Below are 55,221 nucleotides of genomic sequence, written 5' to 3' on the forward strand. Positions count from 1 at the left end.
TTTTTCCAGCGCCGGATAGATGTCGCCGCCGGCGATCTGCTGCGGCACACCGCCGACCTTGGCGATGATGGTTCCGGCGAAGCCGCCGACCCGGAATTTCAAGCCCTGGAAATCCGCCATCGACTTGATCTCCTTCCGGAACCAGCCGCCCATCTGGGCGCCGGTCGAGCCGGTCGGAATGCCGATGCAGTTGTATTCTGCGAGCAAATTGTTGAGCAGGTCGGTGCCGCCGCCCCATTGCAGCCAGGAAATGTGCTGGCGCGTGTTGAGGCCGAACGGCAGCGACGTGCCGAAGGTGAAGGCGGGATTCTTGCCCCAGTAATAATACAGCGCGGTGTTGCCCATCTCGACCGTGCCGTTGGAGACGGCGTCCAGCACCTGCAAGCCGGGCACGATCTCGCCGGCGGCGAACGACTGGATCTGGAAGCGGTTGTCGGTGATCTCGGCGACGCGCTTGCAGAAGAATTCACACCCGCCATAGAGCGTATCGAGTGCCTTCGGCCAGCTCGCCGCGAGCCGCCACCTGACCTCCGGCATCGATTGCGCGACCGCGGGCGCGGCGACCGCCGTCGCGGCCAACCCGACGCCGCCTGCCTTCAAGAATTCACGACGCTTCATGCGTATCCCTCCTGTGTGCCGATACCTCGACAAGGGGAACGATCTTGGTGTCGTCTTTCTTCGCCGATCGATCGACGTTCTGTGATGAATGTGTCCGGTGGCCCTCGACGGGCTCTTGTTGTGGAAATCCGAGTTTCCGGTTCCGCCGGTCAGGATGATCGTTTGCCGGAGGAAATCAAGCGCCTGCCTTCGTTGCAGGTGCGAAGGACAATCGGCGCTGTCGGTCTCATCCGATACCCGCGGCGATGGCTGCCGGCCCTGCCGCGATCTGCTACGCAGGGCGGGTGGGTTGATGGGAGTTCAAGGACATGGCCAACAAGAAAATCGTGGTTGCCGGCGCGACCGGCCTCGTGGGCAACGCCGCCTTGCGACACTTCGGCGCATCCGACGATTGCGAGCGCATTGCGCTGTCGCGCCGCAAGCCGCGCGATCTCTACGGCGCGCGGCATGTGCGAATCGATCTCACCAGCGCGGAGGATTGCCGTCGCGCCGCAGCCGAGCTCGGCGGCGCAACGCACCTGATCTACGCCGCGCTCTATGAGGCGTCCAGCCTGGTCGACGGCTGGCGCGATGCCGGGCAGATCGAAACCAACGACCGGATGCTGCGCAATCTGATGGGCGTGCTCGAACCCGTCGCGCCCGATCTCAAGCATGTCGCGCTGCTGCAGGGCACCAAGGCTTATGGCGTGCATGTCCGGCCGCTCACGGTGCCGGCGCGCGAGGGCCGTTCGGAGATGTACGAGCAGCCGAATTTCTATTGGGCGCAGGAGAATTTCCTGCGCGAGCTGCAGCGGGGCAAGGGCTGGCACTGGAGCATCTTGCGCCCGGTCTTGATCATCGGCGAAGCCATGGGCGGCGCGATGGACCTGATCCCGCCGCTCGGCGTCTATGCGGCGGTGCTGCGCGCGCAGGGAAGGCCGCTGGATTATCCGGGCGGCGCGCCGCGCGTCGCGCAGGCGGTCGATGTCGATCTCTTGGCACGCGCGATCGCCTGGTCGGGCGACGCCGAGGCTGCGCGCAACGAAGCGTTCAACGTCACCAATGGCGACGTCTTCACCTGGGAAAATATCTGGCCGGCGGTCTCGGATGCGCTCGAGATGACGCCCGGCCGGCACGTGCCGCTGTCGCTGGCGCAGGAGTATCCGAAATGGATTGCGCCGTGGAACGAATTGCGCAGGAAGCACGACCTGATCGCGCCCGGCTTGGAGGAGTTCGTCGGCCTGTCCTTCCAATATGCCGATTACAGCATGCGCTACGGACAGACTGAACCCGGTCCGCCGTCGATCGTCTCGACGGTGAAGATCAACCAAGCTGGCTTCACCGAGATGATGGATACGGAAGCCATGTTCCGCAAATGGTTCAAGCTGGCGAAGGCGAGCCGGCTGCTGCCGTAGTTATTGAGCCGCGCTCCATCTTCTCCCTCTCCCCGTTCTTACAGGGAGAGGGGCATCCATCCGGCGAGCACTTCGCTGTTTGTCGAGCGCAGTGCCTTGCCCCTCACCCGGATCACACCGGACGATGCTTCGCATCGCCGGGGCGATCCGACCTCTCCCCGCAAAGGGCGGGGAGAGGTGAAGGACGTCCCCTCGTTCGAGCGTCAGCGCGAAAACGCCTGCTCCATCGCCTTGCGCGTCTTGATCGTATCGTTGCTCTCGTCGACCTCGACATCGCTCCAGCGCACCACCGCGCCATGGGCGACGTCGTTCTTCAGCTTCACTCGATGGGCAAGACCGATCGGCAGTGCGCCGGTGGCGAGGCTGGCGGCGGCCGGCATCAGCTTGCCCCACACGGTGTAGCCGCCTTCGCCGTCGAGCATCTCGCCGGCGCGCAGATTGCGCTTGGCCACCGCTGCGACGTCGCCGCGGAAGCCGCGCGGCTGCCCGGTCGGCTCGTTGCGCAGCGCCGCCGACAGCACGGAGATGTTCAGCTCGAGCCCGATCAGATGATACGGCTTGTACATCGCCGCATAGCGGCCGGAGGCGTCGGTCTTGAGGCCGTACTGCTTGAAGCAATCCGCGGCATAATCGTTGGGCGCCTCCAGCACGACATAAACGCCCCAGCGCAAATCGCGAAACACCGGACGGCCGTCGCGCTCCAGCGACGACACCACTTCGACGATGCCGGATTTCTCCAGCACGCCGCCCTTGTCGCGCGGCCGCATCACATGCGGCAGGTCGTCGACGCCGCAGGGCGGAAACAGCAATCCTTCCGACGGCACGTCGAGCGTGCAGGCATTGGCGATCGCCGCCATCTCGATCGCGGATTTGGTGCCGTCGAGGAAGGAGTTGAACATCTGCGGGTTCATGCCGGCGGATTGCGCCTCGCCGGCGGTGAGCCCGTAATGCTGCCACACACCCTCCGGCGTGACGTCATGATAGGCCGGCAGATACTTTGTGCCCTTGCCGGCTGCGACGACGCGGAAGCCTGTGGCGCGCGCCCAGTCGACCATCTCGGCCGTCAGCGCCGGCTGGTCGCCATAGGCGAGCGAATAGACCACGCCGGCCTTGCGTGCCTCCTCGGCGAGCAGCGGCCCCGCCAGCACATCGGCCTCGACATTGACCATCACGACATGCTTGCCGGCGGCAATCGCCGCGCGGGCATGACGGATGCCGACGGCGGGATTGCCGGTCGCTTCCACCACGACATCGAATGCGCCGCCGGCGATCGCACGTGCACCGTCGTCGGTGAAGGTGGTGGCGCTGATCCGCGCGTCGTCCCAGCCGACCGTGCGGCACGCCTCGCGCGCGCGGTCACGGTCGAGATCGACGATCACGGGTACCTCGAGCCCCGGCGTGTGCGGCACCTGCGACAGGAACATCGAGCCGAATTTTCCGGCGCCGATCAGGACGACGCGCACCGGCTTGCCGGCGGCGGCGCGGGTTTTGAGGAGGTGATGCAGGTTCATGATGCTTTCCAAACAAAAGGGTCGTTCCGGGGCGCGTGAAACGCGAACCCGGAACCTCGAGATTCCCCGATGCGCGATCGCGCATCAGTGGTTTGACGCTAACGCGCCGCCGCGGAATGACGGCCGATTCTTACTCCGCCGCCTGCCGCGGTGCGCGGGCGAGCCGCAGCAGCGCGTCGTCGGCAACCGTCTGGATCGGCGTGAAGTCGCGGTGCGCGATGTAGTCGGGCCGCGTCGGGGTGCGGATATAGTTCGAGACCGCGTTCAGCGTCAGGTAGACGATCTTGCGCGGGTAGGGCGTGATGTTGCCGCTCGATCCGTGCACCAGATTGCCGTGGAACATCAGCATGCCGCCGGGCTTGCCGGTCGGCGCGACGATGCCGCCCTGCTTCACCAGGCGGGTCACCGTCTCCTCGTCCAGCGTCCACAGCGGATAGGACGTGGTTTCGAGATCGTGCGAGGCTTTCAGATCGCCCGCGGACTGGCTCTGCGGCACCAGCATCAGCGGGCCGTTGATCGGCATCACCTCGTCGAGGAAGATCGCGATGTTCATCGCGCGCGGCTCCGGCATGCCGTCATCGCGCTTCCAGGTGCCGTAGTCCTGGTGCCACTGCCAGACGTCACCGGTGAAGGCCGCCTTCGCGTTGATCTTGAACTGGTGCATGTAGACCTTCTCACCGAACAGTTGCTCGATGGGGTCGATCATGCGCGGATGCGCGCCGAGGACGCCGAACGCCTCATTGTAGAGATGCGCGGCGAAGGCCGTGCGCGGCGCGCCACTCTTCTCGCGCCACACCTCGGGGCGGTTGGTGTCATAGATCGAGACTGCCTCGCGCGCGAGGAAGTCGACCTCTTCCTGGCTGAACAGCTCGGGCAGGAACAGCCAGCCTTCGCGATGGAAAAATTCGACCTGCTCTTGGGTCAGTTTCATGGTGCTTTTCCTCCTGTTGTTGTCATTGTCATTCCGGGGCGCGCAGCGAACCCGGAATCTCGAGGTTCCGGGTTCGCTGCTACGCACCGCCCCGGAACGACGGCCTAACTACGCCGCCACATCGATTGCCCTCAGCTTCTCCTCGGTCATCCGTCCCGCCGTCTGCGCATGCGCCAGCGCCGCGGCTTCTGCCGCTGCGGTATTGCCGGAAAAAACATGTGCGGCGATGGTCTCGTGTTCGGTCCAGGCGCTGCCGCGGTAATCGAGCTCGGCGAGCACGGTCGCCATCGAGCGGCGCATATGCGGCCATTGCGGCGCGATCATCTCCTCGATCGCGGAATTGCCGGCGAGGCGATAGATCGCGCTGTGGAAATCGACGTCGAGTGCGATCAGGCGCGCCAGCGGCGTGCCGTCATCGATCGCGCGCCCGGCTTCGAGCGCGGCTTCGAGTTGCCCGCGTGCTGCGGCATCCTCCTTCACACGCGTAGCGGCAAGCCGCGCCGCCAGCGCATCGATGGCGCCGCGGACTTCATAGAGTTCGCGGATGCGCTGCGGATCGAGCTGCGTCACCTCGAAGCCGCGTCTGCCGCTCTCCGCGACAAGGCCCTGGCGATGCAACAGATGCAGGGCGTGCGAAATCGGCTGGCGCGAGACGCCGAGCCGATCGGCGAGTTCGTTCTGGGTGATGCGCTGGCCAGGCAGCAGCGTGCGGTCGATGATCGCTTCGAGCAATCGCCCGTAAACCTGGTCGATGAGGTTTGGAAGCGGGTCCAACGGGATCATACCGACCGTCCAGTTTGGAATACGGAATTCCGTGTTCGAAAATGAAGCTACTGCGGGTTGCAGGAGCGGTCAAGGCTCGAAGTTGCGACAGCGCTAAGCGATTGAGAATGGGCCGGTTTTGACCGGGCCGCGCTGCGGCAGCCGTCCAATGTCCGTCACGGTCGGCCGTCCGCCTCTTTCTTGATATGGACCAGAGGCGTGGATGCCCGGGACAAGCCCGGGCATGACGGGTTTGCGGAAATGCTACTTCGCCTTGCCCAGCTCCATCAGCGTCCGCGTCATCAGATAGAGCCGCGGCACGATCGAGTTGGTGTCGATGTATTCGTCGCGCGCGTGATAACCCCAGCCGGCGAGGCCGAAGCTTTCGACCACGACGGCCTTGCCGCTGCGCGCGGCGTAGCCGGCGTCGGTCGCGCCGCCGGTCATTTCCGCGATGTCGAGCGTGCGCCCGAGTTCGGTGTAGATCGCCTGTCCCTGCCTGGCGAGTGCGCGGCCGCGATCATCGGCGACGAAGGGCGGGCGGCCGGCGACGACCTTCACGGTCACCTCGGTGTCCGCGATCAGTCTGTTCTTCACCTTCTCGTCGAGCGCCGCCTGCAGCTTTTGCACGCCGTCGGGAATGGTGAGGCGGATGTCGGCACCGGCGGTGGCGTGATCGGGGATCTGGTTGCGCACGATGCCGGCCTTCGCTGTGGTCCAGTTCAGCTGCGTGCCTGGAATCGATTTCGCGACGTCCTGGGTCTGCAGCAATTGATGCGCGAGCTCGATCAGCGCGTTGCGGCCGAGCTGCGGCGCGGCGCCGGCATGCGAGGCTTTGCCCTTCACATCGATCGTGCCGGTGGCGGTGCCGCTGGCGCCGAGCAGCAGGCTTTCATTTTTCGCGACCGGCGGCGCCACCGTCGGCTCGCAGGACAGCACCACATCGTGCTGGTCGGCGAGCTCGGCGATGATCTCGCCGGAGCCGATCGAGCCGACCTCCTCATCCGGATTGAGCGACACCGTGAGCTTGGCGTAGTCGCGCCAGCCCGCATCGTTCAGGATCTTGAGCGCATGCAGGATGACGGCGATGCCGCCCTTGTCGTCGGCAATGCCGGGTCCATAGATCCTGTTGCCGTCGACCTTGTAGGGCTGGGTGTCGAGGATGCCGTGCTCATAGACCGTGTCCATATGCGCGATCAGCATCAGCTTCTTGCTGCCGGTGCCCTCAAAGGTGCCGATCACCATGTCGGCGCCGGCGCCCTTCGTGGTCTTGCGGCGTTCGGTCCTGGCGCCGAGCGCCTTCAGCCGCGCCTCGGTGTAGTCGGCCATCTTCTTCAAGCCTTCGACATCGCTGGAGCCCGACTCGATCAGCACCATGTCGTGCAGGCTCTCGATCACCGCCGGCTGCGCCTGCTCGGCGGCCGCACGCAGCTTCTCGTCTGCGGCGGCAAAGGCGGAGGAGGAGGCAAGGGTGAGCAGGCCGGCCGACGCGAGCAATTTGATGGACAGTTTCATGATTGTCCTCCCTGTGCAGGAAGACACTAGCATTGCGACTTTGCTGTCTCCAGCCGCGTCAGCCGCGCTCAAGCACCTCGACATCGAAGGTCTCGATCTGCGAGGCGTCGGCGGTCGCGTCGATCATTGCGATCCTGTCGCCTGAGATCGTGACCCGCAGCACGATGCGCAGCGCGCCGCCGAAGATGACGGCAACGCCGATCCCGCCGTCGACCAGCGCGGGCTTCGCCGCCTGCGCGCGTCCCTTGAAGCTTTCGGCAACCGCTGCGGCGCCGCGGATGACCGGCAGCGAGCCTAGCCGCTGCGCAGCCTGATCGGCGCGTACCACGACGTCGGGCGCCAGCACGGCCAGCAGCCCTTCGAAATCGCCGTTGCGGGAGGCGGCAAGGAAGGCCTCGACGATGCCGCGCTGCCGGCTGAGATCGGCGTCCGGTGCGGGCGGCGTACCCTGCACGCGACGCCTGGCACGGCTGGCGAGCTGCCGCGCGGCGGCCGGCGTACGGCCGACGATCGGCGCGATCTCCTCGAACGGCACCGCGAACATGTCGTGCAGCACGAAAGCCAGCCGCTCGGCCGGCGCCAGCGTTTCCAGCACCACGAGCAGCGCGGCGCCGACGGAATCGGCCATCTCGGTCTCGCGCTCGGACGGATTGTCCGCGATCGGCTCCGGCACATGTGGGCCGATCGGCTCCTCGCGGCGCGATTTGCGCGAGCGCAGCATGTCGAGGCAGATGCGCGCGATCACCGTGGTCAGCCATCCCCCGAGATTGTCGACCGCAGCAGCGTCGGTGCGGCCGAGCCGCAGCCAGGTTTCCTGTACGGCATCGTCGACTTCGGCGGTCGAGCCCAGCATGCGATAGGCCACGGCCCGCAAGCGCGGCCGGTTGGCCTCGAACTGTTCGGTGAGAGAATTTTTCTCGTCCATCGGTCACATTCCCTTTGTCCGCTCCGTCATGGCGATGACGAACGAAACTGCGCCGATGTGACAACAGATCGGCGCGGCGCCGTCAAAAGGCAAATCAGGAGAGCGACATGATGAAAGCCCGCATGAACCACCCGGTGATGGTTGTTCCCGAGGCCATGAAGGCGCTGCAGGCGCTGAGCGAGAGCACCAAACAGGCATTGCCGGAAAAGCTGCTGGAACTGGTGCATCTGCGCGCCAGCCAGGTCAATGGCTGCAGCGTCTGCGTCGACATGCACCCGAAGCTCGCCCGGCGCGCCGGCGAGACCGACGAGCGGCTGTTCGCGGTCGGTGCCTGGCGCGACGCGCCGTATTTCAGCGAGGCCGAGCGCGCCGCACTGGCGTTGACCGAGGCGGTGACCCGGCTCAGCGACCGCGAGGATCCGGTGACGGACGCGGTGTGGGACGAGGCTGCCAAGCACTTTGACGAACAGCAGCTCGCGTCGCTGGTGCTCGGCATCGCGGCGATCAACGTCTGGAACCGGCTGAACGTCGCCGTGCGCCAGCCGGTCGGTGCGTGGAAGGTGTGACCTTCTCCCTCTCCCCGCAAGCGGGGCGAGGTGAAGAGAGGCACCGCTAGCTCGCCAGAAACTCCAGCACGATTTCGCAGTAGCGCTGCGGGGCCTGCTCGAACATCGGATGCGTGGTGCCCGGGATCATCTCGGTGCGCGCGCCCTTCACGTTTGCGGCGAGCGCGTGCAGCACCTTCGGCAGCGTGCCCTTGGTGTTGGCGCCGCCGATGAACAGCGTCGGTGTCTTGATCGCTTCCGCGTCCGCCTTCGAGAAGGGCGGGCGCTGGTCGCGGGTCTGGCCGATCAGCGTGGTCGCATTGTCGCGCAGCAGCTGCTTGGAGGTTGCCGGAATCCGCTTCCAGGCGCCGGGGCCTTCGAGCGCGTCCATGAAGATCTGCAAGCCGCCGTCGATATCGCCTTTGGCGATTTCCGCCGCGCATGCCGCGAAGCGTGCCGCCAGCGGCGAGGGGCCCGGCTTGAAATCGGGATCGAGGGTCTCGTCGAGCTCGCCGCCCGGCTCGGCGAGGATCAGCTTGCGCAACAGGTCGGGCCGCCGCTGCGCGGCGCGGAAGCAGATATGGCCGCCGCGGGAATGCCCCATCAGGTCGACCGGTCCGGTGTCGAATTTTTCGATAAACGCGATCACGTCGTCGACGTGCTGCGCGATCGAATAGGTGTCGCCGACGCCGTCCCAATGCGCCGGGAAGAAATGCCGCAGGCTGACCGCGATCACGCGGTGCCGGCGCGTCAGCGGGCCGAGCACCGCCGACCAGATCCGGAAGTCGCACAGCGAGCCGTGCACGCAGACCAGCGGCGGGCCCTCTCCGACATCGAGATAGGGCATGTCGAAACCGTTGACGTGGAGGCTGTGCATTTGGGGGCTCGCGAAGAGGCAGGAGATGTTGTTGATTTGGCCGAAGTTCCCACGGAATTCGGGTGGATAGCAACATTCTCCAAGCCTAGATTCCGGATCAACAGCAAGCTCACGCGAGAGCTGAAGGGAACATCTGGAGCGAGCCATGACCGGCCAGCATTTTGCAATCTTCGAAACCATGATCGGCGCCTGCGGCGTCGTCTGGGGCGAGCACGGCGTCACCGGGGTGCAGCTGCCGATGGGCACTGATGAGAAGACCCGCAAGCGGATCTTCCAGCGCAACGGCGAGATCACCGAGGCGGCGCCACCGGCCGAGGTGCAGCACGCGATCGACGGTATGATCGAGCTGCTCGCCGGCAAGCCGAACGACCTCGCCGACATCGTGCTCGATCTCGACGGCGTGCCGGAATTCAACCGCGGCGTCTACGACATCGCGCGGAAAATTCCGCCGGGCAAGACCATAACCTATGGCGACATCGCCAAGCAGCTCGGCGGCGTCGAGCTGTCACGCGACGTCGGCCAGGCGCTCGGCCGCAACCCGTGCCCGATCGTGGTGCCTTGCCACCGCGTGCTGGCGGCAGGCAACAAGCCGGGCGGCTTCTCGGCCAATGGCGGCGTCGTCACCAAGCTGAAGATGCTGCAGATCGAAGGCGCGATCGTGAACCACACGCCGAGCCTGTTCGATTAGGGCGGGGCACGCTCTTATCCTCCCCTGGAGGGGGAGGATCGGTTCGCGTGAAATGCGAACCGAGATCTTTCGTATCGGGTGATGCCCGTATGGAGAGATCACCCGGCCCCGCCTCACATCTCACTTCGCTCGCTGTGAGCCGACCCTCCCCCTCCAGGGGAGGGTGGAGAGAGCGTCTGTCGCGAGTTCAGTTCACCTCACACCGTCTCGCACACAAACCCGTTTCCCTTCCGCCTGATCTTGCCAATCGACGGCGAAGGGAAATGCGCGGGGCAGCACAGCGTGTCGGTGTCGCAATAACGCTCCAGGAAGCCGCGCCGCGTCTTCGCGGCTTGCGTCTGGTCGACATCGAACTTCGCCGACAGCTCCGGGTAATGCGTCTGGATCGGCGAGTGCATCAGATCGCCCGAAAAGACTGCAGCGTCCTTGCCGCGTCCGAAGGCGAAGGCGACGTGGCCCGGCGTGTGGCCGGGCGTCGGCAGGATGCGGGCATGGTCGCCGATCGCAAAATCATGGCCGACGATCTCGGCCCGCTTGGCCTCGACCACCGGCAGCACGCTGTCCACGAAAGGCGGGACCTCCGCCTTCGCGTTGCTCTCGGTCCAGTAGTCGAACTCGGCCTTGTCGAACACGTAGCGCGCGTTTGGAAAGGTCGGAACCCAGCGGCCGTTCTCCAGCCGCGTGTTCCAGCCGACATGATCGACATGCAGATGCGTGCACATCGCATAGTCGATGTCTCCGACGGAGAAGCCTGCCGATGCGAGGCTGCGCAAATAGGTCTCGTCGGTCTTCATGTTCCATTTCGGCCGCGCCGGCCGCGGCTTGTCGTTGCCGATGCAGCTGTCGATCAGGATGGTATGGTGCGGTGTCTTCACGACATAGGACTGGAACGCCAGGATCAAGGTGTCGCTGTCGTCGAGCGCACCCGTCGCTTTCATCCAGCCGCGGTTCTCGGCGAGCACGTCCGGCGTCAGCCCGGGCAGCATGTCGTGCGCGGGCAGGAATGTGGTCTCCTGCTCGACAATGCGATGAATGGTGAGATCGCCGGCGGTAAACTTCAGGCTCATGGTGATTCCTTGGCGTTGGCGTTTTCGAGCGAAGTGGAGTCCGGTTCGCGTGAAGAAACGCGTAGGAACGTTCTAGTGCGCGTCGCGCACGGCGGGAATGATGATGTTGGCGAGGATATCCATCGCCGCAAGGCCTTCCTTCGGCTGGCCGTACTGGGCTGCCGTCGTCATCATCACTAGGTCGAGATCGGGAATGACGATGATGCGCTGGCCGCCCCAGCCGAAGGCGCCGATCCATTTTATCTCCTTGCCTTCGGCCAGGGATCGTCCCATCCACCATTGATAGCCGTAGAACAGCGTGCCGCCGAAATAACCGACGGCCTGGAATCGCGGCGCGATCGATTGGGCGATCCAGTCGGCCGAGATGATCTGCTGCCCTTTCCATTGACCGTGATCGAGCACGAGCTGGCCGATTTTCGCGGCGTCGCGTGGCCGGAGCCTGAGCCCGGAAGCGGCGGCGATCTTGCCGTTCTTGTAGGTCTTCCACTCGAGATCGGTGATGCCGAGCGGCTGGAACAGCGCCTCGCGTGCGAACGCTTCAAGCGGCTTGCCGTAGACCTGCTCGACGATGTTGCCGAGCAGATCCGTGCCGCCGCCATTATAGGTCCACAGCGTGTCCGGCGGCGCGGCGATCGGCTTGCCGAGGACATAGCCGATCGGATCGGCATCGAAGGCAAGGTGCGGCTCGTCGTTGGCAGGATCGTTCCAGGGCAGCGTCTCGTCCCATTTGATGCCTGACGACATCGTCAAGAGATGGCGCAGCGTGATGGCGTCCCATCCGGCTGACTTTGCCGGCTGATGTTCGGGGAAGAACTTCAGCACGGGCTCATTGGCACTCGCGATCAGCTTGCGGTCGATCGCGATGCCGACCAGCAGCGACGTCACGCTTTTCGACGCCGAACGCATGTCGTGCTTGGTCGTCGGCGTGAATTCGATGCGCCCCTCCGGCTGCCCCCATGGCTGGTCGATGCCGGAAAAATACTGCTCGAACACTAGCTTGCCGTGGCGCGCCACGACAACGGAATGCACCTCGCTGCTGCGCAAGCCGAGCCGCGCGGCGATGCCGCACAGCCGTTCGCCGTCCATGCCGACGCTGTCGGGCGTGGCAATCGTCCAGCCGTCGTCGAGCGCGGCCGGCGATCCACAAGGCTGGTTCTGCTGTCCATGGCGCCATGCCGTCGGCCCTCACATCAGTGCCCAGGACGGTCAACGCGAGCACAAGGCTCGCGCCGAAGATATGAAAGAGGGGGAAGCGATCGCGCATTTTGCTTCCCTCCTGCCGTGGTTACGCCGCTGGCGGCGCCGAGATCTTCACCGACGGCCGCTCCAGCATTTTCTGGTAGAAGGCGTCGAGCTTGGGATAGGCCTTGCGCCAGCCGCAATCGGCGAAGCGGAAATCGGCATAGCCGAGTACGCACACGAGGCCGATCTGCGCGATGTCGAACGACGACCCATCGAGAACATCCGGCCGGTTCTCGAACCGCGCCATGCCGGCCCAGGCCCTGTTCCAGTGATCGTCGTGCCAGGCCTGCCACAGCGAGCCCTGCGGCCGCACCATTTTCTCGTAGCGGCACAGCAGCATGGAATCGAGCATGCCGTTGAGCAGCGAGTGATCGGTCTTCAGCTTCCAGCGCCGCGGGCCGTAGCCCGGGATCAGCCGGCCGCCGCCCGAGCTCGTTGAGATATTCGACGATGACATAGGAATCGAGGATGACGTCGCCATGGTCGAGGATCAGCACCGGCAGTTTCTTCAACGGCGAGATCTTGGAATATTCGTCGTTGGCCGTGCCGGGCGCGACGGTCGCCGGCACCAGCTCGATCTTGTCGATCAGGCCAAGCTCGATCGCCGCGATGCGCACCTTGCGAGCGAACGGGGAGGCGGGAGAGAAGGTGAGTTTCATTGGGGAGTTCCTTGCGAAAGCTCTTTCCTCTGTCATGGCCGGGCTTGACCCGGCCATCCATGTCTTTGCCTCTGTGGAAGACCCAAGACGTGGATGCCCGGGTCGAGCCCGGGCATGACGAATTCAGGAACAGCGTGGGCGCTTACGCCCCAACGATTTCCTGGCGCTGCTCGCCGAGGCCTTCGATGCCGAGCGTCACGACGTCGCCGACATTGAGATATTGCGGCGGCTTCATGCCGGTGCCGACACCGGGCGGGGTGCCAGTCGTGACAATGTCGCCGGGCAGCAGCGTCATGAACTGCGAGACGTAGGAGATGCACTTCGCCATCGTGAAGATCATGGTCGAGGTCGTGCCGGTCTGGCGGCGCTGGCCGTTGACGTCGAGCCACATCGACAGTTTCTGCACGTCGGCGATTTCATCCTTGGTGGCGAGCCACGGGCCGACCGGGCCGAACGTGTCGTGCGACTTGCCCTTGGTCCACTGTCCGAGGCGCTCGATCTGGAAGTTGCGCTCGGAGACGTCGTTGCAGATGCAGTAGCCGGCGACGTGGTTCAGCGCGTCGGCCTCCGAGACATACTTGGCGCGGGTGCCGATGATGGCGGCGATCTCGACTTCCCAGTCGAGCTTGGTCGAACCGCGCGGCTTCTCGACCGGATCGTTGGGACCGGACAACGCGGTGTTGGCCTTCAGGAAGAAGATCGGCTCGGACGGGATCGGGTTGCCGGTTTCCTTGGCGTGGTCGGAATAGTTCAGGCCGATCGCGACGAATTTGGAGATGCCGGTGACGGGGGCACCGAAGCGCGGCTTGCCGGCGACGGCGGGGAGGGAGGCGGGATCGAGGGCAGCAAGCTTCTTCAGCGACTCCGGCGTGTAGGCGTCGCCGGTCAGGTCCTTCAGATGGGCCGAGAGGTCGCGGAGCTGGCCGGATTTGTCGATCAGACCGGGCTTTTCCGCACCCTTTTCGCCATAACGAACAAGCTTCATGTTGATCACTCCCTGCGATGTCCTGAGGATTGTTACTGGTATACCTCGACACGCTTCATGGAACAGCGCGCCGGGAAATTCAACCGCTTCACGGCCATGGCATTGCAGCCATCACCTTCCGGGGTGGCCGCTCTGAGCCGTTCCTTCGATCGCCGGTCATGATCGCGGACGGGGCGCCGCCAACATCCGCGTGAACATCTCTTCCAGCAGCCGGCACGGTGGCTCGGGATCGCGCGTGCCCGCGACGATCGCATCGTCGGCCACGGCATGCATTCCGTCGAATACGATCAGCGCCGCGCTGCGGGCGTTCGGGAAAGCCCAGACGCCGGCCTTTCGGCCATCCTCCAGCACGGCGACGATCTGGGCGATCACGTCGTCCTTTTCCTGCGACTGCCGCTGATGATGCGGGAAGTCGTGAAACACGACGTCATGCAGCTCGACATTGGCGAGATAGGTTCCGACGGCGCCGCGCAGCCAGACTGACAGCCGTCCGGGATGATCGTCCGCGGCGCGCTCGGCGATCGCCGCCGCCACCCGGGCGAGGAAGTCCTGCGCGAAGCGCGTACGCAGCGCGATGATCACGTCGGCCTTGGTCGAGAAGTAATGGTAGAACGTGCCCTTCGCGACGCCGGCCCGGGCGGCGATGTCGTCGATCGTGGTGGCCTCGATGCCCTTTGCAATGAAGAGGGCAGCAGCCGCCGACATCAGGTCGTCGACCCTGACCTCGGCGGGCTGGGTCCGTCTCCAGCGTTGTGCCGCGCCGCGCGTGGCTGCCGCCTGCCGCTTGCCGATCACGTCGTGAGCATCCATCCGCATCTGATAACCGATTCTGAGATTGCACATTTAGAATGACTTTGAAATCGCTTAGATTGATTGACCGACCGTCAGTCGAAAGATATTTGTGCCGTCGCCCCGTCCGGATCCGCCCGATGGGCTCCGGTCGGGCGCCGCCGCCATGAGGAAGTTTCCATGAAATTCTTTCGCGAGGCCGAGCCCGGCATCTTCATCGCGACCGGCCGCCTGCAGACCGAACAGGACGGCTGCGACTGGACCGCGGAATACAGCCAGCTGCTTGCCGCAAACCGACCGCTCGCCGTGATCGTCAACGTCGACGATCAACCGGAGGTCGCCGCCGGCAAGCCGATGGTGCTGTGGATGAAGGCGCGCAAGGCCGAGCTGGGCCGGCTGATCCGGGTCACCGTCTATATCGCTTCTGATGACGAGGAGCGCGCCGAGCTCGAGCGCAACCTTCCCGGACGGGCCAAGGCCTTGCCCTATCCGGCCCGCGATCGCCGCCAGCGAGGCCGACGCGCTCTTCCTCGCGCGCGCCAGCTTGATCTAGCGCATCATCCGGAAAAGTGAGAACCGGTTTTCCGAAAGATCATGCTCGAGAAGAAGCTCACGCCAGCGCGACGAACCTGAAGGCGTCGCCATCGCGCTTGATGTGGCCGGCATTGAAATGCCCGCCGATCACCAGCGTCGGCGTATCGGCAAAGCGCGAGAACAATTCGCGCCGCGTCGCGGCCGATTGCTTCTGGTCGGAGTCCGCGGTCGATGACCAGTCGAGGTGGTACATCTGGCAGGGATGATGCGCGACATCGCCGGTCAGGAGGCCCTCCTCGCCGCCGGATCTGATGTGGATGCTCATATGGCCGGGGCTGTGTCCCGGCGTCGGGATCAGCGTGATCTCCTCGGTCAGCCGGTGGTCGCTCGGCACCAGCTCGGCCTTGCCGGCATCCGCGATCGGCTTCACGGAATCGGCGAACACGGCGGCATGCGCGGGATCGTCGCTATGGTCGCGCCAGTGCTCGTATTCGGTCTTGCCGAACACGTAGCGCGCATTGGCGAAGGTCGGCACCCATTTGCCGCCGACGAGCTTGGTGTTCCAGCCGACATGGTCGACATGCAGATGCGTGCACAGCACGGTGTCGATGCTGTCTGGCGCAAATCCGGCGGCGGTCAGCTTCTCAAGGAACGGATCGCTGCGGTTGTTCCAGGTCGGCACATTGCGGCCCTGTTTGTCGTTGCCGAGCCCGGTGTCGACGATGATGCGGTGCTCCGGCGCTTCCACCAGCAACGAATGGATCGACATTTTCAGCCGGCCCTCCTCATTGGCAAAGTGGGGGATCAGCCAGGGCAGGCTCTGGATCTCCTCCCGGCCGGCCAGCGGCAGGATGAAGCGGGTGCTGCCGACGGTCTCGAGCTCGACGACTTTGGTGATCCTGACCTTGCCTACGGTCCAGTGCATGCGGCGTGCCCTCTGTTTCTTGTTGCTCTTGCCGGACCATGCGGGTTTCCGCACGCCGGCGCAATGGATCAAGTCGGCGCCTCCTGCGTTACCGCCTCGTTGGACGAAGGAGTGTGCAATGCCGGAACTCGCAATCTCCCCTGAAAAGGTCGGCTTCTTGATCGAGAAGGCGCGCGAATTCGACGTCAAGGAGGGGCTCGTCGATCCCGACTCCGGCTCGAACGGCGCCGACGACGACATGATCGATGTGCTGGAGGATAACGGCAGGGATCCGGTGGCGCGCGAGATCACCGGCTTCATCGACGCGCTTAGCGAGGACGAGCAGGTCGACCTCATCGCCCTGATGCGGCTCGGCCGCGGCGACGGCACGATCGAGGAATGGGCCGATCTCCGCCGCGAGGCCGCGCGCGGACGCACCGGCCATGTCGCCAACTATCTGTTGGGCGAACCGATGCTCGGCGATCTCCTGGCCGAAGGACTGGACGAGTTTGGCCTGGGGCCGAGCGATGAGCGCATCACGCCGATCCACTGAGGAGCTGCATTGTTCATCTGACCTCGCTCCGCGTGCGGCAGGGCAATCGCATTTGGAATGAACCGATTCTTCCGCGCCGTCATGGCCGGGCTTGTCCCGGCCATCTACGTCTTTTCTTTGCGTGGATACGAAGATGTGGATGCCCGGGACAAGCCCGGGCATGACGAGTTTGTGGGAACTCCGATGGCCTCAAACGGCCATATGCGATTGCCCTACCGCGTGCGGGGAGAGGCAGAAGATTAACGCGCGCAGTCGACGATCACGGTGCCGACCTTGTCGCCCTTCTCGACGGCGAGATGGGCGACGGCGGTCTCGGCGAGCGCGAATTGCCCGGCGATGTTGTGCACGCGGGTACCCGACGCCAGCCATTGGGTGATGTCGGCCTGCGCGGCCGCGAGCAGCGGCGGCGGCAGCGCGAACAGCACCAGCGAGCGCACGGTGATGCATTTCTCCATCAATTCGCGCACCGGCAGCGTCGGCGTGCGGTTGCCGTTGGTGGCGTAGACTGCGATCGTCGAGTTCATCGCCATGATCTTCAGCGTGGTCGCGAGATTGCCGCCGAAATCGACGTCGATCACGCGGTCGACACCGCGGTTCTCGGTGAAGGCCATCACCTTCGAGACAACATCCTCGGTCCGGTAGTTGGCGACGGTGTCGGCGCCGGCGAGCCGCGCCTCGACGTCCTTGACCTGCGAACTGACAGTCGCAATCACACGCGCGCCGCCCCATTTTGCCAATTGCACGGCGTAGTGACCGACCGCGCCGGCGCCGCCGGTAACCAGCACCGTCTGCCCCGAGATCGGGCCGTCCGCAAACAGCGCGCACCACGCCGTCATGCAGGGGATGCCGAGCGTCGCGCCGGCCGCGAACGACACGTCCTGCGGCAGCGGCGTCACCAGATAGTCGGCCAGCGTGATGTATTCGGCCGCGGTGCCGAAGGCGCGGCCATTGCGCTGGCCGTTGAACAGCCAGACGCGATCACCGACCGCAAAGCGGGTGACGCCTTCGCCGACCTGGTCGATGATCCCGGCGCCGTCGCTGTTCGGGATCACGCGCGGAAATTCCATCGCGCGATAGTTGCCGCTGCGGCGGCCGACATCGGCCGGGTTGACGCCGGACGCCTCGAGGCGAACCCGGACTTCACTTGGGCCGGCCTCGGGCGTCGGCATCTCGCCGACGGTGAGCACCGTCGGTGCCGCGCCGGTCCGTTCGTACCAGACCGCCTTCATCTAGCGCCCTTTCCGAAGTTCGTGAACTCGTCCAGCGACCTCTTGCGCGAACTTCGGAAAGCAAGAGGGCGCCAGAAGACTCATGAATCTCTAGTGCCGCTTGACCGATTTGAAGCTCCCAATCGGTCGCGCCGCATACAGTGCAGGAGCTTCAAATCGGCGGCACTAGAGGGTGCCCGGGAAGGCGCCGCCATCGAGCAGCAGGTTCTGCCCGGTGATGAAGCCGGCCTTGGCGCCGCACAGGAATGCGCAGGCATAGCCGAATTCGTCGGGATCGCCGAAGCGGCCGGCGGGGTTCAGCTTGGCGCGCTCGGCCAGGACCTGCTCGGCCGAGATGCCGCGTTTCTCGGCCTCGGGTTTCGCGGTGCCGCGCAGGCGGTCGGTCTCGAACGGACCCGGCAACAGGCCGTTGATGGTGACGTTGTTGATCACGGTCTTGCGCGACAGGCCGGCGACGAAGCCGGTGAGGCCGGCGCGGGCGCCGTTGGACAGGCCGAGGATCTCGATCGGTGCCTTCACCGCGGCCGAAGTGATGTTGACGATGCGGCCGAACTTGCGCGCCATCATGCCGTCGACGGTCGCCTTGATCAGCTCGATCGGCGTCAGCATGTTGGCGTCGATCGCCTTGATCCAGTCGTCGCGGGTCCAGTTGCGGAAATCGCCCGGCGGCGGGCCGCCGGCATTGTTGATCAGGATGTCCGGATCGGGGCAGGCCTTGAGCACGGCTTCGCGTCCCGCCGCCGTCGTGATGTCGCCGACGATCTCGGTGACGGTGACGCCGGGATGCGCTTTGCGGATTTCGTCGGCGGTCCGCTTCAGCGCCTCGGCGCCGCGCGCCGTCAGGGTGACATGCACACCCTCATTGGCGAGCGCGATCGCGCAGGCGCGGCCCAGTCCCTTGCTCGATGCGCAGACGATGGCGCGGCGGCCTTTGATTCCAAGATCCACGGTTCACTCCCTGTGATGTCGGATAGGTTTGTAAAGGTTTGATGGCACCAGTCTAGCGAAGCTCGGCGGCGCCGATAAGGGATGTGCAATGCATAAGTGCATGCCGGGCAGGAACAAGCGGGTGAGCACCTTGCGGCAAGGCAGGAGGCTAGATGCGTTGCTCGCGCCGCAGCCGCTCGATCGCCATGGTGGCTTCGGGCGGCAGCGAGCGGAATCCGGCCTGTCCGGCCGCTGAGAACAACGGCCGCAATTGCGATCCGTTGAGGAATTGCGGCTGCTTCGCCAGCGGCACCAGCTGGTCGAACACCAGCACCAGCGTGGTCACGACGAGACCGACCCTGACGGCGCCGAGCAGTGCGCCGCCGAAGCGGTCGCCGATCCCGATCTCCGAGCCGATGGTGTCGTCGAGCATCGTCCGCGCCATCTTTCCGAGGATGACGCCGATCAGGAGAAAGAGGCCGAACAGCAGCACGCCATTGGGCGGAAACGGCGACGACGGCAGCGTCGCGATGTGGGGCCCGATCATCGCCAGCGCGGCGACCGCAAGCGGCATGGCGACGAGATAGGCCAGGATAGTGACCGCACTGCGCAACAGGCCGGTCGTGAAGCCGGTCACCACCGCGAACACCAATCCGAGGATGACGGCAAGGTCGAAGAGGTTCATGGATGAGGAGTTCCTGCCCCAATCTCCTACTGTCCCCTGGTTGATCAAGCCTGCTTACATCAGGGACAATTGTCGCTATCACTCGTCCGCTTCAATCCGGGAACCTGTCGATGTCCGACCTATTCGATGTCAGTAAAGAAATCATCCTCATTACCGGCGCCTCGCAGGGGCTCGGGCGGCAATTCGCTCGCGTGCTGGCGGCGCATGGCGCCGCGGTGGTGCTGGCCGCGCGCCAGACCGCGAAGCTGAAAAGCCTCGAGGAGGAGATCAAGGCCAGGGGCGGTCGCGCGGCCGCGGTGCAGATGGACGTCGCGGATATTTCCGGCATCGCGAAAGCGCTCGACGCCGCCGAAGCTGCGCTCGGTCCGATCACGGTCCTGATCAACAATGCCGGCATCGCGATCGAGAAGCTGTCGACCGAGCAGACCGAGGCGGATTGGGACGCGGTGATCAGCGCCAATCTGAAGGGCGCCTACTTCCTCGCGACCGAACTTGCGCGGCGCATGATGGCGCGCAAGCAGCCGGGCAATATCATCAACGTCGCGTCCGTGCTCGGACAAGGCGTGCTCAAGGCGGTGTCGCCCTATGCGATCTCCAAGGCCGGCATGATCCAGGGCACCAAGGCGATGGCGCTGGAGCTCGCCGGCAACAACATCCGCGTCAACGCGCTGGCGCCCGGCTATATCGATACCGAGATGAACCATGATTTCTGGTCGACGCCGGCAGGCGAGCGATTGGCTAAACGGATTCCACAGCGCCGGGTCGGCGCCGAGTCCGACCTCGACGGCGCGATCATGCTGCTCGCTTCCAACGCCTCGCGCTACATGACCGGGACAGTGGTGACGGTGGATGGCGGCTTCTTGCTGAACTAGCTTTGTAGCCCGGATGAAGCGCAGCGAAATCCGGGGAGCATGCGTGAAGGTCCCGGATTACGCTTCGCTCCATTCGGGCTACGATTCCAACGCATCAAGCCACGAGCACAGCCCGGGGGCCGTCGGCCGTTGTTTCTGGATAATAGAATAATGCCGCTGATTTGCCCGACGAGTCAAGTCGCCGGGTCGAAGCCGGCAGCCCGCGGCTCCTTTGCATGGGGTTGTTTTCGATATTTTGGCCGTGCGGCCCTGCGATGGCAGTTTCGCGGGGTGGGCAAAGGCGCTCTTGCGCCATGCCCACCCTACGCATTCGGTCACCCCGCCCGCATCTCCGCCTTGATCATGTCGGCCGCCTTCTCGCCGATCATGATGGTCGGTGCATTGGTGTTGCCGCCGATCAGGGTCGGCATGATCGAGGCGTCGACCACGCGCAGGCCTTCGAGCCCGTGCACGCGCAGCTTCGGATCGACCACCGCGAGCGTGTCGGCGGTGCCCATCTTGCAAGTGCCGACCGGGTGATAGACGGTGTCGACGCGCTCGCGCAGGATGCTGCGGATGTCGTCGTCGGTGCGGACGTTGGATGTGAAGACATCCTTCTGCTGCAGCGCGCGCAGCGCCGGCGCCTCCATCAGCCGTCGCGTGGTCTTGTAGCCCGCCACCATCGATTCGAGATCGTCTTCCTCGCCGAGGAAGTTCGGGTCGATCAGCGGCGCCTGCATCGGGTCATTGCCGGCCAGCGTGACGCTGCCGCGGCTCTTCGGCCGCAGCAGGCAGACATGGCAGGAGAAGCCGGTGCCGCCGTGGCGCTTGCGGCCGTGGTCGTCGACCATCGCCATGCCGAAATGCAGCTGGATGTCGGGGATGTCGAGATCGGGCCGCGTCTTCAGGAAGCCGCCGCATTCGGCGAAGTTCGAGGTGAGGGGACCGCGGCGCTCGCGCCGATATTGCATGATGGCGCGGACGAGCCGCGGCATGCCCTTCAGCGAGATGCCGGCGAAGTTCGGATTGTCCGACATGTAGCCGAAGATGAAATCGGGATGGTCCTGCAGATTTTGGCCGACGGCGGGCAGATGATGCACGCTGGCGAGACCGTGCTTGCCGAGCGCTGCGGCATCGCCGACGCCCGACAGCATCAACAGCTGCGGCGACTGGAACGCGCCGGCGGCAAGCAGGACTTCGCGCCGCGCGCGGAGCTGCCTCAACTCCTTGCCCTGCCGGTATTCGGCGCCGACCGCGCGCTTGCCCTCGAACAGGATACGTGTTGCGTGCGCATTGGTCTCGACGCGCAGGTTGGGACGCCTGCCGATATACGGATGCACATAGGCGCGCGCCGCGCTCCAGCGCTCGCCGTTGCGCTGCGTCACCTGGTAGATGCCGAGGCCCTCATGGTCCTCGGCATTGAAATCCTCGCGGATGCGGAATTGGGCCTCCTGCGCCGCCTGCAGGAAGGTCTGCTGGATCGGATTGCCGGAGCGCAGCTTGTTGACGGCGAGCGGGCCGCCCTTGCCGTGATACTCGCCGTCGAAATCGGAATTGTCTTCAGAGCGCTTGAAATAGGGCAGCACGTCGGCGAACGCCCAGCCGGTATTGCCGAGCGCGGCCCAGTGGTCGTAGTCGGTGCGATGGCCGCGGATGTAGACCATGGCGTTGATCGCCGAGGAGCCGCCGAGCCCCTTGCCGCGCGGCTGGTAGCCGATGCGGCCGTTGAGCCCTTTCTGCGGCACGGTGTTGAAGGCCCAGTTGTTGATCGTGCCGGCGACCATCAGCACCAGCGCGCCGGGCGTGGTGACGATCCAATTGTCATTGGTGCCGCCGGCATCGAGCAGCGCTACCGACGTTGCCGGATCCTCCGACAGCCGCCCCGCCACCGCGCAGCCGCCGGAGCCCGCGCCTATCACAACAAAATCGAATGTGTCAGTCACGCATGTTCCCCCTTATCGTCATTCCGGGGCGCGCGCAGCGCGAACCCGGAATCTCGAGCTTCCGGGTTCGCTTCGCTCCCCGGAACGACAGCACTTCTACGACAACATCCGCAGCAGCTTCTCCAGCCGCGCGACCTTCGCGCCATAGGGCGGATAGAGATCGGCAAGCCGGTTGAACCGCGAGCGGTAGAACACCGGCTTGAACTTGGTCAGCGTCTTGAATCCCCACTCGCCGTGATAAGCGCCGGTGCCGGAGGCGCCGACGCCGCCCATCGGTTGATAGGCCTGCGCGAAGTGGAACAGGCAGTCATTGACGGTGACGCCGCCGGACAGCGTGCGCGCCAGCACCGCATCGCGGGCGGCGCTGTCGGTGCCGAACCAGTACAGCGCCAGCGGGCGATCGCGCCCGTTGACGAAGGCGATCGCCTCTGCCGCATCGCGCACGCCGATGACCGGCAACAGCGGCCCGAAGATTTCCTCCTGCATCACCGTCATGTCCGGCCTCGCGTCGACGATGACGGTCGGCGGAAATTTGCGCCTCGCCTTCCACTCGCGGTCGTTCGGCGTTGCCGGCTGCATGATGGTCGCGCCCTTCGCGGCGGCGTCGACGACCAGCCGCTCGAGCCGCGCATAGTGCCGATCCGAGACGATCGACGTGTAATCGGCGTTATCGGGATCGGTACCGAACATGTGCTGCATGTGACCCTGCAGCCGCATCGCGAAGGCCTGCACCGCGGCCTGCGGCACCAGCACGTAATCGGGCGCGATGCAGGTCTGGCCGGCATTGAGCAGCTTGCCATAGGCGATGCGCTGCGCGGCTTCGTCGATGTCGGCGGAGCCGTCGACGATCACTGGCGACTTGCCGCCGAGCTCGAGCGTCACCGGCGTCAAATTGCGGCCACAGGCTTCGGCCACCAGCCGGCCAACGCGGGTCGAGCCGGTGAAGATCAGATGATCGAACGGCAGCGCGGCAAACGCCTTTGCGATTTCGTTGTCGATATCCGTGACCGCGAGCTCGGTGACGTCGAATTTCTTGGCGATCGTCTCCATCAGCAGCTCGGAGAAGCGCGGCACCAGCTCGCTCGGCTTGATGATGGCGCGGTTGCCGGCCGCGATCGCGGCGACTGCGGGCGCCAGGGTCAGCTGCAGCGGATAATTCCACGGCGCGATGATGCCGACCACGCCGAGCGGCTGCGGCATCAGCCGGTTCTTGGCCGGCGCGAACTGCACCGTGGTCGGGACCTTCCGCGACGCCATCCAGCCCTTGAGGTGCTTGGCCGCGTGCCTGATCTCTCCGAGCACCAGCATGGTCTCGGCGATCGCGGTCTCGACGGTGGAGCGGTGGCCGAAATCGGCCGAGATCGCCGCCTCGAATCGCGCCTCGTTCTCGGTCAGCGCGGCGCGCAGGCGGCGCAGCCGGTCGAGCCGTGCCTGCAATGTCGGCGCCGGGTCGCTGCGCGACAGCTCGAACTGGCGATAAAAGGCCTCCTCAAGCGCATGCAGCCCCGGGCTCTTCAATGGCCGGTCCATGGCATTTCCCCCTCGGACGACGTTTTCTTGGCGGATTTGTTGCGCGCCAAGCTCCGCTTTTGCGCGCGGTCTGGCAAGGCCCGGTTCCCGGCGGTAAATCCTGCCGGCACAGCCGGCGATTTCGACGTCACAAAATCCTCAAAAACCCGCATCCGGGGCTTTCCAAACCGGGCTCACGTTGATACATACGCCCCGCACCCGATGGCTTCGGCCCGGGTCGCCTTCTCAGGAAGCCCCCGGACGGATCGATCGGCGCCGTTGAAAAGCGTTGGCCGGCCGGCTCGGGCACCCTTTCTGCAAGGCACGCAACGGTTTAACGCGGGGTGGAGCAGCCCGGTAGCTCGTCAGGCTCATAACCTGAAGGTCATAGGTTCAAATCCTATCCCCGCAACCATCTCAAATTGCGAAACCCCAGCCCTCGTGGCTGGGGTTTTCGTTTTGAGGGCGACCGCCAGGATTCCCGCCAGATCGCCTCGGACGTCGATCTTCAGTTCCCCATCCCCGGGTGTGAGGACGATCTCCTTCACGAGAGAGCGCAGGACCTCTCCAGCTTTCAGCCGGGTCGCCTCAGTATCAGCCTGCAGCGCCTCATGCAGAGCACTTACCTGTTGTCGATAGAAAGTTGCCATTTCGGGGTGCAGCAGGGGTGGCGGCTCCTCCGCGTCAACTAGCGCTTGCTCGAGCTCAGCCTTGCGGCCCTCAAGCTGAACCATTTTTGTGTTGATCTTACCGGCGGCACCACCGCATCGTGGATGATGAACTCTGGAACGCCGCAAAAGCACGACAGGCCGCCACAAAGATAAAGCGCGACAACGATGGCACTGAGGTACCAAATAGCTTCCGCGACCGACGCCGCCCAAAATACCTGTTCTCGGGTTTGATAAAATGCGCATGCTGCGGTGGCGGATACGCCATGATCTCGGCCGACCTAGTTGGGTGCTCGACGGCGAGAAATAAGGGAACCTGCGAAAATCGAAAGAGTGTCCAGCGCGAGCGGCTGGAGGCACGCGTGCTCAACGCGCTACGCTACCACCTGATGGACCCGGCTCTGTTCAGGGAATTCTGCGACGAATTCACACGCGGGATGAATCGTCTTCGGATGGAAGGCTCGGCCTCGATCGAGACGGCTCGGTCCGAGATCAAACGGATAGAGCGCGAACTCGATACCCTGCTGAACTTGATCCTCAACGCGCAACTCTGTTACTTCTTGAATGATCCATTCGGCGGCTGGGTTCGGCACGAGCCCAACCCAGGCCGAGAAGTCCCGACCCGATCGAAACACGTTGGCATCGGCAACGCTCGCGACTAGCGCTGTTGCCAGCGCCGGCCCGACGCCGGGGATAGCGTCCAGCCGTTTGCTCGTCGCATGTGATCGATGCCAGGCGATGATGCGTCGGTCGAACTCCAGGATGTGGGCCTTCAGGGCCCGCAATTGGCTGCCGAGAGCCGCAAGACACGCGCGGCCCACCGCTGGGAGCCGACGGTCATATGTATCGGCGACCACTTCCAGCAACTGCTCGACGCCCTGCGCCCGACGGGGGCGACAATCCCGAACTCGGCAAGATAGGCGCGGATTGAATTGATGACGGCAGTCTGCTGGCGAATGAACAGATGGCGTGCTCGATGAAGCATCAGACAGCTCTGTTGCTCGACCGTCTTGGTTGGGACGAACCGCATGTTGGGCCTCGTGACCGCCTCGCAAATCGCCTCCGCGTCGGTGCTGTCGTTCTTCTGCCGCTTGACGTACGGCTTCACATAGGCCGGAGGGCATCAATAGCACCGTATGCCCCAACGCCTGCAACTCGCGGGACCAATAATGGGATGACGCGCAAGCCTCGATCCCCACCAAGCACGGTGGCAACTTCTCAAAGAAGGACAGCACGAAACGGCGCTTGAGCTGACGGCGTATGACCACTTGGCCGGCTGCATCGACGCCATGCACTTGAAAGACCGACTTCGCAATATCCAGACCGATCGTCGAAATTGACTGCATAGGCTGCTCCTCCGAATCGTGGGAGCCTCAATACGGCGCCCACTCCTTGGCACTCTTGTGCCGGTGGAGGAGCCGTCCACATCCACAGCATCAGGAGCTGACGTTCCGGCCCAGCTTCCAGAGCACTTCTTGCATAATTGGTCGCGCCGGCTTATCCGCGCGCTGTTAGCAGCATCCCGCGCCGTGCACACGTGCAGGGCGACATTGTCGTCGTCGTGTCTAAATAGATGCGCCCTGCCTCATAGGTGGTACTGCTTCTTCACCCTTTACCTTGAATTTTCTCACTCCTTTACTGAGAAAGTTCCATTGGGAGGCTTGGCCTCGAAATTTGTTGGACGGTGCTTCTCCACTTGCGTTCGCGGCAGTTTGCGGCTGATCGAGGGAGAATAGCATGCAAAAACATTTGATCATTCGATTGCAGGTACTTCTCTCCGCGACTGATCATTCAGGCAGCGTCGGATGGGCGTACGCGAAGTAGCGACAAGCTTCCGCTGCGCCCCATTCTAATGGACTGCCAGAAACTGACGTTTCCTCCGGCGACGGAATGTCGCCGGCGAGTGCACGCACGCGTTTTTTTGACGTGAAACCAGGGGCCGATCGCGCGCCCGGGCGGTTGCCGCTTGCGCTGGAGCAGGTGCGAGGCGAACCCGCCTTTCCCAAGGAGGAAATCATGGCAGTGCTGACCATCAACGGCAATCTCATCATCGACGAAGCCGCGAGCTTGCAGACCAGCGGCACCGATAATGACACTGGCGTGCTGGCGGGACCCGACAACGAAGTCGCCTGGTCTTACCTGCTTTCGAACATGAGCGCAGCGCTCAAGACCAGTCTGGGCATTACGGCTGGCTCCACCGGCGAAGAGTCGGGTGACACCAGCGTGGTGTTTCCGCAAGTTGCCGCGCGGACGATCGGCAGCGCCAGCACCGATTTCATCCAGCTCAACACAACCACCGTTACCGACCTGCAGTTCTCCGACCCCTCAGGGAACGCGATCGCCGACGGCACCGCCACCCAGATTTTCGCCACCCACAATGGGGCGCAGATCTTCCTCTACGCCGATTCCAACAACAACATCCTACTCGGGCGTGAGGGCACCACGTCAGACGGTGGCCAAACGTGGACCGCCAGTTCCACAGGTGCCGTGGCTTTCGCAATCGTGATCGACGAGACCCTCACCTCCGGCAAGGTGTCCGGCGGCAACATCTGGACCATCCAGTACGAGGCCCTGAAACATACCAACACCAGCGGGATCGACGATGCCGACGTGCTTGACCTTTCCGGCCTCGTCGATGTGAAGGCCTCCTTCACCACGACGACGACCGTCAACTTCGGCGATTTCAGTCACGTGCCGTCCGGATCGGACGACTGGTCGGCCATCGAGCAGACCGCGACCGCAGGAACAGACACCAGCGATCCCGATATGCTCATCACCGGCCTGGCGCCGGGCTCGAAGGTGACCGTCAGCACACAGGGCCTCGGCAACAATTCGCAAGCGCTCAATCCCGGTGAGGCGGTGCGCATCGACGTCGTCAACCACGTGAACTACCCCGACTTCCCGCTGACAAATCCAGACGTGCACGATCTGACGAAGCTCAGCTACACCTCGCACGTCGGGTCGGTGACGGAGGCGAGCTTTTCGGTGACCCAGGTGAACCCCGGGAACACGAACACCACTGTCAAAGTGCACATATATGCCTTCAACGAAACAAATAATCTTCAGAACGGCAATCTTGTCTCGACCACCAGCATCGGGAGCGACGGCTTGACCGGCAACGACCAGACGCTGGTCCCGATCCTCGGCAATACGATCAAAGTGTATTCCGACCTCGCGAAGACACAGCTGGTCACGACGGGCATCACCATCACTGCTGCGGGCGACGGTTCGTACTTCGTCGATGGCCTGAAAAAGAACTATACCGTCGACTTCCAGGTCGCTGAATCCAGCCACATGGACCGCTTTGTGGTCGGCAACGCCCAGCCGACCAGCGGCAGCGGATCCAATGTCAGCTTCGACGCCGGCAATTTCACGTTCAGCGTCTCGAACACGACCAGCGGGACGGAGCATGCCGCCGTCGGCGGCAACCTGTTGTTCGAGGACGACGGTCCGACCCTCCTGGCGAACGGCACGGCCACGGCGTTGCAACTCGACGAGAGCTATCTCGCGGCCGGCTCCACCCCAAATGCAGCGAACACCACCACGTCTGGCAGCTTCAGCGGCCTGTTCACACCCAATTACGGCGCCGACGCGGCTGGAGCCGTCGGCGGTTACACGCTCGGCGTCAAGTCCGCCAATGTCGATTCCGGACTGATCGATTCGCTGTCGTCGCAGACCGTTCTGCTCAGCGTTGCAAGTGCCGACGGCAGCAATTTCCTCAAGGGAGACGTACTCGGCAAGACGAGCACGGGCGGTGATCTCGTTTTCACCATTCATGTCGATTCGACGGGCACTGTGACGTTCCACGAATTTCGGGCCGTCCACGAAGCGACTGCCGACACCACGAGTACTCAGGGGACGGTCGGCGACAGCTCCGAAGCCAGTGCCACCATGACCGCGGACCTGATCACGCTGTCGGCCACCGCCACCGACAAGGACGGCGACACGAGCACCGCCGCGGCGGCCAACATCGGAAACCTGTTCAAGTTGCTCGACGACGGTCCAAGCCTCAGCGGGGTGGAGAGCCTCTCCGGGCAGGACGCCCAGCATCCGGCGGTCGCGTTCACCGCCGGCTCCTCGGGATCGGACTCGTTCACGTCACCCGATGGCGCCGACGGAGCCAAGGTCACGATCGATGCCGGCGCTGCCATCACCGGGCTCACACAATCATACAACGCCGATCATACGATCCTGACCTACAAGGATTCCGGCGGCAACGGTGTCTATCAACTGAGCGTAACCGACACAGGTTACACCTTCACGGTGCTGCAGACGCTCGCCAACCCGCCGGAGACGCTGAACTTCAGCGCCATCAAGTCGGGAAGCCCGGTCGAGACGCTCAATGTCAGCACGAGCGGCGGCCACAACATCTTGTTCAACGGACTGTTCTTCAATGATGGGACGTTTTACGCGAACCCATCAGGCGCGCTGGGGCTCAATCAGTCGACAAGTGACTTGAATCACGCCAACCTCGGCCCCACGAACCCGGCCGACGATCTCAACCCCGACAATATCGGATTCGGAGTGAAGAACGGGCAGGCGTCACAGATCAACATGAACGAAGGCTTCTTCTTCAGCGAAAGCAGTGGCCTGAACCTCAAGAACCTGGCCTTCGACGTGGCGGGGATCGGCAACATCAGCAGCATCAAGGCGGAGTATTGGCTGTTCAACTCCGCCGGCGATTTGATCGATTACGAGAACCCGACCATCAGCGGTCTCAAGCAAGGCAACGTCCACGTCACCCTTGCGGACTTAGGCAACACTGCCCTCCCCGGCACCAATCACGATGCTGCCGGCGAATCGTTCTCGACCGGATACATCCGCTTCTACTTCGACCCGGCCGATACCAATGCGGGTGTCCGCATCATCAACTTCACGACCCAGGTGGCCGCACCGGTGAACGATCAGGACGTCCAGTTCCGGGTCGTCAACACCGACGCTGACGGCGATACGGCCAAGGCCACCTTCAACGTGCTGGTGGACAACCCGGACTCGACGACCGTGAGCCACTGGCCGTTGGCCTAGTTCCGTCGCGCGCGGAGACGCATCCGACATGGATGCGCCTCCGCGCCGCCGAGCCAAGGCCTCTCGAGTTCGAAAGCCTCCAAGAAAAGCCTCTAGGAATCGATACGCGTGTTGGACATTCTCTCGGAGTGCTGGTCTCGAATCGCAGCCGACGCGCAAGCCTGGCTCGGCCCGGCTTTCGACGGGCCGCGCGACCTCATGCTCCGCGCAGCGCTGCCTATCGTGGCGGCGATCCTTCTGTTCCGCTTGGCGCGGCGCCGGCGGGCGAGCGCGCGCCCCGCCCCTGCCGGTGATCACGACGGGCCGTCGCCCGCACACGATCTGCCCTCGCTGCTCCGCGCCTGCCGCGGCGTGCTGATCGGCATCGGCCTGATCACGGCCATGCTGAACGTGCTGTACCTCACCAGTTCGTTCTTCATGCTGGAAGTCTACGACCGCGTGGTGCCGAGCCACAGCGTGCCGACGCTCGTCGGCCTCGTCGTCCTGGCCTGCGGCCTCTATCTCTTCCAGGCATTCCTTGACATTGTGCGCGGGCGCATCCTGGTCCGGATCGGCGACTGGCTCGATCGCGCTTTCTCGGAGCGCGCTTATGACATCGTCGCGCGCTGGCCGCTACGGGGGCGCGTCAGCGGCGACGGGCTGCAGCCGATGCGCGATCTCGACCAGGTGCGCAGCTATCTCTCCGGGCTCGGCCCGACCGCGCTGTTCGACCTGCCGTGGATCCCGTTCTATCTCACGATCTGCTATCTGTTCCACCCGTTGCTGGGGCACACGGCACTGATCGGCGCGCTGCTGCTTGTCTCGCTGACGCTTGTCACCGACCGGCTGACGCGCGCGCACACCAAGGACATCACCGGGCGGGTGGCGCAGCGCAATGCCCTGGCCGAGGCCAGCCGCCGCAATGCCGAGGTATTGCAGGCGATGGGCATGCGGGGGCGCCTTGCCGCGCGCTGGGCGGTGGCGAACGACGGCTACATGGCCAGCCAGCGGCGCGCCGCCGACATCGCTGGCGGCTTCGGCTCCGTCTCCAAGGTGCTGCGCATGGTCTTGCAATCGGCGGTGCTCGGCGTCGGTGGCTATCTGGTCATTCGACAGGAGGCGAGTGGCGGGATCATTATTGCCGGCGCCATCCTGACGTCGCGCGCACTGGCTCCGGTCGAGCTCGCCATCGCGCACTGGAAAAGCCTGGTCGCGGCCCGGCAGAGCTGGAAACGTCTGCGGCAATATTGGGCGCAGCTCCCGGACGAGTCGGAGAAGACTCCGTTGCCGCCGCCGTGCAAAGGCCTCGCCGTCGAGACCGTCTCCGTGGCGCCGCCAGGCGATCAGCGCCCGGTGGTGCTCGAGGTTTCCTTCACGCTGAAGCCCGGGCAAGGGCTCGGTATCGTCGGCCCGAGTGCCTCTGGCAAGTCATCGCTGGTGCGCGCCCTCGTCGGCGTCTGGACGTCGGTGGGTGGCAAGGTGCGGCTCGGCGGTGCCGCCCTCGATCAGTGGAACTCGGAGGCACTCGGGCAACATATCGGCTATCTGCCGCAGGACGTGGAGCTATTCGCCGGAACGGTAACCCAGAACATCGCCCGCTTCGATCCAGAGCCCGACGGGCCAGCGACGATCGCGGCCGCAATGGCGGCCGGTGTGCATGAAACAATCCTGCAACTGCCTGATGGCTACGATACGCAGATCGGCGAGGACGGCGCGGCGCTCTCGGCTGGGCAGCGCCAGCGCATCGCGCTGGCCCGTGCGCTGTACCGCGATCCGTTCCTGGTGGTTCTCGATGAACCCAACTCGAACCTGGACCTGGAGGGCGACCAGGCCCTGACGCAAGCCATCACGGGCGTGCGCGCGCGCGGCGGCATTGTCATCGTCGTTGCACACCGCACCAGCGCGCTCGCCGGCGTCGACCAGTTGATGGTGATGTCGCAGGGGCGTGTGCAGACGTACGGGCCGAAGGACGCGCTGCTGGCCAAGATGATGCAGTCGCGGCCGGCATCGGTGCCGCTCAAGGTCGTGAGCGAGGGAGCGAGCACATGAACCGCGAGTCGGTCAGTGTAGTGCCGCCCTCGATTCGCCGGCACCTTCGCGCTGGGCTCGTGGGGGTCATCATTCTCTCAGGCGCCGTCGGCGGCTGGGCCGCCACGACGGAGCTCGCAGGCGCCGTCATCGGCGCGGGCACGCTGGTGGTGGACAGCTACAGCAAGAAGGTGCAGCACCCCACCGGCGGCGTGGTGGGCGAGCTCAATGTCCGTGAGGGCTCCAGAGTGAAGGCCGGAGACGTGCTGCTGCGGCTCGACGAGACGGTGACGCGGGCCAACCTTCTGGTCATTCTCAAGAGCCTCGACGAGATGGCGGCACGCCAGGCCCGGCTCGAGGCGGAGCGCGACGACCAGAAGCGCGTCGATTTTCCCGCGGACCTCATCGCGCGTGTCTCCGACACGGACGTAGCGCGGGTGCTCCTCGGCGAGCACAAGCTGTTCGAACTGCGCGGTACCGCCCGAGCAGGCAAGAAGGCACAGCTCAACGAGCGTGTCGGCCAGCTGCGAGAGCAGATCCGCGGCTTGGAAGAGCAGATCGAGGCGAAAGACGGCGAGACAACGTTTGTCGACCAAGAGCTTGTTGGCGTGCGCGAGCTGTGGCGCAAGAACCTGGTCCAGATCACGCGCGTGACCACCCTTGAGCGCGATGCAGTGCGCCTGCACGGCGAACGCGGCGCTCTGGTCGCCTCGATCGCCGAAGCAAGGGGCCGGATCACCGAGACCGCGCTGCAAATCATGCAGATCGATCAGGATCTCCGCACCGAGGTGGGAAAGGAGCTCGCCGAGATTCGCGCGAAGACCTCGGAACTGGTCGAGAAGCGGGTGGCCGCCGAGGATCAGCTCAAGCGCATCGACATCCGCGCGCCGCAGGATGGCACCGTGCAGCAGCTCGCGCTGCACACGATAGGCGGCGTCGTTACCGCCGGCGAGCCGATCATGCTGATCGTCCCCGCTCACGACTTGCTCGTCGTCGAGGTGCGCATCGCCCCACACGAGATCGATCGCGTGTCCGTCGGCCAACCGGTGCTGCTGCGGTTCACCGCCTTCAACCAACGGACAACGCCCCAGCTCAACGGTGAAGTGAATCACGTGTCCGCTGATGTCACGAACGACCAAAAGAGCGGAGCCAGCTTCTATGTCACCCGCATTGCGGTGACGGAGGCGGAGATGGCCCGCCTCGGCAATGTGAAGCTGATCGCTGGCATGCCGGTCGAAGCTTTTATTCAGACCGGGCAGCGCACAGTGATGTCTTACCTCTTCAAGCCGTTCTCCGATCAGCTGATGCGCGCCTGGCGAGAGCGCTAGCGGCTCACGAAGCGTGCTTGGCCTCGACCGGCTTCTGCGCGAACTGCGGGAATGTCTCCGCCACGAACGGTCCATCCAGCCGCCATGAATAGCAGCCGCCGACGAAGAATGGCTGCTCTCGCTGCTCAAACAGTTTGTCGTCAGCCGGCAGACCCTGCCGGGTTATGAACTCGTGATCAGTCACGATCCGAGCGGCGCTGAGTGACCGAACTTCAACCCGTCCCTCTTGACGGGCTCACCGCTGCGCGCCACCTTTGATCGGCATCACCCTGTTGGGATCGAGCCAGTGGTCGATCCGATCAGCCCAATGCTGCATCAGCTTCGTGCGCGAGCCGATCAGCGCGAGTGGTCCGTGCTTCTTGTAGAGACCTTCCACAGTAGAGTTGTCGAGATGCGCGAGCTGCAGCTCGACGACATCGCCGTCCCATGCCTTGGCGTCCTTGATTTCTTCGTGGTGGGACAGGGTCGAGAAGGTCATCCGGAATCCGTGGGCACAATGATCAGTCTTGGTGTCAATGCCAAGCAGCCGCAAGCGCTTGTTGAGCGTGTTGTTCGACAGCGGCGCATCCCTCGAGCTGGAAAACGCGTATCGGCGATGGCCGGTTAGCTTCTGAACGCTCCGTAGGACTGCGAGTGCCTGCCGTGACAAGGGCACGACATGGTCCCAGCCGGTCTTCATCTTGGCGGCTGGAACAGTCCAACGTTCGGCGTCCCAATCGACCTCGCTCCACTCCATTTCATTGACCATGCCGGGGCGGGGAACGGTCAGCGCATCGAATCGCAACCCAAGGCCAACAACGTCACCAAACCTCGCTCTCGTCCACGGTGCGCTGATGAGCTTGAAGACGCGCGTCACGTCACGTGGTTCGGTGACGCCGGGACGCGGCGTCGAAATGTTGGCAATCATCTGCCCATTCAGGTTGCGGAACGGATTGTAGCCGTCGCCTTCGACATCGGCATAGTTGCAGATTTGCTCGCCGATGCTGCGCACGCGGTCGCGGGTTTCCAGCTTTCCCGCGGCTTCGTATGAACGCATAAAGGCGAGCACGTCTGGACGCTTGATATCCAGCCTGCACAGCTTGCCGAAGCGAGCTTTGACGTAGCCGACGCGCAGCTTAAGCACCTCGATGGTCTTGGCGTCACGGACCGCGACGATCCTGCCGCGTTTGACTTTCTCCACCTTCTTCTTCGCGAGCCACTCGTCGGCCCATTCCTCGAAAGGCCGGGCCGCCTTCTGCCTGTGCTTTTCGAGCTGCTTCTCGGTGCTCGGGTCTTTGCCGTTCTTGAGCAGATCTTTGGCTTTGTCGCGCTCGCGCCGCGCGTCGGCGAGCGAGAACGTGCCGTCCTTGCCGTTGCCGTAAGGACCGATGGAGTAGGTTTTCTGGCGGCTGTGGAAGCGGTAGCCCATCCGCCAGAGCTTGGAGGCAGGCTTGCCGGGCCTGGTTTCGTCGGGCGTGACGAAGAGATAGAGACCTCCACCGGTCGCGTCGGAAATCTTGGCGGCGCTCCACGCGCCATTGTCGAATCGTGGTTGCGCGGCGCGGCAGTCGACGTCGGTTCTGATCTGCTTGGGGTTGGCGCACGCGCCACCGTTCTTGCGGGCCATCGGCTCAATTCCTTCATTCGGAATAGCGAAAGTCGCCGTGAACGTTTGTTCTCCCGATACCAACACGATACCAACAAAAATACCAACAAATCGGCCGGCTGGGATCGGATGAGAACAAACGGTGACGAACACCGATGTACGCGTAAAGCCCTGTTTTTCAAGGGTTTCCGAGCATCGCGCGGACGGTTGCGAACGATTTGGAACGGGCCTGAACGGCCTGGTTGGTGCCCCTGGCCGGAATCGAACCAGCACTCCTTGCGGAACTCGATTTTGAGTCGAGCGCGTCTACCAGTTCCGCCACAGGGGCATTCGCAATGGTCCCGGCCGAGAAGGCCGGGGGTCGCGAAGCGCGGCGGACTATAGCGGGCGGCCCGTCACGGTCAACCCGCGCGGGCGGGATGTCCCGCGCCCCGGCAGCGGAATTTCCGGGGGTGTGACCCCAAGGACGACGCAAAGCCGTCGCCCGTCCGTATGGCGGTCACGGAAGAGTTTGCCCGGCAGCGGCCGCCGCTGCCACCGTCCCCGAGCCTGGCCGCGGCTGCGGCAACCTACTTCGAGACGGAGGCGCGAGCGTAACGGTATTGTCCGGTTCGTCGATCTCGATGACGCAAGGGGCACTTGAAGCAAGGGGCACTTGAACATGGTGTGGGGATGGTACGAGCGCAGCCACTTCGGCGACTTCTTCCCGAACGGCGACTATGTGGGCTGGGAGGAAGGCCTCAAGCAATATTTCGACGAGCAGATGTCTGCGGAGCAGAGGGCGGCGCTGAACGACTGGCATGTCGCTTACATCGGCGAGGTGGCTCGCAAGTTCAGGGAGGACAGGGGCTGCTCGAGCCGCACGAATGCCCGTTGGAATTCAGGATGGAGGAGTCACGCAAATCGCTCGGATCGCTGCTGCATTTGACCAACGGCGTCCGTGCCGTCGATGCACCCTTGCACGCCATCATCGAGAAGCTGGAGCCGGGCGTGCACCAGTTCTGGCCGTTACGGATCACCACGCCGAAGGGCAAGGACTACCCCGTTCCGTATTACGGCATCATCGTCCGCCGTTACATCGACAGCTTCGTGCCGGAACAAAGCGCCGTCCATCAGGTGTCGGAGGGATCGACGGCGTATTTTGCAAACAATCCCACGAAAAAGGGCTATGGCAGTCTGACGGTCTTGAAGCGTGTCAGCGCCGGCGCCCATCTCTGGCATGAACGCAGGCTGCTCAATCCGAGTCTTTTCTTTTCCGATGAGCTGCAGGCGGCGATGACCCAGTGGGGCCTGCGCGTTCCCACGCATCATCGACTGAACGCGATCTGACCGCGGCGGACGGCGGCCGTCACGGTCAACCCGCGCGGATGTGATTGTCCCGCGCCTCGACAGCGGTATTTTCACGCGATACGACCGCAATCGACGACCTTGGAGCAGGGCCCATGACCCTCCCGAACGATGCTCGCAGGAGGACCGACGTGACTATTGCCGCCGCCCATCCGTCGCATGCTTCCGCCGGCAATCCGGCGCTGACCTCGGCGCTGGCGATTGCCGTGATCGCGGCGGCGACCCTGGCCGGCGCCTGGTTCTTCCAGCTCGTGCTGGAGATCATGCCCTGTCCGCTCTGCCTCGAGCAGCGCTATGCCTATTACCTCGCGGTGCCGCTCGGCGCCGTGGTGGCGCTCGCGGCCGCCCGCGGCGCGCCGCGTCCGGTGCTGCTCGCGGGCCTCGTGATCCTCGGCCTCGCCCGCGCTCGCCAATGCCGGGCTCGGTACCTATCACGCCGGTGTCGAATGGGGATTCTGGCCGGGGCCGACCGATTGCACCGGCCCGATGGTGGATTTCGGCAAGGCCGGCTCGCTGCTGGACCAGCTCGACAAGGTCAAGGTGGTGCGCTGCGACGAGGTGCAGTGGCGCTTCCTCGGCATTTCGCTGGCCGGTTACAACGTGCTGATCTCGCTCGCGATGGCCGCGATCGCCGGTTGGGGCGTGATGCGAGCCGCGAAGGCCTGAGCCAGTAGGGTGGGTAGAGCGAAGCGAAACCCACCATTTCTCTTTAGGCGCGACGAAAGCGATGGGTTTCGCTGCGCTCTACCCATCCAACGCTTTCGAGCTAATCGTCGACGTCGTCCTGCGGCCGGCCGAACAGATGGATGATGCCCGGCGTCGAGATGGTGACGAACAGGAAGCGCGACAGATGATGCGCGCCGACGAAGATCGGGTCGATGTGCAGCGTCAACGCCAGCGCCAGCATCGCGTCCATCGCGCCGGGGGCAAAGGCGACCACGACGTCGGCGAGCCGCACATGGGTGGTGAAGCCGATCACCGCGACGAACACGGCCGAGATCAGGATGGCAATCGCAAACGAGCCGAGCCCGGCATTGACGTGACTGAGCAGCGTCGAGGTCTTCATCCGCGCGAAGCGGGTGCCGATGATGGCGCCGATGCCGACCAGCGCGACGTTGCGGAGCCAGGGCGGCAGGCCGCCATCGACCAGCCCGGAGCCGTGCAGCAGGCTGGAGGCGAGCATCGCGCCGAACATCCAGCTGGCGGGGAATTTGATCCAGCGCAGCAGCAGCGAGACGCCGATCGATAAGGCGACAAGCGCGACGAGGCCGAACGGCGAGGCGATCGAGGTCGGCAATGGCGGCGGCGCGGCATGTGTCACCCCGGTCAGCGCCAGCACCAGCGGCAGCGCGGCGGTCAAGATGATCACGCGCATGGTCTGCACCACCGCGATCGCCGCGACGTCGGCGCCCTTTTCCGCGGCAAGGATCGTGATCTGCGACAGCGCGCCCGGGCTGCCGGCAAGGAAAGCCGAGGTCTGGTCCCAGCCATGGACGCGTTGCAGATAGAGGCTCGAGCCGAAGGTCGAGCAGAACGTCGCCAGCGCCAGCAGGCCGATGGTGAGCGGATAGGAGCTCATGTGCTGCAGCAATTGCTGCGACATCAGCGAGCCGAGGGAGATGCCGAGCAACAGCAGCACCGATTGCGTCAGCACCGCCGGCACCGCGAGCGGCCGTCCGGCCAATGCGGCGATCGCGACCGCGACCATCGCCCCCGAGATCAGGCCGCCCGGCAATTCTGCCCACAGAAACAGCAAGCCGCCGACGGTGCCGATGACGAGGGTCTCGAGCCCGTTCAGGACTTTGCTGCGGTCGGGAATGGCCGTTGCCATCGAAGCGCGGATCAGGGTCACGCCGCCTTATGGCAAATTCGCGTGAACGCGACAAATGCATCTCGCGATTGCAGCATTGCGCCCCGGCTCGCCCGGCGCACAGATTTTCACCCTTCGAAACGCGCCGGGGATTGCGATCAGTATCGCCACAAACTCGTCATGTCCGGGCAGAAGCGCGAAGCGCGTCTTCGCGGAGGTGTCCCGGCAATCAACGCCTTTTCCACGCGCAAGCCAACACGTCGATGCCCGGCACAAGGCCGGGCATCACGGAGTCGTCGAGGGATCGAGCGCATGTGCGATTGCCCTCCCCGATGGGGAGAGCGAATCGCATCAAACCGGTCCGGACGTTACTTCGTCGCCGCCGGCGCAGCGGCGGCGCCGCCCGACTTCTCCTTCTTGCATTCGGAGCGGAATTTCTTGCGCTCCTTGCCGTGCAGCCCCTTGGCGTCGGCTTCCTTCGAGCATTCCAGCGACTCCGCGGTGCGCTGCTTCTTCTCGGCCGGCGCCTTGGTCTCGGCCTTGGGAGCGGCGTCCTTGGCGGCGGGCGCGGCCGTTTGCGCGAAAGCTCCGCCCGTCAGCAGCAGGGAGGCAAGGGCGGTTGCGGACGCGAGCATGGAAATCGTCTTCATGGGGCACCTCGTGAGGGAAAGAGGGCCGAAACGTCGCGCGACGATGCTGAACCGTGGATGAACATGCAGCGGTCCCGCCGCCACAATATTTTAAAGCGCAGGCGCGCTGGCGCGTTGTCGCAAGTCGGGGTTGCGCTAGGATAATGGTCTTACGCCAATGCCCCAACGGGAAACCAACGGGAAACCAGGGATGACGGGAGACCAGGGATGACCATTCAGACCAGATTGTTGTGCGTGCTTGCGGTGTCGGGCTTTGCAGCCTTTGCGGCGAGCGCGCCGGCGCAGGCCCTGACCGCGCAGGAATGCAGCGCCAAGTACCAGGCGGCCAAGTCGGCCGGCACCCTCGGCGGCCAGAAGTGGAATGATTTCCGCAAGGCGCAGTGCGGCGCCGACGCGACACCGGCCGCGGCGCCCGCCGCTCCGCCGCCGGCAGCCGCTGCGCCCGCTCCGGCCGCGCCGAAGGAAGCCAAGCAGGCGCCCGCCGCGGCACCCGCGGCGCCGGCAGGACCCGCCGTATTTCCGAACGCCATCGATCCCAAATACGCCAAGGAGTCCGAAGGCAAGGGACGCATGCACACCTGCGTCGACCAGTACAACGCCAACAAGACCACCGGCGGCAATGGCGGCCTGAAGTGGATCCAGAAGGGCGGCGGCTATTACAGCGAATGCAACAAGCGCCTGAAGGGCGCCTGAGCGAGCCGACCGAGTTTGGCGAGCGGCCGGCGTCAGCCGGCCGCTTTCCGTTTGCACCGGCTCTATTGGCTGCAGCTCTCTACCTACGGGTTTTCCGTCAGCAGCTTGTCCGCCGACTGCGCCAGCAATTGCGCGCGCTTGCGCGGGCCGCGCTCGAGAAACAGCAGGCTCTGGCCGAAGATGAAGCAGTAGAACAGGAAGGCCTGCGCATCGGCCTCTTCAATCGGCAGCCCGGTGGCGCGATAGAGCTGGGCGACATTCTTCAGCCGCGCGGCATCGACGCTCGCGGCGGCGGCGGCAGCGGCCTCATCGGTGCGCGCCCATTGCCGGATCGCGAGCTCGACCGCCATCGCCTCGGTGTTCATGCGCTCCGAATACAGCGTGATGATCGCCTTCAGCCGCTCGCGCGCACTGGCGCCGTCGAGCGCGGTGTGCTTCTCGATCGATGCGATGCGGCCGTCGCGCCAGCGTGTCAGCATGGCCTCGAGCAGCGCGGCGCGATCCCTGAAGCGGCGGTAGAAGCCGCCCTTGGTGATGCCGAGATTCTTGGCCAGTACCTCGACCCGTACGCCGTCGACCCCGCTATGGGCGAGTTCGGCGAAGCCGGCCGCGACCCAGACGTCGCCTTTGCTTTCAGTCATGCGATCTCCGCGCATCATAATGCGCGATGGGATCGTCATCGCGCATTAATCGCTTGTCTGTGCATGATCTTTTCGGAAAACCGCTTCGCACTTTTCCGGATCATGCTTTGATACGGTGCCGTATTGCTAGCCTGCTTCGTCCCTGATACGCTACCGTATCAAAAATCGAAGGAGGAATCCGATGGAGGGCGAGGCGACGTACCGCGGCACGGTCTATCCCTGGCACTGCGACCATATCGGCCACATGAACGTCATGTGGTATGTCGGCAAGTTCGACGAGGCGAACTGGAACATGTTCGCGCGGCTCGGCCTGACGCCGAGCTATCTGCGCGAGTCCGGTTGCGGCATGGCCGCCGTGCAGCAGAACATCTCCTACAAGCGCGAGCTGCTCGCCGGCGACCTTGTCGAGGTCAAGAGCCGGCTGGTCGAGTTCCGCGACAAGTCGATCCGTATCCTGCACGAGATGCGCAATGCGGAGACCGGCGAGATCGCCGCGACCTGCGAGATCGCGGCCGTGCATATCGACCGTGCGGCGCGCAGATCGGCGCCGTTTGCACCGGCGATCCGCTACGCCGCGATGCCGCATCTCGTGCCTTCAGAGCCCGCAATCGCGTGACCGCCATGCCCCGTTTCGAGCCGAAGAATCCCGATTACCGTGCGGTTGCGACCGATACGTTCGCGCGCCAGCGCGCGATGCAGACGCTTGGCATCTCGATCGCGCGCATGGAGCCCGGCGAGGTCGATCTTGCGATGCCCTATGCGCCAGAGTTCTGCCAGCAGAACGGCTTCGTGCATGCCGGAATCATCACCGCGGGCCTCGACAATGCCTGCGGCATCGCCGCCTTCACGTTGATGCCCGAAGGCTCCGACATCCTCACCGTGGAGTTCAAGACCAATCTCTTGGCGCCGGCCCGCGGCGAGCGGTTCGTGTTCCGCGGCGTCGTGGTCAAGCCCGGCCGCACACTAACGGTCTGCGACGGCCGCGCCTATGCGATCCAGGACGGCGTCGAGACGTTGGTCGCGACCATGAGCGGCACGCTGATGGCGCTGCAAAGGCGGGAGTCGCCGGCGATGAGCGGAGCTTCATCTCCGTCACCCTGAGGAGCCGCGAAGCGGCGTCTCGAAGGGTCGACGGCCCCACTCTCGGTCGTCAGGAAACAACATGCGGAAACATCTGGGCCGTGCATCCTTCGAGGCGCGCAAGAGCGCGCACCTCCAGCGACAAAGGCGAAGCCTTTGTGCGGGGATGACGGGGCTGGTCGAGGCGCGTGTTGCTTTCGCAGGGACGATTGTGGATGCAGGCCGCGCCACACACCCGTGTCGTCCTGGCGAAGGCCAGGACCCATTACCCCGAATCTCAATTGTTGCGCTTGCTGGGGCCACGATCCCGGTCATCACCGAATGCGGTGGTTATGGGTCCCTGCTTTCGCAGGGACGACAAGCGGGGATGACGGTTTGAGAAGGTGTGACGGATTTGAGAGCGGCGGCGCCCAAGATCTGCGCACGCATTCAAGACCCGCGCATTGACAAGGTCCTGCCACAACGACCTGATACGCGGATGTCTCGCGTGAGCTTCCTGCCATGATCGCCAGCCTCAGCCTGATCCTGCTCTGCCAGCTGGTCGGCGAAGTCGCCGTGCGCGCGCTGGCGGTACCGGTGCCGGGCCCGGTGGTTGGCCTCGTGCTGCTGCTGTTGCTGCTGTTGGCGCGCGACCGCTTTCCGGCGCTGGCGCGCGGGCCGCTCGGCGATGACGGTGTCGAGAGCGCGAGCCGCGGCATGCTCGCCAATCTCTCGCTGCTGTTCATTCCGGCCGGCGTCGGCGTGGTGCAGAAGCTCGATCTGCTCGCCGAGCACGGCATCGCCGTCCTGGTGATCCTCGCGGTTTCGGTCATCGTCACCCTGCTGGCGACGGTTGCAACCTTCGTTGCGGCGAGCAGCCTGTTTTCGCGCGAGGAGGAGAGGCTGTGAGCGACAATCCGTTCTCGCTCTGGGTCTACCTTTCGCAGTCGCCGCTGCTCTGGCTGACGGTGACGCTGTTGACCTACGCGGCGGCTGACGCGGTATCGTTGAAGACAAGGCGGCATCCGCTCGCCAATCCCGTGCTGCATTCGGTGTGGATCATCGGTGTGTTCCTGCTGCTGACCGGGACCTCCTACACCACCTATTTTGCCGGCGCGCAGTTCGTGCACTTCCTGCTCGGGCCGGCGACGGTGGCGCTCGCGGTGCCGCTCTACGAGAATCGCCGGCGGGTCGCGGCGGCGATCCTGCCGATGCTGGTTGCGCTCGCGATCGGCTCACTGACGGCGATCGTCTCGGTGGTGTTGCTGGCGCAGGCGTTCGGGCTGCCGCGCGACGTCATCCTGTCGCTGGCGCCGAAATCGGTCACCGCCGGCGTCGCGATGGGCATCAGCGAATCCCTGCACGCCGATCCCTCGCTGACCGCGGTGTCGGTGATCCTCACCGGCATCATGGGCGCGATCATCGTCACGCCCCTGATGAACTTCACCGGCATCACGGACTTTCGCGCCCGCGGCTTTGCGGCGGGCATCGCTGCCCATGGCATCGGCACCGCGCGCGCCTTCCAGGTCGACGAGGTCGCCGGCGTCTTTGCCGGGATCGCGATGAGCCTGAATGCGCTGGTCACCACGCTGCTGGTGCCGCTGGCTGTGACATATCTGCTGCGCTGATCCCGGCTGCAGGGCAGTTTTGTGCTATTGGTATGGCGTTGAACAGCAAATCCTTCTAGGGTCGCCGCCTCAAACGCGAGTCTGTTCCCCCTTGGTCTTCTCCGCAACTCAAAGCGCGCTTGGACTGGCATCGGGCATGCTGGTCGGTTTTTCGCTGGGCCTGGTCGGCGGCGGCGGCTCGATCCTTGCCGTGCCGCTGATGGTCTATGTGGTCGGCGTGCCGGAGCCGCATGTCGCGATCGGCACCTCGGCGATCGCGGTGGCGGCCAACGCCGCGGTCAATCTCTCCAACCACGCCCGCGGCGGCACCGTGATCTGGTCCTGCGCGCTGGTGTTCGCGCTGTCGGGCATGCTGGGCGCGTTCGGCGGCTCGATCCTCGGCAAGATGCTGGAGGGGCAGAAGCTGCTCGCGCTGTTCTCGCTGGTGATGCTGGCCATCGCGGGCCTGATGCTCAAGAACCGCGCGCGGGTCGGGCTGACCGACGTCAAGATCTCGATGTCCAACATGCCCGCGATCATCGGCCTCGGGCTTGCCACCGGAACCATGTCCGGCTTCTTCGGCATCGGCGGCGGCTTCCTGATCGTCCCGGCCCTGATGCTGGCGACCGGGATGCCGATCATGAACGCGGTGAGTTCCTCGCTGGTTGCCGTCACCGCCTTCGGCATGACCACGGCCCTGAGCTATGCGTGGTCCGGGCTGGTGTCGTGGGGCCTGGCGGGGCTATTCGTCGCCGGCGGCATCGCGGGCGGCCTTTTGGGCACACGCAGCGCCCGGCACCTGTCGGAACGGCGCGGCGCGCTTAATATCGTGTTTGCGACTGTGATTATCGTGGTGGCGATCTATATGCTGCTGCGTAACATCAATGTGTCCTGAACGTAGAAGGGCGAAGAGCTCTTGCGAAAGCCAGCCATGATCCAACTGACGAAATCGCCCCTGATCAACGCCGGTGCCACCCGCCGCGGCGCGCTCGGCCTGATCGGTGCCGGCATCGCGCTCATGGCCGCGGGCGCCGCGCGCGCCGAGGACGACAATGTCCTGACCGAGGAGCAGGTGCTGCGCGATCCGGATATTCCGGTGATCGGCAATCCCAAGGGCGACATCACCATCGTCGAATGGTTCGACTACAACTGTCCCTATTGCCGCAAGCTCGCGCCGGAACTCCGCCAGGTGGTGCAGGACGACGGCAAGGTTCGCCTCGTGCTGAAGGATTGGCCGATCCTCGGGCCGGTCTCCAAGGTCGCGGCGCGGATGGCGCTGGCGGCGAAGTACCAGAACAAGTTCGACGTCGCACATGAGGCGATGATCTCGGTCAATTCGCGCATCACCGAGCCGCGCATCGCCGAGTTGCTCTCGGGCGCCGGCCTCGACATGGACCGCCTGAAGAAGGATCACGACGCCAACGCCAAGGCGATCGACGCGATCCTTTCGCGCAACAACGAGCAGGCGCTGGCGTTCGGCTTCAACGGCACGCCGTCATTCATCGTCGGCAAGTACCGCGTGCCGGGCGTGCTCAGCATGGATCAGTTCGAGCAGGTGATCGCAGACGCCCGCAAGGCCAATATGGGTCGCAAGACCGAGCAGAATTAGCCTTCGGCGCCTTCTGTTGAGGAGCGCTGACGGGTCCGTGCGAAGTGCTCGTCTCGTTGATTTTCGTCATGGTCGGGCTTGTCCCGGCCATCCACGTCTTTCCGTCGAAGCGAAGCAAAGACGTGGATGCCCGGCACGAGGCCGGGCATGACAAGTTTTGCGGATATGATTGTGTCGGCTTGAAAACAATCGTTACTTCGCTGCGATCTTGTCCCACTGCTCGCGGGTGCGCGTCTTCAGCAGGTTCCAGTCATGCGCTGCGACGTCCCAATTGACGATGGTGCGCGTGTCCTGCGCCACCTCGCCATTGGCGACGCTCGATGTCCGCATGGAATCGTAGACGTAGACGCCACATATCAGCAGCAGCGCGCCCAAAATCATGCCGAAAAAGGTCCGCATCGCTCAATCCCTCCGGTGTCGGAAGCATAACGTCGCCGGGCTCGCTGTGGTTCCGGCAATCGATCAACTGCGCGCGAACGCCCGCATCACGTAGTCGATGAACACGCGCACGCGCGGCGAAAGCTGACGGTTGCGCGGATAGAGCAGGTTGACCGGCACCGAGGGTGGCGGACATTGCTGCAGCACCGCGACCAGCGTTCCGCTTGCCAGATCGGTTTCGGCATGAAAGCGCGGCACCTGCACGAGGCCGAGGCCGAGTTTGGCGCTCGCCAGATAACTCTCGGGGCCGGTTACCGACATCGGCGCGGGCAGCGGAAACTGCTTCAGCGCGCCGTCGATAACGAACTCCATCGGCCGCAGGCGTCCGGTGGTCAGCGAGCGGATGCCGATCATGCGATGGCCGTCGAGCGCGAACGGATCGACCGGCGTGCCGAAGCGCGCAAGATAATCCGGCGTCGCGCAGGTCAACCGTTCGAGCATCGTGACCTGCCGCGCGATCATGTCGCTGTCGGGCAGCTTGCCGAAGCGCAGCACGCAGTCGACGCCTTCGCGGATCAGATCGATCCAGCGGTCGCTCTCGCTCATGTTGATCTCGATATCAGGATATTCGGCGAGGAAGCCCGGCAGGTTCGGCAGCAGGAAGTGCCGCGCCAGCGTGCCCTGCACCTCGAGCCGCAGTAGCCCCTTCGGCCGCGCGCCGCCGAACGCGCCCTCGGCGTCTTCGAGGTCCGCGATCAGCGACAGGCAGCGGCGGTAGTGCGCCTCGCCATCGAGCGTCGGGCGCACCGTGCGCGTGGTGCGCTCGAGCAGCCGCACGCCGAGCCGCGCCTCCAGCCCCTTCACTGCGTCCGTCACCGTCGAGCGTGGCAGACCCAGATCCTCGGCGGCGAGCGAAAAGCTGCGCCGCTCGACCACCCGGGAGAACACGCGCATCGCGTCGAAACGGTCCATTTATTGTCCGAAAGTTGCGAATAGTGATGCCAGAAGATGCCTGATTATCCGGTCAATGCCAAGGCGTAGCGTCCTCTCATCGAACGCGGCGTTCGCCGCCCAACTGATGGGAGACTGAAAATGACCAATCAAGCCAATAAGGTAGCGCTGGTGACGGGTGCTTCGCGCGGGATCGGCGCGGCGGTTGCTGAGCGTCTCGCGAAGGACGGCTTCACCGTCGTCATCAACTATTCCGGCGATGCCAAGCCGGCCCAGGCGGTGGCCGACAGGATCGAGGCCGCCGGCGGCCGGGCACTGACCGCGAAGGCCGATGTCAGCGATGCCAGCGCGGTGCGCGGCATGTTCGATGCGGCGGAGGCGGCGTTCGGCGGCGTCGACGTGCTGGTCAACAATGCCGGCATCATGAAGCTCGGCAAGATCGCCGACAGCGACGATGCAGCCTTCGACCAGCAGGTCGCGGTCAACTTGAAGGGCAGCTTCAACACCATGCGCGAGGCGGCACGCCGGCTGCGCGACGGCGGACGCATCGTCAATTTCTCGACCAGCGTCGTCGGCACCAAGCTCGAGACCTACGGCATCTATGTTGCGACCAAGGCGGCGATCGAATCCCTGACCGCAATCCTGTCCAAGGAACTGCGCGGCCGCGGCATCACCGTGAATGCGGTCGCGCCCGGCCCGACTGCGACCGACCTGTTCCTGCACGGCAAGTCGGACGAGCTGATCGATCGCTTCGCCAAGATGGTCCCGCTGGAGCGGCTCGGCACGCCCGACGACATCGCGAACGCCGTGTCGTTCCTCGCCGGTCCCGACGGCTCCTGGATCAATGGCCAGACCCTGCGCGCCAATGGCGGCCTGGTCTGACGCCCTCGCACCTTCAACCCAACTCCCGTTCAACTCGACTTCAAAAGGATATGTGTCATGAAACAGATCATCGTCATCACCGGCGCTTCGAGCGGCTTCGGCCGCCTCACCGCCAACGCGCTCGCCAAGGCCGGCCACACCGTCTACGCCTCGATGCGCCACACCACCGGCCGCAATGCCGCCGCGGTCGCCGATATCGAGGAGTTCGCGCGCGACAACAAGGTCGACCTGCGCTCGCTCGAGCTCGATGTCGGCTCGCAGGCGTCGGTCGATGCGGCGATTGCGCAGATCGTCGCCGAGGAAGGCCGCCTCGACGTCGTGATGCACAATGCCGGCCACATGGTGTTCGGCCCGGCGGAGGCCTTCACGCCCGAGCAGCTTGCCGAGCTCTACGACGTCAACGTGCTATCGACCCAACGCGTCAATCGCGCGGCGCTGCCGCAACTGCGCAAACAGGGCAGGGGACTCGTGGTCTGGGTGTCGAGCAGCTCTTCGGCCGGCGGCACGCCGCCCTATCTCGCGCCGTATTTCGCGGCCAAGGCCGGCATGGATGCGATGGCGGTGATCTATGCCCGGGAGCTTACGCGCTGGGGCATCGAGACCTCGATCATCGTGCCCGGCGCCTTCACCGGCGGCACCAACCACTTTGCGCATTCCGGCCGTCCCGCGGACGAAGCGCGCGTCGCCGAATATGAAGCCGGTCCCTATGCCGGCTTCGGCGAGGAGATCATGAAGGCGTTCGCGGCGATCGTGCCCGAGGATGCCGACGCCTCGCTGGTCGCCGACGCGATCGTCAAAGTCGTCGACACGCCGTTCGGCAAGCGGCCGTTCCGCGTCCACATCGATCCGACCCACGACGGCGCCGAAGTCGCATTCGGCGTGATCGACCGCGTCCGCAACGAGATGCTGCACCGGGTCGGCTTCTCCGACCTGCTCAAGCCGCGGGTGAACGGGTAATCCGACGCTCTCCCGCAACGTCATTGCGAGGAGCGACAGCGACGAAGCAATCCATCTGCCGCGTGTTCGGTGACAATGGATTGCTTCGCTTCGCTCGCAATGACGGGATACGATCCCTCAGACGCTGTCGGCCCGCTCGCCGTTCAACCACCGAAAAATCTCCGCATTGATCTCGCGCGGATAGGTGTGGCTGAGATCGTCGATCTCGCGATAGGTCACCCTGGCGCCGGCGGCCGACAGCAGGCCTTGGGTCTGCCGCGCGGTCTGCACCGGGAACATCCAATCGTGCCGCCCGTGGGTGATGAAGATCGGCAAGCCGCGCAGCCGCTCCGCGTCGGCCATCTCCGCCATCAGCGGATGGAAGGTCGCGGCAACGGGCGCAAGATGCGTGAAGCGCGAGGCGCCGTCGAGGCCGCTCACATAGCTGAAGGTGCCGCCGTCGCTCATGCCGGTCAGCAGCATACGCGTCTCGTCGATCGTCCAGCGCGCACGCACCTGGTCGAGGATGCGGTTCAGATTTGGCGTGTCGGTGTCATCGCCCATCAGCGCCCAGGTCTGGCCGGTCGCGGTCGGCGCCACCAGGATGGCGCCGCGGCTGCGCGCATCGCGCAGCCAGCTCCACAGGAAGCCGCGGCCGTTGCCGCTGCCGCCATGCAGCGCCATCACCAGCGGCCAGGCGCGATCCGGCGTGTAATATTCCGGCACGTACATCGAGAAGCCGCCGCGGCTGCCCGGCTCGTCGCGCTCGTGGAAGATGCCGGTGTCGACGTTGGGTTTCGCCGCAAGCTTCGCCTGCAGCTCGGTATCTTCGCGCAGATCGGGCGCGATGAAGAAGCCGCTGACCGGCGGCAGCTCGGTCAAGGGATACAGCGCCTCCTGCGCCCGCGGCAGATAGCGCAGCGCGCGGAACACGCTGACCAGATCGCCTTCGCCGTTCTGCACGGCGCGCAGCCCTGCGTAGCCGGCGAGTGCCGGTTCGATCGCAGCTTCAAGCGCGGTCTTGATGTGAGCGAATTTCTCCGGCCAGTCGGCGAGCCGCGGCCGCACCGCCTGCAAGGCCTCTTCGGGTTCGCCCGCGATCTGCATCACGCGATCGAAGTCCGGCGGATTGAGGTTGCGCGCGACAAAGGACAGCGATTCCAGCGTCTGCAGCAGCGGCGGCAACACGGCCACGATGTCGTCAACCACCGCCTCGCTCATCCCCGCTGCCTCTTCTCTTCTGTATTAATGCAGCCGCGGCGCCTTCAACAGCTTCATGCGGTCGATCGAGGTCAGCGTGACGTCGAAGGTGACGCCCTCGTGATAGACGGTCAGCGGCACGTCGACGCCGGCCGAGCCGAGCGACCAGAACTTGCGGTAGAAGCCGGTCTGGCTCGTCACCTTGTCGCCGTCGACCGCGAGAATCACGTCGCCGGTCTTCAGCTCGGCGCGCGCCGCGGGTCCCTTGCTGGCGACACCGACCACCACGAGGCGGTTGTCGATCTCGGTCGTGTACATGCCGAGCCACGGCCGCGCCGGCTTGTCGACCCGGCCGAACTTGCGCAGGTCGTCCAGCACCGGATTGAGCAGATCGATCGGCACGATCATGTTGACATGCTCGGCGTGGCCCGAGCGCTCGCGTTCGAGCTGCAGCGAGCCGATGCCGATCAGCTCGCCGGCATTGTTGATCAGCCCGGTGCCGCCCCAGTTCGGATGCGACGGAGAGGTGAAGATCGCCTCGTCGAGCAGATACTCCCAGTAGCCGGCGAATTCCTGCTTCGCCGCGATCTGGCTTGCGACCGAGCGCGTGCGGCCGCCAGCGCCGCCGAGCACCACATTGTCGCCGACCTGGGTCGCCGCCGACGAGCCGATCCGCAGCGGCTCGAGATTGACCCGGCCGAGCGCCTGCACCAGGCCGAATCCGGATTCGAAATCGAAGCCGAGCGCATGGCCCTCGACCGCGCGGCCGTCGCCGAGATGCAGCCACACCGTGGCGGCTTCGGTGATCAGATAGCCGATCGTCAGTACCAGCCCGTCGTCGATCAGGACGCCATTGCCGGCGCGCTCGGTGCCGAGCGTCTCGGCGCTGAAAGCATCCGGTGGAATGATCGAATGCAGCCCGACCACACTCATCAGCGCGCGATCGAGATCGTAGCGGTAATCTTCAGGACGAGGCTGAAAGGCCCGCGGGCACTTTCCATTCGGTCACGGAGGGCATCAAAGAATCTCCTGGCGTGCAGGGCGCTGGAACCTCAACGTAGACCGAGGTTCTGCCGGCAGGGAAGATGGAATGATATACCTTGCAGGGCCGCCTGCACAGCTCATGTGGCGTGCAGACCTGCCCCTCGCAAGACGAAATGAACCTATTCGGCTTTCGCCGCCGCACGCGCCGGCATGATGCGGAAGGCGCGGTTGTCCTTGATCCACGCGGCGCGCTCGTCGCGCAGCATCGTGCGGCGAACCTTTCCGGAATCGTCGCGCGGCGCAGTGCCGACGCGCTCGAAACTTTCCGGATGCTTGTAGCGGCTGAGCCGGTCCTTCAGGAAATCGCCCATGCCGTCGGCGATCGCTTGCGCATCGGCGCTGTCGGCGAGCTCGAGGATTGCATGCACGCGCTGGCCGAATTCCGGATCGGGCAGTCCGACCACGACGCAGGAGCGCACTTCGGGATGCTCGCTGACCGCGGCCTCCACCTCGGCCGGATAGATGTTGGCGCCGCCGCGCAGCACCATGTCGGCGAGCCGGTCGCCGAGATAGAGATAGCCTTCTTCATCGAGCCGGCCGATGTCGCCGAGCGACTCCCAGCCGTCCGGCCGCCGCTTCGGCGCTGCGCCGAGATAGTGATAGGTCGAGCCGGCGCCGTCATTGGGCAGGAAGTAGATTTCGCCGGTCTCGCCGGGCGCGACGTCGTTGCCGTCCTCGCCGATGATGCGCAGTTTCGCGGTCTCGCCGATCTTGCCGACCGAGCCCTTGTGCGCCATCCATTCGGTGCCCGAGATAACGCAAGCGCCCTGCCGCTCGGTGCCGCCATAGAGCTCCCAGATCCGCTCGGGGCCGAGCCATTCGATCCACTTCTCCTTCAGCCAGGGCGGCATCGGCGCTGCCATGTGAAACACGATTTTCAGGCTGGAGACGTCGTAGCGGTCGCGCACCTCCTCGGGCAGCGCCCAGATCCGGTGCATCATGGTCGGCACGAAGTTCACCCATTGCACGCGCTCGCGCTCGATCAGCCGCAGCGTCTCCTCGGCGTCGAACTTGACCATGCCGGCGACCCTTCCGCCCCCGAACAGCGCAAAGTGCGAGAGGATGAATGGCGCATTGTGATACAGCGGCCCTGGATTGAGCAGCGAGGTGTCGCGCGCAATACCGAGCGTCGCCTCGGCCGTGGTTTCGATCACCGCGGGGTTGTGATCGAGGATCACCTTCGGCCGCCCGGTCGAGCCGCCGCTCGTCATCGCCTTCCAGTAGCGCGCGACCGGCGCATCGAGCGGCTCCTCGGAGAATCCATCCGGCACGAAATTCACCGGCAGCGAATTCGGCGCATTCCAGTCGGCCTCGCCGCCGACCACCAGCGACGGTTTCAGAATCTCGAGCACCGCGGCGGCCTCGCCGCGCGGCAGCCGCCATGACAGCGAGGTCGGCGTCGCGCCACACTTCCACACCGCGAAGGTCGTCTCGAAGAACGCGTTGCTGTTGGGCAGCCCGATCGCGACGAAGTCGCCGGGCTTGACGCCCTTGGCGGCGAAGGCGCGCGCCCGCGCATTGGCGCGGCGCTCGAGCTCAAGCCAGGTCAGCGCATCCGCGCCATGACTGATGGCGATCGCGTCAGCGGGCTTGCGTTCGGCATACCAGCGCGGCACGTCGGCGAGGGGGATCAGCATGGGTCGTTTCCGTCGAAAAGGCGGCTTGAAGCGCTCTTGTTGCAGGGATGTGGCCAAGGCCACGGCCGCCACTTCACCAACAGTGCGGTCTCCGTGTCAAGCCGACGGCTGCCGAGGCGGCCGGTATCCCGCTGGTGGAATTGCAGAATCCCTGTTCGCTAAAAGCCCCGTCAAGATTCCGGTAAAGTTCAAGCGATCGCGCTAAGCCGGGCTTTACGGGGGGCCGGCATTGTGGCCGTTGCGGTTCTGTGCCGGGCGCGTCGATCGACGCGCGCGGTCTGCAATGTCTTTCAATGACCAATGGCTTCAAGGACGGCGACGATGGCGAGCAGTGGAGCACGGATCAAGGTCAGCCGCGAGCCGCGGCGCCAGCTCAACAATCGTGCGGCCTGGATCACCGTCGACGACGGCGCCACCGAGAGCGAATGCGCCGTGGTCGACATCTCGCCGGGCGGCGCCAAGATCACGACCGAGTTCGAGTTCGAGGTGAAGGACCGCCTCGCGCTGACGCTGCTCGCCGATCATGCCAAGCGCTATCCTTGCGAGGTGGTCTGGCGTCGCGGCAAGACCTACGGACTCAAATTCGTGACGGCCGAAGCCGAGCCGGTTGAACCGGCCGCAGAGCCGGCGGGCGCGACCTAGCGCAGAATTCATCAATCGATGTGCGAATGGACGTTCGGCGCAGGCCATCGCCGATCGCTTCGGCCGCGCGTTCAATTGCTCACGTCGGAATTTCCCACGCAAGCGTGGTTCACGTCATCGCCGCTGCGGGTTGTTGTCGGCATTGCCGGTGGTGCCCGTCGGACCTCCCGGTAGCGCGGGTGCGGCGCTGCCGCCGCCGGTGCCGGAAGACGGTGCGACGCGCTGGCCGGACTGGGTCGGGAGCGCGGTGCCGCCGACGCCGTTCGACGGCGCGGCGCGGTCGCCCGGCCTGGGCGGCAGCGGGGTGCCGCCGGTGTTCTGCGCGAGAAGCTGGGCCGGTGCGAGGACGAGGCCGGCGGCGACGACGATGGCAAATTTGGTCTTGAACATGCGCTGGTCCGAGATGGCGCGGTGAGGCTGCGGCGACAGGCACAGCCGCGACGGAGACGAGATCCGCCAAGCCCGCGAGATTGCGATACCAGCATAACGTCCGCCGCATTTGATGCGTTCCCGGACGCCTCGCCAGGACGAAGCAAATATCCGTGTGGTCAACCGCGACGATGATCACGGAGCCGCGCTGCGATAGCCTTGCGCGAGACCGCTTTCGGCCTCATCCGGTGCGCCGCCGCTTGCGATCAGCCGCGGTAGCGCAACGCATCGACCAGCAAGGCGAACGCCGGCGAGGATTGCCGGCGGCTCGGATAATAGAGGTGATAGCCCGGAAACGGCGTGCACCAGTCGTCGAGCACCTGGATCAACTGTCCCTTGGCGAGCTGCGCGCGCACCTGATCCTCGGCGATATAGGCGAGTCCCAGCCCGGCCAGCGCTGCCTTGATGCGCAATGGGGTGCTGTTGAACACCAATTGCCCGTCGACGCGGACCTTGAGCGGGCGTCCGCGCCGCTCGAACTCCCAGGCATAGATGCCGCCATGGGTCGGCAGGCGGATGTTGATGCAGGCATGCTGGGTCAGGTCCTGCGGTCGTTTCGGGCGCTCCCGCCGCTTGAAATAGGAGGGAGCACCGACCACGACCATGCGGAAATCCGGCCCGATTCGCACCGCGATCATGTCTTTCGCGAGCTGCTCGCCGAGGCGAACGCCGGCGTCAAAGCGCTCCGCGACGATGTTCGCGAGACCGTTATCGACGGTCAAGTCCACCTTGATGTCGGGATAGCGCGGCAAAAACTCCGCCAGCGCCGGCCACAGGATGGTCTCGGCGGCGTGTTCGCCGGCGTTGATGCGGATGGTGCCGGCGGGCTTCTCGCGCAGCGCGCTCAGCGCTGACAGCTCGGCTTCGATCTCCTCGAAGCGCGGGCCGATGCCTTGCAGCAGCCGTTCGCCGGCGACGGTCGGCGCGACGCTGCGCGTGGTGCGGGTCAAAAGCCGTACGCCGAGCCGTTCCTCCAGCGCGCGCATGGTGTGGCTGAGCGCCGATTGCGACACACCGAGCCGCGCCGCGGCGCGGGTGAAGCTGCGCTCGCGCGCCACCGCGAGGAAGGCGATCAGGTCGTTGACGTCATGCCGCGACATTCATGAACCCTGCTCATAAGTCCATCCCGATTTTTACGTCTAATGGCCCGCCGGTGCACGCCCTAAATCCGCGGCGACGAATTCCAGTCATCGATGCGGAGAGACACCATGCAGAAACGCAAACTCGGCAACAGCAATCTCGAGGTCTCGGCGGTCGGCCTCGGCTGCATGGGCCTCAGTTTCGCCTATGGCCCGGCGGTCGAGACGACCGCGGGCATTGCCATGCTCCGCGGCGCCGTCGAGCGCGGCGTCACTTTCTTCGATACCGCGGAGGTCTACGGCCCCTTCGTCAACGAGGAACTGGTCGGCGAGGCGTTGGCGCCGGTTCGCAACCAGGTGGTGATAGCGACCAAGTTCGGCTTCGATGTCGGCTCCATGGCCGAGCGGCACCGGTCGCTGAACAGCCGGCCCGAGCACATCAGGGCGGTTGCGGACGCCTCGCTGAAGCGACTGAAGACCGACGTCATCGATCTGTTCTATCAGCATCGGGTCGATCCTGCGGTTCCGATCGAGGACGTCGCCGGCACCGTGAAGGACCTGATTGCCGCCGGCAAGGTCCGCCATTTCGGCCTGTCGGAGGCCGGCGTGCAGACCATCCGCCGCGCCCATGCCGTGCAGAAGGTCACGGCATTGCAGAGCGAATATTCGCTATGGGAACGCGGGGTGGAGGCGGAGATCCTGCCGCTGCTGGAGGAGTTCGGCATCGGCTTCGTGCCGTACAGCCCGCTCGGCCGCGGCTTTCTCACCGGTGCGATCAATGCGTCCACGACATTCGCGAGCGACGACTTCCGCAACATCGTGCCGCGCTTCACGCCGGAAGCCCGCCGTGCCAACCAGGCGCTGGTCGATCAACTCGGCCGGATCGCGGCCGGCAAGGGCGCGACGTCAGCGCAGATCGCGCTGGCCTGGCTGCTGGCGCAGAAGCCGTGGATCGTGCCGATCCCGGGCACCACGAAGCTCAATCGGCTCGAGGAAAATGTCGGCGCGGCGCGCGTCGAACTGACCGCGGCCGATCTGGCCGACATCGGCAAGACGCTGAATGCGATCGAGGTGCAGGGCGCGCGCTATCCGGAGCAATTGCTCGGAATGGTCGGACGCTGAGGAAGTCGAACCACCCGCTCAGTGTCGTCCCGGCGAAGGCCGGGACCCATAACCACGAATGCAGTCTGTTGCGCTACGCCGGGGCCGCAGCTCACTTCGACAACGCAACCTTGTGGTAATGGGTCCCGGCCTTCGCCGGGACGACGATGTGGATGTAGGCTATGCAACACACTCGCCGTCGTCCTGGCGAAAGCCAGGAGGTGGATTCACATTCGAAGTGCAACACTTGAGCAAAAGCCTCGGCAGGCGTGCGGTAGTCAAGGCATTTGCGCGGGGTGTTGTTGTAGGCGGCGATGAACTGGCGGAATCTGGCGGTCGAGAGGGTTACGAGATCGGTCTTGCGGGGAATAAAGCGGCGCATCCTGCCGATGGCGTTCTCGATGCCGCCCTTCTGCCAGGGGGCGTGGGGATCGCAGAAGAAGGTCTCGATCGAGAGGCGGTGCAGCGCCAGGTGCCCGGCGAACTCGGTGCCGTTGTCGAAGGTCACGGTCTGGCGCAGCTCTTGTGGCAGGGTCGCGAAGAAGCCCACGAGATGGCGGGCGACACCGCGCGCGACCTTGCTGGCAAGGCGGATGCCGAGCAGCAGACGCGAGGTGCGCTCGTGCACGGTCAGCACGGCCTGACCGTATTTCGAGAACATCATCAGGTCGGCCTCCCAGTGTCCGGGCACGCTGCGGTCGGCCACTTCGATCGGCCGATTTGCCAAGGAAACACGGCCTTCGATGAAGCTTGCGGGGCTGCCGCCCCTCTTGCCGCGGCGGCCGCGCTTGCTCTTGGCGCGCGGCAGATAGCGCCGCCAGTTGAAGTTCGTGGTGCGCCTGAGTTGGGCATAGATGAAGCGGTAGATGGTCTCGTGCGAGATCACCTTGCGCCCGGACTCGCGGGCCAGCCGGCCGGCGACCTGCTCGGGCGACCAGCCCCGGCGAAGGCGTTCCAACACCGCGCGGCGCAGGCCGGGCTCCCGTTCGAGGCGTCCGCCCGTCCAGCGCCGCGCTCGCATCTGGTGCTGGGCATAGTTTGGCTTGTAGCCGACCTGGCTCCCCCGATTGCGCCTCAGTTCCCGAGAGACCGTTGATGGCGAGCGATCCAGAGCTGCCGCGATTTGCCGGACCGAGCTGCCATTGGCCGATAGGCAGGCAATCTCGCATCGGTCGTCCAGAGAGAGCTGCTTGTAACTCCGCCCCATGGCAACACCTCCTCAAGGAAGTGTTGCACTTCGTTTGTGAACTCAGGGGACCCATTACCCCAA

At 64.8% G+C, this 55,221-nt stretch carries 51 protein-coding genes, 2 tRNA genes and 5 pseudogenes (1 of these 58 only partly in view); 25 read left to right on the forward strand and 33 right to left on the reverse strand.

The features are described 5' to 3' along the window. On the reverse strand, window positions 1-618 hold the 5' portion of the coding sequence (locus ACVWY5_RS02155; protein WP_028333569.1) for a TRAP transporter substrate-binding protein. Its footprint begins 471 nt before the window's first position; 618 of the gene's 1,089 nt are visible here — the first part of the coding sequence; its start codon is at window positions 616-618; the stop codon falls past the left edge of the window. A 308-nt stretch (window positions 619-926) separates the two neighbouring features. Between ACVWY5_RS02155 and ACVWY5_RS02160 the strand changes: the two genes are divergently transcribed. Further along, window positions 927-2,012, forward strand: coding sequence for an NAD-dependent epimerase/dehydratase family protein (locus ACVWY5_RS02160; RefSeq protein WP_028333568.1), 1,086 nt, complete (start codon window positions 927-929; stop codon window positions 2,010-2,012). A gap of 203 nt (window positions 2,013-2,215) precedes the next feature. Here ACVWY5_RS02160 and ACVWY5_RS02165 read toward each other — a convergent pair whose 3' ends face one another. The 5 genes from ACVWY5_RS02165 to ACVWY5_RS02185 all read right to left on the reverse strand — a co-directional run bounded on the left by ACVWY5_RS02165 (window position 2,216) and on the right by ACVWY5_RS02185 (window position 7,656). Continuing rightward, window positions 2,216-3,523, reverse strand: a complete 1,308-nt coding sequence (locus ACVWY5_RS02165; protein WP_028333567.1) for a Gfo/Idh/MocA family oxidoreductase — start codon at window positions 3,521-3,523, stop codon at window positions 2,216-2,218. Between the two features lie 130 nt (window positions 3,524-3,653). After that, window positions 3,654-4,454: a phytanoyl-CoA dioxygenase family protein gene (locus tag ACVWY5_RS02170; protein ID WP_028333566.1), complete on the reverse strand. Its 801-nt coding sequence runs from the start codon at window positions 4,452-4,454 to the stop codon at window positions 3,654-3,656. 108 nt (window positions 4,455-4,562) lie between these two features. After that, on the reverse strand, window positions 4,563-5,237 hold the full coding sequence (locus tag ACVWY5_RS02175; protein ID WP_028333565.1) for a GntR family transcriptional regulator: 675 nt from the start codon (window positions 5,235-5,237) through the stop codon (window positions 4,563-4,565). 243 nt (window positions 5,238-5,480) lie between these two features. Continuing rightward, window positions 5,481-6,731, reverse strand: a complete 1,251-nt coding sequence (locus ACVWY5_RS02180; protein WP_028333564.1) for a M20/M25/M40 family metallo-hydrolase — start codon at window positions 6,729-6,731, stop codon at window positions 5,481-5,483. Window positions 6,732-6,789: 58 nt separating this feature from the next. After that, on the reverse strand, window positions 6,790-7,656 hold the full coding sequence (locus tag ACVWY5_RS02185; RefSeq protein ID WP_028333563.1) for a sigma-70 family RNA polymerase sigma factor: 867 nt from the start codon (window positions 7,654-7,656) through the stop codon (window positions 6,790-6,792). Between the two features lie 110 nt (window positions 7,657-7,766). On the opposite strand from ACVWY5_RS02185, the gene ACVWY5_RS02190 reads away from it, so the two are divergent. Continuing rightward, window positions 7,767-8,222 carry a carboxymuconolactone decarboxylase family protein gene (locus tag ACVWY5_RS02190; RefSeq protein ID WP_028333562.1) on the forward strand — a complete coding sequence of 152 codons (456 nt, stop codon included), beginning with the start codon at window positions 7,767-7,769 and terminating at the stop codon, window positions 8,220-8,222. A 46-nt stretch (window positions 8,223-8,268) separates the two neighbouring features. Here ACVWY5_RS02190 and ACVWY5_RS02195 read toward each other — a convergent pair whose 3' ends face one another. Further along, window positions 8,269-9,078 carry an alpha/beta fold hydrolase gene (locus tag ACVWY5_RS02195; protein ID WP_028333561.1) on the reverse strand — a complete coding sequence of 270 codons (810 nt, stop codon included), beginning with the start codon at window positions 9,076-9,078 and terminating at the stop codon, window positions 8,269-8,271. 145 nt (window positions 9,079-9,223) lie between these two features. Between ACVWY5_RS02195 and ACVWY5_RS02200 the strand changes: the two genes are divergently transcribed. After that, the gene (locus tag ACVWY5_RS02200) at window positions 9,224-9,766 is read left to right on the forward strand and encodes a methylated-DNA--[protein]-cysteine S-methyltransferase (RefSeq protein WP_028333560.1); all 543 of its coding nucleotides are present in this window, start codon (window positions 9,224-9,226) and stop codon (window positions 9,764-9,766) included. 197 nt (window positions 9,767-9,963) lie between these two features. Here the strand turns inward: ACVWY5_RS02200 and ACVWY5_RS02205 are convergent, their stop codons facing one another. From ACVWY5_RS02205 to ACVWY5_RS02225, 5 genes and pseudogenes are all read right to left on the reverse strand, one after another. Further along, a complete protein-coding gene (locus ACVWY5_RS02205) occupies window positions 9,964-10,833 on the reverse strand; it encodes an MBL fold metallo-hydrolase (protein ID WP_028333559.1) in 870 nt (289 codons plus the stop codon). A gap of 72 nt (window positions 10,834-10,905) precedes the next feature. After that, window positions 10,906-11,919, reverse strand: a complete 1,014-nt coding sequence (locus ACVWY5_RS02210; protein WP_456671638.1) for a serine hydrolase domain-containing protein — start codon at window positions 11,917-11,919, stop codon at window positions 10,906-10,908. Between the two features lie 199 nt (window positions 11,920-12,118). Next, a pseudogene (locus ACVWY5_RS02215) lies at window positions 12,119-12,734 on the reverse strand (glutathione S-transferase family protein). Window positions 12,735-12,876: 142 nt separating this feature from the next. Then, a complete protein-coding gene (locus ACVWY5_RS02220; RefSeq protein WP_026191869.1) occupies window positions 12,877-13,719 on the reverse strand; it encodes a fumarylacetoacetate hydrolase family protein in 843 nt (280 codons plus the stop codon). A 156-nt stretch (window positions 13,720-13,875) separates the two neighbouring features. Continuing rightward, window positions 13,876-14,535, reverse strand: coding sequence for a TetR/AcrR family transcriptional regulator (locus ACVWY5_RS02225; protein ID WP_456671639.1), 660 nt, complete (start codon window positions 14,533-14,535; stop codon window positions 13,876-13,878). A 153-nt stretch (window positions 14,536-14,688) separates the two neighbouring features. Here ACVWY5_RS02225 and ACVWY5_RS02230 point away from each other — a divergent pair, with 153 nt between their 5' ends. Further along, a complete protein-coding gene (locus tag ACVWY5_RS02230; RefSeq protein WP_456671640.1) occupies window positions 14,689-15,081 on the forward strand; it encodes a hypothetical protein in 393 nt (130 codons plus the stop codon). A gap of 37 nt (window positions 15,082-15,118) precedes the next feature. Here ACVWY5_RS02230 and ACVWY5_RS02235 read toward each other — a convergent pair whose 3' ends face one another. After that, window positions 15,119-15,967: an MBL fold metallo-hydrolase gene (locus tag ACVWY5_RS02235; protein ID WP_028333554.1), complete on the reverse strand. Its 849-nt coding sequence runs from the start codon at window positions 15,965-15,967 to the stop codon at window positions 15,119-15,121. Window positions 15,968-16,085: 118 nt separating this feature from the next. Here ACVWY5_RS02235 and ACVWY5_RS02240 point away from each other — a divergent pair, with 118 nt between their 5' ends. Beyond that, window positions 16,086-16,499 carry a DUF3775 domain-containing protein gene (locus ACVWY5_RS02240; RefSeq protein ID WP_028333553.1) on the forward strand — a complete coding sequence of 138 codons (414 nt, stop codon included), beginning with the start codon at window positions 16,086-16,088 and terminating at the stop codon, window positions 16,497-16,499. A 239-nt stretch (window positions 16,500-16,738) separates the two neighbouring features. Here the strand turns inward: ACVWY5_RS02240 and ACVWY5_RS02245 are convergent, their stop codons facing one another. The 3 genes from ACVWY5_RS02245 to ACVWY5_RS02255 form a co-directional block, all read right to left on the reverse strand. Next, window positions 16,739-17,728 carry an NADPH:quinone reductase gene (locus ACVWY5_RS02245; RefSeq protein WP_028333552.1) on the reverse strand — a complete coding sequence of 330 codons (990 nt, stop codon included), beginning with the start codon at window positions 17,726-17,728 and terminating at the stop codon, window positions 16,739-16,741. 165 nt (window positions 17,729-17,893) lie between these two features. Then, complete coding sequence (locus ACVWY5_RS02250; RefSeq protein WP_028333551.1) at window positions 17,894-18,676, reverse strand: SDR family oxidoreductase; 783 nt, start codon at window positions 18,674-18,676, stop codon at window positions 17,894-17,896. A gap of 148 nt (window positions 18,677-18,824) precedes the next feature. Next, complete coding sequence (locus tag ACVWY5_RS02255) at window positions 18,825-19,340, reverse strand: CvpA family protein (RefSeq protein WP_028333550.1); 516 nt, start codon at window positions 19,338-19,340, stop codon at window positions 18,825-18,827. Window positions 19,341-19,450: 110 nt separating this feature from the next. Between ACVWY5_RS02255 and ACVWY5_RS02260 the strand changes: the two genes are divergently transcribed. Beyond that, window positions 19,451-20,212, forward strand: a complete 762-nt coding sequence (locus tag ACVWY5_RS02260; RefSeq protein WP_028333549.1) for an SDR family NAD(P)-dependent oxidoreductase — start codon at window positions 19,451-19,453, stop codon at window positions 20,210-20,212. Between the two features lie 314 nt (window positions 20,213-20,526). Here ACVWY5_RS02260 and ACVWY5_RS02265 read toward each other — a convergent pair whose 3' ends face one another. Together ACVWY5_RS02265 and ACVWY5_RS02270 are read right to left on the reverse strand one after the other, a co-directional pair. Next, entirely contained in the window at window positions 20,527-22,134 is a 1,608-nt protein-coding gene (locus ACVWY5_RS02265; protein WP_028333548.1) for a GMC family oxidoreductase N-terminal domain-containing protein, read from the reverse strand. A gap of 96 nt (window positions 22,135-22,230) precedes the next feature. Beyond that, complete coding sequence (locus tag ACVWY5_RS02270) at window positions 22,231-23,664, reverse strand: coniferyl aldehyde dehydrogenase (RefSeq protein WP_028333547.1); 1,434 nt, start codon at window positions 23,662-23,664, stop codon at window positions 22,231-22,233. A gap of 317 nt (window positions 23,665-23,981) precedes the next feature. On the opposite strand from ACVWY5_RS02270, the gene ACVWY5_RS02275 reads away from it, so the two are divergent. Both ACVWY5_RS02275 and ACVWY5_RS02280 read left to right on the forward strand, forming a co-directional pair. Then, window positions 23,982-24,058, forward strand: a tRNA-Met gene (locus tag ACVWY5_RS02275). A 519-nt stretch (window positions 24,059-24,577) separates the two neighbouring features. Further along, window positions 24,578-24,973, forward strand: coding sequence for a hypothetical protein (locus tag ACVWY5_RS02280; protein WP_028333545.1), 396 nt, complete (start codon window positions 24,578-24,580; stop codon window positions 24,971-24,973). Here the strand turns inward: ACVWY5_RS02280 and ACVWY5_RS02285 are convergent. Beyond that, window positions 24,899-25,657 (reverse strand): annotated as a pseudogene (locus tag ACVWY5_RS02285) (IS110 family RNA-guided transposase); the annotation flags it as partial. The gene ACVWY5_RS02280 and the pseudogene ACVWY5_RS02285 overlap by 75 nt on opposite strands. A 670-nt stretch (window positions 25,658-26,327) precedes the next feature. Here ACVWY5_RS02285 and ACVWY5_RS02290 point away from each other — a divergent pair. The 3 genes from ACVWY5_RS02290 to ACVWY5_RS02300 all read left to right on the forward strand — a co-directional run bounded on the left by ACVWY5_RS02290 (window position 26,328) and on the right by ACVWY5_RS02300 (window position 32,671). Next, entirely contained in the window at window positions 26,328-29,336 is a 3,009-nt protein-coding gene (locus tag ACVWY5_RS02290; protein WP_321177541.1) for a DUF5801 repeats-in-toxin domain-containing protein, read from the forward strand. A gap of 111 nt (window positions 29,337-29,447) precedes the next feature. Next, entirely contained in the window at window positions 29,448-31,364 is a 1,917-nt protein-coding gene (locus ACVWY5_RS02295; protein ID WP_028352115.1) for a type I secretion system permease/ATPase, read from the forward strand. After that, window positions 31,361-32,671 (forward strand): HlyD family type I secretion periplasmic adaptor subunit, encoded by a 1,311-nt coding sequence (locus tag ACVWY5_RS02300; protein ID WP_028333542.1) that lies wholly within the window; start codon window positions 31,361-31,363, stop codon window positions 32,669-32,671. Before ACVWY5_RS02295 ends, ACVWY5_RS02300 begins: the two co-directional genes overlap by 4 nt. Before the next feature lie 4 nt (window positions 32,672-32,675). Here the strand turns inward: ACVWY5_RS02300 and ACVWY5_RS02305 are convergent, their stop codons facing one another. The 3 genes from ACVWY5_RS02305 to ACVWY5_RS02315 form a co-directional block, all read right to left on the reverse strand. Further along, a complete protein-coding gene (locus ACVWY5_RS02305) occupies window positions 32,676-32,855 on the reverse strand; it encodes a hypothetical protein (protein ID WP_028333541.1) in 180 nt (59 codons plus the stop codon). A 51-nt stretch (window positions 32,856-32,906) separates the two neighbouring features. Beyond that, a complete protein-coding gene (locus tag ACVWY5_RS02310) occupies window positions 32,907-34,409 on the reverse strand; it encodes an integrase arm-type DNA-binding domain-containing protein (protein WP_321176750.1) in 1,503 nt (500 codons plus the stop codon). Window positions 34,410-34,499: 90 nt separating this feature from the next. After that, a tRNA-Leu gene (locus tag ACVWY5_RS02315) sits at window positions 34,500-34,584 on the reverse strand. A gap of 327 nt (window positions 34,585-34,911) precedes the next feature. Between ACVWY5_RS02315 and ACVWY5_RS02320 the strand changes: the two genes are divergently transcribed. From ACVWY5_RS02320 to ACVWY5_RS02330, 3 genes and pseudogenes are all read left to right on the forward strand, one after another. Then, window positions 34,912-35,184: a hypothetical protein gene (locus ACVWY5_RS02320; protein ID WP_050385622.1), complete on the forward strand. Its 273-nt coding sequence runs from the start codon at window positions 34,912-34,914 to the stop codon at window positions 35,182-35,184. Continuing rightward, a complete protein-coding gene (locus ACVWY5_RS02325) occupies window positions 35,181-35,585 on the forward strand; it encodes an imm11 family protein (RefSeq protein WP_028352117.1) in 405 nt (134 codons plus the stop codon). The genes ACVWY5_RS02320 and ACVWY5_RS02325 overlap by 4 nt, the downstream gene beginning before the upstream one ends. A gap of 113 nt (window positions 35,586-35,698) precedes the next feature. After that, a pseudogene (locus ACVWY5_RS02330) lies at window positions 35,699-36,269 on the forward strand (disulfide bond formation protein B). A gap of 100 nt (window positions 36,270-36,369) precedes the next feature. Here the strand turns inward: ACVWY5_RS02330 and ACVWY5_RS02335 are convergent. Both ACVWY5_RS02335 and ACVWY5_RS02340 read right to left on the reverse strand, forming a co-directional pair. Then, window positions 36,370-37,455, reverse strand: coding sequence for an AbrB family transcriptional regulator (locus ACVWY5_RS02335; RefSeq protein ID WP_152977711.1), 1,086 nt, complete (start codon window positions 37,453-37,455; stop codon window positions 36,370-36,372). Between the two features lie 326 nt (window positions 37,456-37,781). Next, window positions 37,782-38,063 (reverse strand): PsiF family protein, encoded by a 282-nt coding sequence (locus tag ACVWY5_RS02340; protein ID WP_028333536.1) that lies wholly within the window; start codon window positions 38,061-38,063, stop codon window positions 37,782-37,784. 207 nt (window positions 38,064-38,270) lie between these two features. On the opposite strand from ACVWY5_RS02340, the gene ACVWY5_RS02345 reads away from it, so the two are divergent. Beyond that, entirely contained in the window at window positions 38,271-38,756 is a 486-nt protein-coding gene (locus ACVWY5_RS02345; protein WP_028333535.1) for a hypothetical protein, read from the forward strand. Between the two features lie 83 nt (window positions 38,757-38,839). On the opposite strand, the gene ACVWY5_RS02350 is transcribed toward ACVWY5_RS02345, so the two are convergent. Beyond that, a complete protein-coding gene (locus tag ACVWY5_RS02350) occupies window positions 38,840-39,397 on the reverse strand; it encodes a TetR/AcrR family transcriptional regulator (RefSeq protein ID WP_028333534.1) in 558 nt (185 codons plus the stop codon). A gap of 181 nt (window positions 39,398-39,578) precedes the next feature. Between ACVWY5_RS02350 and ACVWY5_RS02355 the strand changes: the two genes are divergently transcribed. From ACVWY5_RS02355 to ACVWY5_RS02380, 6 genes are all read left to right on the forward strand, one after another. After that, window positions 39,579-40,013, forward strand: a complete 435-nt coding sequence (locus ACVWY5_RS02355) for an acyl-CoA thioesterase (RefSeq protein WP_028333533.1) — start codon at window positions 39,579-39,581, stop codon at window positions 40,011-40,013. Window positions 40,014-40,018: 5 nt separating this feature from the next. Then, window positions 40,019-40,498 carry a PaaI family thioesterase gene (locus tag ACVWY5_RS02360; protein WP_028333532.1) on the forward strand — a complete coding sequence of 160 codons (480 nt, stop codon included), beginning with the start codon at window positions 40,019-40,021 and terminating at the stop codon, window positions 40,496-40,498. A 480-nt stretch (window positions 40,499-40,978) separates the two neighbouring features. After that, on the forward strand, window positions 40,979-41,365 hold the full coding sequence (locus ACVWY5_RS02365; RefSeq protein ID WP_028333531.1) for a CidA/LrgA family protein: 387 nt from the start codon (window positions 40,979-40,981) through the stop codon (window positions 41,363-41,365). Beyond that, the gene (locus ACVWY5_RS02370) at window positions 41,362-42,084 is read left to right on the forward strand and encodes an LrgB family protein (RefSeq protein WP_028333530.1); all 723 of its coding nucleotides are present in this window, start codon (window positions 41,362-41,364) and stop codon (window positions 42,082-42,084) included. The genes ACVWY5_RS02365 and ACVWY5_RS02370 overlap by 4 nt, the downstream gene beginning before the upstream one ends. Before the next feature lie 136 nt (window positions 42,085-42,220). Continuing rightward, the gene (locus tag ACVWY5_RS02375) at window positions 42,221-42,958 is read left to right on the forward strand and encodes a sulfite exporter TauE/SafE family protein (protein ID WP_050385619.1); all 738 of its coding nucleotides are present in this window, start codon (window positions 42,221-42,223) and stop codon (window positions 42,956-42,958) included. A gap of 36 nt (window positions 42,959-42,994) precedes the next feature. After that, window positions 42,995-43,672, forward strand: a complete 678-nt coding sequence (locus tag ACVWY5_RS02380; RefSeq protein WP_051376099.1) for a DsbA family protein — start codon at window positions 42,995-42,997, stop codon at window positions 43,670-43,672. Between the two features lie 192 nt (window positions 43,673-43,864). On the opposite strand, the gene ACVWY5_RS02385 is transcribed toward ACVWY5_RS02380, so the two are convergent. Both ACVWY5_RS02385 and ACVWY5_RS02390 read right to left on the reverse strand, forming a co-directional pair. Further along, a complete protein-coding gene (locus ACVWY5_RS02385) occupies window positions 43,865-44,071 on the reverse strand; it encodes a hypothetical protein (protein WP_016841536.1) in 207 nt (68 codons plus the stop codon). 63 nt (window positions 44,072-44,134) lie between these two features. Continuing rightward, on the reverse strand, window positions 44,135-45,022 hold the full coding sequence (locus tag ACVWY5_RS02390) for a LysR family transcriptional regulator (RefSeq protein WP_028333527.1): 888 nt from the start codon (window positions 45,020-45,022) through the stop codon (window positions 44,135-44,137). A 120-nt stretch (window positions 45,023-45,142) separates the two neighbouring features. On the opposite strand from ACVWY5_RS02390, the gene ACVWY5_RS02395 reads away from it, so the two are divergent. Together ACVWY5_RS02395 and ACVWY5_RS02400 are read left to right on the forward strand one after the other, a co-directional pair. Beyond that, window positions 45,143-45,883, forward strand: a complete 741-nt coding sequence (locus tag ACVWY5_RS02395) for an SDR family oxidoreductase (RefSeq protein ID WP_028333526.1) — start codon at window positions 45,143-45,145, stop codon at window positions 45,881-45,883. 57 nt (window positions 45,884-45,940) lie between these two features. Then, a complete protein-coding gene (locus ACVWY5_RS02400) occupies window positions 45,941-46,840 on the forward strand; it encodes an SDR family oxidoreductase (RefSeq protein WP_028333525.1) in 900 nt (299 codons plus the stop codon). Window positions 46,841-46,957: 117 nt separating this feature from the next. Here ACVWY5_RS02400 and ACVWY5_RS02405 read toward each other — a convergent pair whose 3' ends face one another. From ACVWY5_RS02405 to ACVWY5_RS02415, 3 genes and pseudogenes are all read right to left on the reverse strand, one after another. Further along, the gene (locus tag ACVWY5_RS02405) at window positions 46,958-48,040 is read right to left on the reverse strand and encodes a phospholipase (RefSeq protein ID WP_028333524.1); all 1,083 of its coding nucleotides are present in this window, start codon (window positions 48,038-48,040) and stop codon (window positions 46,958-46,960) included. 24 nt (window positions 48,041-48,064) lie between these two features. Further along, window positions 48,065-49,037, reverse strand: a pseudogene (locus tag ACVWY5_RS02410) (S1C family serine protease). Window positions 49,038-49,182: 145 nt separating this feature from the next. Further along, window positions 49,183-50,700, reverse strand: a complete 1,518-nt coding sequence (locus ACVWY5_RS02415) for an AMP-binding protein (RefSeq protein WP_028333522.1) — start codon at window positions 50,698-50,700, stop codon at window positions 49,183-49,185. A 321-nt stretch (window positions 50,701-51,021) separates the two neighbouring features. On the opposite strand from ACVWY5_RS02415, the gene ACVWY5_RS02420 reads away from it, so the two are divergent. Beyond that, a complete protein-coding gene (locus tag ACVWY5_RS02420; protein WP_051376095.1) occupies window positions 51,022-51,342 on the forward strand; it encodes a PilZ domain-containing protein in 321 nt (106 codons plus the stop codon). A gap of 114 nt (window positions 51,343-51,456) precedes the next feature. Here the strand turns inward: ACVWY5_RS02420 and ACVWY5_RS02425 are convergent, their stop codons facing one another. Continuing rightward, window positions 51,457-51,732 carry a hypothetical protein gene (locus tag ACVWY5_RS02425; RefSeq protein ID WP_028333521.1) on the reverse strand — a complete coding sequence of 92 codons (276 nt, stop codon included), beginning with the start codon at window positions 51,730-51,732 and terminating at the stop codon, window positions 51,457-51,459. Between the two features lie 245 nt (window positions 51,733-51,977). Further along, window positions 51,978-52,871 carry a LysR family transcriptional regulator gene (locus tag ACVWY5_RS02430; RefSeq protein ID WP_028333520.1) on the reverse strand — a complete coding sequence of 298 codons (894 nt, stop codon included), beginning with the start codon at window positions 52,869-52,871 and terminating at the stop codon, window positions 51,978-51,980. 108 nt (window positions 52,872-52,979) lie between these two features. On the opposite strand from ACVWY5_RS02430, the gene ACVWY5_RS02435 reads away from it, so the two are divergent. After that, complete coding sequence (locus tag ACVWY5_RS02435; protein ID WP_028333519.1) at window positions 52,980-53,972, forward strand: aldo/keto reductase; 993 nt, start codon at window positions 52,980-52,982, stop codon at window positions 53,970-53,972. A 199-nt stretch (window positions 53,973-54,171) separates the two neighbouring features. Here ACVWY5_RS02435 and ACVWY5_RS02440 read toward each other — a convergent pair. Then, window positions 54,172-55,158 (reverse strand): annotated as a pseudogene (locus tag ACVWY5_RS02440) (IS30 family transposase); the annotation flags it as partial. Window positions 55,159-55,221: the final 63 nt, after the last annotated feature.

This window comes from Bradyrhizobium sp. USDA 3256 (assembly GCF_054058275.1).

Bases quoted from the DNA above. Each gene is read 5' to 3' on its own strand.
- ACVWY5_RS02160 (WP_028333568.1), top strand. From the start codon at position 927: ATGGCCAACAAGAAAATCGTGGTTGCCGGCGCGACCGGCCTCGTGGGC.
- ACVWY5_RS02165 (WP_028333567.1), bottom strand. From the start codon at position 3,523: ATGAACCTGCATCACCTCCTCAAAACCCGCGCCGCCGCCGGCAAGCCG.
- ACVWY5_RS02170 (WP_028333566.1), bottom strand. From the start codon at position 4,454: ATGAAACTGACCCAAGAGCAGGTCGAATTTTTCCATCGCGAAGGCTGG.
- ACVWY5_RS02175 (WP_028333565.1), bottom strand. From the start codon at position 5,237: ATGATCCCGTTGGACCCGCTTCCAAACCTCATCGACCAGGTTTACGGG.
- ACVWY5_RS02180 (WP_028333564.1), bottom strand. From the start codon at position 6,731: ATGAAACTGTCCATCAAATTGCTCGCGTCGGCCGGCCTGCTCACCCTT.
- ACVWY5_RS02185 (WP_028333563.1), bottom strand. From the start codon at position 7,656: ATGGACGAGAAAAATTCTCTCACCGAACAGTTCGAGGCCAACCGGCCG.
- ACVWY5_RS02190 (WP_028333562.1), top strand. From the start codon at position 7,767: ATGAAAGCCCGCATGAACCACCCGGTGATGGTTGTTCCCGAGGCCATG.
- ACVWY5_RS02195 (WP_028333561.1), bottom strand. From the start codon at position 9,078: ATGCACAGCCTCCACGTCAACGGTTTCGACATGCCCTATCTCGATGTC.
- ACVWY5_RS02200 (WP_028333560.1), top strand. From the start codon at position 9,224: ATGACCGGCCAGCATTTTGCAATCTTCGAAACCATGATCGGCGCCTGC.
- ACVWY5_RS02205 (WP_028333559.1), bottom strand. From the start codon at position 10,833: ATGAGCCTGAAGTTTACCGCCGGCGATCTCACCATTCATCGCATTGTC.
- ACVWY5_RS02210 (WP_456671638.1), bottom strand. From the start codon at position 11,919: ATGGACGGCGAACGGCTGTGCGGCATCGCCGCGCGGCTCGGCTTGCGC.
- ACVWY5_RS02220 (WP_026191869.1), bottom strand. From the start codon at position 13,719: ATGAAGCTTGTTCGTTATGGCGAAAAGGGTGCGGAAAAGCCCGGTCTG.
- ACVWY5_RS02225 (WP_456671639.1), bottom strand. From the start codon at position 14,535: ATGCGGATGGATGCTCACGACGTGATCGGCAAGCGGCAGGCGGCAGCC.
- ACVWY5_RS02230 (WP_456671640.1), top strand. From the start codon at position 14,689: ATGAAATTCTTTCGCGAGGCCGAGCCCGGCATCTTCATCGCGACCGGC.
- ACVWY5_RS02235 (WP_028333554.1), bottom strand. From the start codon at position 15,967: ATGCACTGGACCGTAGGCAAGGTCAGGATCACCAAAGTCGTCGAGCTC.
- ACVWY5_RS02240 (WP_028333553.1), top strand. From the start codon at position 16,086: ATGCCGGAACTCGCAATCTCCCCTGAAAAGGTCGGCTTCTTGATCGAG.
- ACVWY5_RS02245 (WP_028333552.1), bottom strand. From the start codon at position 17,728: ATGAAGGCGGTCTGGTACGAACGGACCGGCGCGGCACCGACGGTGCTC.
- ACVWY5_RS02255 (WP_028333550.1), bottom strand. From the start codon at position 19,340: ATGAACCTCTTCGACCTTGCCGTCATCCTCGGATTGGTGTTCGCGGTG.
- ACVWY5_RS02260 (WP_028333549.1), top strand. From the start codon at position 19,451: ATGTCCGACCTATTCGATGTCAGTAAAGAAATCATCCTCATTACCGGC.
- ACVWY5_RS02270 (WP_028333547.1), bottom strand. From the start codon at position 23,664: ATGGACCGGCCATTGAAGAGCCCGGGGCTGCATGCGCTTGAGGAGGCC.
- ACVWY5_RS02280 (WP_028333545.1), top strand. From the start codon at position 24,578: ATGATCTCGGCCGACCTAGTTGGGTGCTCGACGGCGAGAAATAAGGGA.
- ACVWY5_RS02290 (WP_321177541.1), top strand. From the start codon at position 26,328: ATGGCAGTGCTGACCATCAACGGCAATCTCATCATCGACGAAGCCGCG.
- ACVWY5_RS02300 (WP_028333542.1), top strand. From the start codon at position 31,361: ATGAACCGCGAGTCGGTCAGTGTAGTGCCGCCCTCGATTCGCCGGCAC.
- ACVWY5_RS02340 (WP_028333536.1), bottom strand. From the start codon at position 38,063: ATGAAGACGATTTCCATGCTCGCGTCCGCAACCGCCCTTGCCTCCCTG.
- ACVWY5_RS02345 (WP_028333535.1), top strand. From the start codon at position 38,271: ATGACCATTCAGACCAGATTGTTGTGCGTGCTTGCGGTGTCGGGCTTT.
- ACVWY5_RS02350 (WP_028333534.1), bottom strand. From the start codon at position 39,397: ATGACTGAAAGCAAAGGCGACGTCTGGGTCGCGGCCGGCTTCGCCGAA.
- ACVWY5_RS02355 (WP_028333533.1), top strand. From the start codon at position 39,579: ATGGAGGGCGAGGCGACGTACCGCGGCACGGTCTATCCCTGGCACTGC.
- ACVWY5_RS02360 (WP_028333532.1), top strand. From the start codon at position 40,019: ATGCCCCGTTTCGAGCCGAAGAATCCCGATTACCGTGCGGTTGCGACC.
- ACVWY5_RS02365 (WP_028333531.1), top strand. From the start codon at position 40,979: ATGATCGCCAGCCTCAGCCTGATCCTGCTCTGCCAGCTGGTCGGCGAA.
- ACVWY5_RS02375 (WP_050385619.1), top strand. From the start codon at position 42,221: ATGCTGGTCGGTTTTTCGCTGGGCCTGGTCGGCGGCGGCGGCTCGATC.
- ACVWY5_RS02380 (WP_051376099.1), top strand. From the start codon at position 42,995: ATGATCCAACTGACGAAATCGCCCCTGATCAACGCCGGTGCCACCCGC.
- ACVWY5_RS02385 (WP_016841536.1), bottom strand. From the start codon at position 44,071: ATGCGGACCTTTTTCGGCATGATTTTGGGCGCGCTGCTGCTGATATGT.
- ACVWY5_RS02390 (WP_028333527.1), bottom strand. From the start codon at position 45,022: ATGGACCGTTTCGACGCGATGCGCGTGTTCTCCCGGGTGGTCGAGCGG.
- ACVWY5_RS02395 (WP_028333526.1), top strand. From the start codon at position 45,143: ATGACCAATCAAGCCAATAAGGTAGCGCTGGTGACGGGTGCTTCGCGC.
- ACVWY5_RS02400 (WP_028333525.1), top strand. From the start codon at position 45,941: ATGAAACAGATCATCGTCATCACCGGCGCTTCGAGCGGCTTCGGCCGC.
- ACVWY5_RS02405 (WP_028333524.1), bottom strand. From the start codon at position 48,040: ATGAGCGAGGCGGTGGTTGACGACATCGTGGCCGTGTTGCCGCCGCTG.
- ACVWY5_RS02415 (WP_028333522.1), bottom strand. From the start codon at position 50,700: ATGCTGATCCCCCTCGCCGACGTGCCGCGCTGGTATGCCGAACGCAAG.
- ACVWY5_RS02420 (WP_051376095.1), top strand. From the start codon at position 51,022: ATGGCGAGCAGTGGAGCACGGATCAAGGTCAGCCGCGAGCCGCGGCGC.
- ACVWY5_RS02425 (WP_028333521.1), bottom strand. From the start codon at position 51,732: ATGTTCAAGACCAAATTTGCCATCGTCGTCGCCGCCGGCCTCGTCCTC.
- ACVWY5_RS02430 (WP_028333520.1), bottom strand. From the start codon at position 52,871: ATGTCGCGGCATGACGTCAACGACCTGATCGCCTTCCTCGCGGTGGCG.
- ACVWY5_RS02435 (WP_028333519.1), top strand. From the start codon at position 52,980: ATGCAGAAACGCAAACTCGGCAACAGCAATCTCGAGGTCTCGGCGGTC.